This window comes from Hwangdonia sp., from assembly GCF_048381975.1.
Taxonomy (GTDB): domain Bacteria; phylum Bacteroidota; class Bacteroidia; order Flavobacteriales; family Flavobacteriaceae; genus Hwangdonia; species Hwangdonia seohaensis.
Genome location: NZ_JBLWYT010000002.1, coordinates 465,804 through 523,474, shown reverse-complemented (window position 1 = coordinate 523,474; position 57,671 = coordinate 465,804). Strand labels below are relative to the sequence as shown.

The following is a 57,671-nucleotide window of genomic DNA, read 5'->3' as shown; positions in this document are numbered from 1 at the left end:
AACCGAGTGCATGAGTGCTGTTTTAGGTGGCGCCAATACCATTTGCAACTTGCCTTACGATGCCATATATCATAAAAACAACGAATTTGGCGAGCGTATTGCCCGAAATCAATTGCTAATTTTAAAGCACGAAAGTTATTTTGATAAAGTAAACAATCCTGCCGATGGTACTTATTATATTGAAAGTTTAACCCATCAGCTTGCCGAAAAAGCTTTAGAATTATTTAAGGATATTGAGGCCAACGGCGGCTTTTTAAAACAATTGAAAGAAGGCACCATTCAACGGAAAATAAAGGAAAGCGCCAACAAAGAACAACAGCAATTTAATGCTGGCGAAGAAGTGTTATTGGGAAGCAACAAACACCCCAATACCAACGATAAAATGAAGGACGAACTGGAATTATATCCGTTTGTAAAAACCAAGTCGAGAAAAACATTGATCCAGCCTATTGTTGAAAAACGACTTGCCGAAAGCTTAGAACAAATCCGATTAAAAACCGAATAATTTTAAATTTTATTACACCCATGAAAACACCATTTTTTAAACTTTTTGTAATCGCATTAACTTTTGGCTTGATGAGTTGTAAAAATGAAAATACACTGCAAGAATACAAATTTGCCGACAAAGGCTTGGTTTTAAGTTGCAAAAACGTAAACTCCAAATTATACAGCGAAGCCCTATTTGCTTTTGAAGATGATATTTTAAAGTATTATGGTAAAAACAACCCAAACGCCTCGTTAGTTCAGGCTTACGGTCAGTTTATTAGAAACGCCATTTACGGCAGGTTAAAATACGAAGACATCGTTTCGCCACATACCGTTAAGGTTTTTGAAACCCTAAAAAACGAGAACGATTTGTGGGATGCCAACAACCCAGAAAGCTATTTAAACTATAACGGTGCTTTGGTAAAATGCATTGCTATAAATATGCAAAACCCAGATTTAAGAGCCACTTTTAATTCGTTATTAAAAGTAAACAGCATGAGCCCGAAACCTTTTGGCGCACCGTTAATGTCTAATTACAGACATGCGTTAAGCGATAAATACTTGGCAGCTTACATCGCTTTCGATTTGTATTATGCGAAGCTGTTTAATAAAGATTTCTCAAGCGCCAATGCTGAAAAACCCGTGCAAAAAGTAGATTTTAACAAAACGCCACAATAAAAAAATTGGGTAAACCAAAATGTCTAGAAAAAACCTCCAACATATTACAATTAAGACAGCGGCCAAAAGCCAAAAGCCAATGGCCCATAGCTCGTTTTTAACCGCTGAAGATATTCCTGTAAAATCAACCTATTCAAAAGACGATTTGCAACATATCGAGCATCTTAATTTTGTTGCGGGCATAGCACCAAATCTTCGTGGACCGTACAGCACCATGTTTGTACGCAGACCGTGGACCATTAGGCAATACGCTGGATTTTCTACAGCCGAAGAAAGCAATGCGTTTTACAGACGCAATTTGGAAGCGGGACAAAAAGGCTTATCGGTGGCATTTGATTTGGCAACACATCGCGGTTACGATTCCGACCACGAACGAGTAGTTGGCGATGTTGGAAAAGCTGGAGTTGCCATTGATTCGGTTGAAGATATGAAAGTACTTTTCAACCAAATTCCACTCGATAAAATGTCGGTTTCAATGACAATGAACGGTGCCGTTTTACCCATTATGGCATTTTACATTGTTGCCGCCGAAGAACAAGGCGTGAAGCCGGAACAATTGGCAGGCACCATTCAAAATGATATTTTAAAGGAATTTATGGTGCGCAATACCTATATTTATCCGCCAACACCTTCCATGAAAATCATTTCTGATATTTTTGAATTTACCAGTAAAAACATGCCAAAATTCAACAGTATCAGCATCTCGGGTTACCACATGCAAGAGGCTGGTGCGACCTGCGATATCGAACTCGCTTACACCTTGGCCGATGGATTGGAATACATTAGAAAAGGATTGGACGCCGGCATGGACATCGATACCTTTGCCCCGCGCCTATCTTTCTTTTGGGCGATTGGCATGAATCATTTTATGGAAATTGCCAAAATGCGTGCGGCTCGTATGCTGTGGGCGAAATTGGTAAAACAATTCCATCCGAAGAATGAAAAATCACTGGCCCTACGCACCCATTGCCAAACTTCGGGTTGGAGTTTAACCGAGCAAGACCCATTTAATAACGTAGCTCGAACCACCATTGAAGCGGCTGCGGCGGCTTTTGGCGGCACACAAAGTTTACACACCAATGCCTTGGACGAAGCCATTGCCTTACCAACCGATTTTTCGGCTCGAATTGCCAGAAATACACAAATATTTCTACAGGAAGAAACTAAAATCACCAAAACAGTCGACCCTTGGGCGGGTAGTTTTTATGTTGAAAAATTAACACATGACATCGCCCAAAAAGCCTGGGCTTTAATTGAAGAAGTGGAAGCCTTGGGCGGCATGACCAAAGCCATTGAAGCGGGCATTCCTAAAATAAGAATTGAACAAGCCGCGGCACGCAAACAAGCGCGGATTGACTCTGGACAAGATATCATTGTTGGCGTTAACAAATACAGGCTCAAGGAAGAAGCGCCAATACAAACTTTAGAAGTCGACAACCAAACGGTTCGTAATCAACAAATAGACAGTTTAAATAAGCTAAAAGCCGAAAGAAATAACGATAAAGTAAAAAGGGCTTTGTCGAAATTAACCGAAGCAGCAAAATTTTCCTTAAATTCGATAGATTCAAATACTAAAGATAATCAAGAAATAAATTCAAAAGACCCCCACTTTCGTGAGGATCACAATTTGCTAGCTTTAGCTGTTCAAGCAGCTCGCGAACGCGCGACTTTAGGCGAAATCAGTGATGCTTTGGAAGTTATTTTCGGACGTTATAAGGCGCAAATAAAATCCTTTTCCGGTGTGTATAGTAAAGAAATAAAAAACGATAATAGCTTTAATAAAGCAAAAGAATTGGCCGATATTTTTGCCGAACAAGATGGGCGACGACCTCGCATAATGATTGCAAAAATGGGACAGGACGGTCACGACCGAGGTGCCAAGGTAGTAGCCACCGGATATGCCGATGTGGGTTTTGATGTCGATATTGGCCCCTTATTTCAAACACCACAGGAAGCTGCCAAACAAGCCGTGGAAAACGATGTGCATATTTTAGGGGTTTCCTCGCTTGCTGCGGGACACAAAACATTGGTACCGCAAGTTATTGAAGCTTTAAAAGCTTACGGTCGCGACGATATTATGGTGATTGTTGGTGGCGTCATACCCAAACAAGATTACCAATATTTATTTGACGCGGGTGCTGTAGCTGTTTTTGGCCCAGGCACAAAAATTAGCGATGCCGCGATTAAGATTTTGGAGATTTTGATTGATTAGTGGATGTTGATCCTTATAGGAAAAACAACTTAAGTTTTTTAGCGGCTGATATAAAATACCAATGCTTAGTAAAGTCGAAGCATTAAACGAACCATCGATTAGCATAGACTAAACATTAGTTATATTTCTCAAACGCTCAAAAAAATGGACACTTTAAAAGTATCAATACTAACAATCTTTATTATATTCTTAAGTTGTAATAAAGAAAAAGAATCTTCAAAAAAACAATGGTACAAAGGCAATCTCCACACCCATTCGTATTGGAGCGATGGCGATGAATTTCCCGAGGTTATTATGGATTGGTACAAAAGCAACGGCTACCAATTTGTGGCTTTAACCGATCATAATACATTGGCTGAAGGCGAAAAATGGAAAACCATTTCAAAGGATTCCATCTATCAAAACGCCTTTAAAAATTATTTGAATACCTATGGATCCGATTGGGTTACCTATAAAGTGGATTCGCTAAACAGAACCCAAGTTAAACTAAAAACCTACGAGGAATACCGACCTAAATATGAAGAAGACGGAAAATTTTTAATCATACAATCTGAAGAAATAACAGACGCTTATAACGGCAAACCCATACACATTAATGCTACTAATGTTAAAAGAAAAATAGACCCACAAGGCGGGAATAGCGTTTTGGAAGTGATGCAAAACAACTTGGATGAAGTCGCCAAACACAAGAAAGAATTCGGCACCCCGATAATAGCACATATCAACCACCCCAATTTTGGCTATGCCATTGGTCTTGAAGATATGATAGCTTTAAAAAACGAACAGTTTTTTGAGGTGTACAACGGGCATCCGGCAGTTAACAATTCTGGAAACGACGAGCATATATCGACCGAGTTGATGTGGGATTATATCAACATCGCCTATTTGGAAAACAACAAACCCATAATGTATGGGCTTGCTACCGACGATTCGCACCATTACCACAGAAAAGGCAGCAATTGGAGTAATGCCGGAAGAGGCTGGATTATGGTACAAGCGGATACCCTTAGTGCCAAATCGTTAATAAACGCTATGGAAGCCGGACAGTTTTATGCGAGTACCGGCGTAACGTTAAACGACTTGACTTTTGAGAACAACACCCTTTCCGTCGCCGTTAAAACGTATGAAAACACAACTTACAAAATCGATTTTATTGGATGCAAAAAAGGACAAGGCGAGCCTAAAGTATTTGCTTCATTTGAAAGCGATAAAGCCAGTTTTGGATTATCAAACGACATGCTTTATGTGCGATGTAAAATAACATCTTCAAAATTACACCAAAACCCTATTGAAGATTTATTGTTTGAAAAAGCTTGGACCCAACCTTATATTTTTACCGAATAAAAAAGAACCTGTCTAATAAGTCTTTTGAATTTAATTTGTCAGGTTGAGCTTGTCGAAACCAATCTTGATTATCAAGAAGTTAAAATATTTCGACAAGCTCAATATGACATAGAATTAGACTTTTTAAACAGGCTCTTTTATTATTGTAGTTTGAAAATTAATCTACTTTTTTATCGGTTTTAATTTCTGGTGATTTCTCAAAATCCCCGGCATTGACTACCGTCCAATTATCAAATGTTTTAAAGTATTTTTTAATCACTTTATTTACATCCTCAACCGTTAAATTAGTTACGCGGTCTTCAATATCTTTATAAAACATCATGTCTCTATCGTAATATAAATTGTTATTGATTGTAGATGATAATTCGTTGTCTTTCGCTCTGGACACATTTTGCCCTTGTACCCAACTGGTAATGGCAACTTTAAGTTCGTCTTCTGTAATGCCATCGGCAATAAAACGAGCTATTTCTTCACTAAAACCCTTTTGCACTTTTGATGCATTTTCAGGGGCATAAATGGCATAAACCATAATTGAAGACTTCTTGTCTTTTTCGTCGCCATCAACACTTACGCGTCCGCCAGCACCATAACTCACACCATCTTTTTGACGCAAACGATCGGCAATTCTAGAGTTTAAGAATCCGCCCCCAAATATGGAGCCCGCAATTTGTAAGGCCGCATAATCTTCATCAACTTGACTGCCTTCAAAAGCCAAAACACCAATACTTATAGCATTCTTTTTATCTGGCGTTTTAATTTTTTCGTTTGCCGCATTATTAGGTATATGTTTATCCGATATGGGTTTGTATGCTTTTTTGGATTTAAAATCTGAAAACTCTTTTTCAAAATAATTCTTTAAAGCCTGTTCATCTACATTTCCAATAGCAACTAAGGTTGCGCTATCCGAAATACCATAAAACTCATTGTAATAATCTTGAATTGCATCAACTGTAACCGCATTAACGGCTTCAATGTCCTCCTCAATAGATGTGACGTGAAGTGGATGCCCTTTTTTGTAATTCTGATTTAATGCGCCTAACCTTTTACTTGCTAAAAATTGAGGTTCTGTTTTATTCTGCTCGATACTAGCTAATTCTTGGGTTTTAAGTTTGTCCAATTCGGCTGGGTCAAACTTAGGGTTCTTCAGCATATCCGTCATTAAAGCCAAGGTTTCCATAAGATTTCCTTCGGTAGAATTCACATACACATTTACACGACCGTTCGATCCTCCAAAACCAACAGACGATTTTAAAGCACTCAATTTATCCTCAATATCTTGTCTGGAGTTATTTTGTGTGCCTTTATTAAGCATTCTGGCGGTGTAACTGGCAATTTTTCCTTTATTCATAAAGTCGTTTACATTACCGTTTCTGAAAGTGAACGACAAGGTTACCGTTTTACCACGGTTGTCCTTTTTAATAAAGCCGTATTCAATTGGCGTTGTATTTAAAGTGCCTGAGTCCAATCGGTTTTGAATGTTTTCGTAAGACACATCAAAGGCCTCTCCAGCGCCGTAACCTTCTTTTCCTTTGTAGTTTGTAACCAATTCCTCAAGTCCTTGGGTGTGCTCGATTTCCACACGAATAGGTGTTTTTGTTGGAATAAAACTACCTACGGTCCTGTTGGTGTTTATTAAATAACGTTGTGCAGCCGCATTTACTTTTTCGGCCGTCATCCCTTCAACCCTATCGCGATGGATGAATGACAATCTCCAATCGCCAGCTCCAATAAATTCACTCATATAAGTGCCTAAAAAGGCCGAATTTCTACTTATCTGATCTATTCGTTTTAACAAATTGGATTTGGCACGATTAACCTCCTCTTCGGTAATCGGATTATCTTTTAAACCATCCAACACCGACAATAACGTGGTTTCTGCTTCGGTTAATGATTTATCGGAAGGGACATCAACATTTATATATAAAAATGATGGTTCTTTTGTAAATGGTGAAAACGACCAAAGGCTAGATGCCTTTTTTCCGTCTACCAAAGCTTTGTACAATCGACCTGAAGGCTGATCGGTAAGCACCTGCTCCACAACCGACATGGCCGCATAATCTTCGTGTGATCCCGCTGGTGTGTGATATAACGCCGATACAATTTGCAAATCGCCAACACGACTTAATGTAACGCGCTTTTCTCCATCTTGGGCGGGCTCAATAGTTGGGATATCCCTTAAAGGCGTGTTTGGGTTTTTAATCCCTGCAAACTTTTTCTCAATTAAGGCTAAAGTCTTGTCGGTTTCAAATTTACCCGTCACCATAAGTACCGCATTATCCGGACGGTAATATTTTTTATAAAAAGCCTGTAAATTTTCAATAGGCACACGCTCAATATCCGATTTGTTCCCGATAGTAGATTTCCCGTAATTATGCCATAAATAGGCGGCACTCGTAACTTTTTGCATCAACACTCTGGTGGGTGAGTTTTCGCCACTTTCAAATTCGTTTCTAACTACCGAAAATTCAGATTCCAAATCCTTTTTAGCTATGTATGAATTTACCATTCTATCGGCTTCCAAATCCAAAGCCCAGTCTAGGTTTTCATCATTGGCATTAAATGTTTCGTAATAATTGGTTCTATCGAACCAAGTGGTGCCGTTTGGCCGGGACCCCCTTTCGGTTAACTCTTTAGGAATATCCGGATGGTTAGGCGTGCCTTTAAAAACCATATGCTCTAATAAGTGTGCCATTCCTTTTTCGCCATAACCCTCGTGTCGCGACCCCACCAAATAGGTGATATTCACGGTAATGGTTTGTGCAGAATTATCTGGAAACAACAGCACTTTCAAACCATTGTCCAATTTATACTCTGTAATGCCTTCAACACTTGCCGTTTTTTTAATTTGAGCTTCAACAGCTATTGAAAACGACGTCAATAACACAAAGCATAGTGTAATTTTTAATAGATAATTAATTCTTTTCATGATAAAGTTTTTGATGTTCTCTGTAAATATAAGATAAGTAATTGGCTTATATTGCTAAAAATTTAACAAAAAAATAGAGATTTCGTACAACAATATGTTCGTAATCGAATGTTAACAACTTCAATTTCCTATACTCATAAATAATTGTATTTTTACGCTTAATAAAACCAAATCAATAAATGGGTAAAATCATTGCAATTGCTAACCAAAAGGGAGGTGTTGGAAAAACAACAACCTCAATAAATTTAGCGGCTTCTTTAGGCGTTCTGGAAAAAAAAGTTTTACTAATAGATGCTGACCCTCAAGCAAATGCAACTTCTGGAATAGGAATAGACGTAGAAACCGTTGAAGTAGGAACCTACCAACTTTTAGAACATTCCAATTCGGCACGGGAAGCCATAGTTAAAACCGAAACTCCAAACTTGGATATTATTCCGGCGCATATTGACTTAGTAGCTATTGAAATAGAACTAGTTGATAAAGATGCTCGCGAATACATGCTTAAAAAAGCGCTTGAAGACATTAAAAACGATTACGATTTTATTTTAATCGATTGTGCGCCTTCATTGGGTTTGTTAACATTAAATGCCTTAACGGCTGCTGATGCCGTAATTATCCCCATTCAATGCGAATATTTTGCTTTGGAAGGTTTGGGCAAACTATTAAACACCATTAAAAGTGTACAAAAAATACACAACCCCGAGTTGGATATTGAAGGCTTATTGCTAACCATGTACGATTCGCGTTTACGCCTATCGAATCAAGTGGTTGAAGAAGTACAAAAACACTTTAACAATATGGTGTTTCAAACCATTATTCAGCGTAATGTGCGTTTAAGTGAAGCCCCGAGTTATGGCGAAAGCATAATTAATTATGACGCCAGTAGCAAAGGCGCGACCAATTACTTAAGCTTAGCAAAAGAAATTATCAACAAAAATTCCTAAATTATGGCTAAAGCAACTAAAAAACAGGCTTTAGGCAGAGGTTTATCGGCGCTTTTAAACGACCCGAGTAACGATATTCAATCTGTTCAAGATAAAAATGCCGACAAAGTTATAGGCAATATTGTTGAGCTGGATTTAGATTTTATTGAAGTCAATCCGTTTCAACCGCGTACCAATTTTAGCGAAGAATCCTTACGGGAATTGGCATCTTCGGTTAAAGAATTGGGCATCATTCAACCCATAACGGTTAGAAAATTAGGCCTAAACAAATTTCAACTTGTTTCTGGTGAACGTCGTTTTAGGGCTTCAAAATTATTGGGATTGGAAACCATTCCCGCTTACGTTAGAATTGCAAACGATCAGGAATCGTTGGAAATGGCACTGGTTGAAAATATTCAGCGCCAAGATTTAGACCCGATTGAGATTGCACTATCCTATCAACGTTTAATCGACGAGATTAATTTAACCCAAGAGCAAATGAGCGAGCGCGTGGGTAAAAAACGCTCTACCATTGCCAACTATTTGCGTTTGTTAAAACTCGATCCCATCATTCAAACCGGTATGCGCGACGGATTTATTTCAATGGGACACGGGCGTGCTTTAATTACTATTGAAGACCAATCGATGCAACTCGATATTTACGAAAAAATATTGTCGGATAAATTATCGGTTAGGGAAACCGAAGGTTTGGTTCGTAATTTTAATACGAATGAAGAGGTAAAAACACCTTCAAAAAATGAGGATGATGAAGATGTACCAAAATTCATAAAAAAAGGCATATCTGCATTTTCGGAATACTTTGGACACAAAATTGACGTTAAAGTCTCAAAAAACGGGAAAGGAAAAATAACCATTCCTTTTCATTCTGAAGAAGATTTTAATCGTATTAAAAAACTGGTTCAAGGTGCTAAATAAAGTTTTAATAACAACCCTATTTTTACTTATAAATTGCTTTTCATTATTAGCTCAAAATAAAGATGACGCGGAAAGACCTAAGGAAATCCCTGATGAAGTTGTAGTAGATTCAATTATAGAAATTAAAAACCCCATCAACCCTTTATCGCCAGCAAAGGCGGCATTTTATTCAGCCATTTTACCGGGTTTAGGGCAAGCTTACAACAAAAAATACTGGAAAATTCCTTTAGTTTATGCGGCTTTAGGAACCGGAATTTATTTTTATACCACCAATAACAAAGAATACAACCGATACCGCGATGCTTACAAAAGCAGATTAGCAGGGTTTACAAATGACGAGTTTTATTTTGATGCCAATGGCAACCAATTGTCAACGCCAAGAGTTACCGATGATGGTTTACGGCGTGCCCAAAAACTGTTTAGACGAAATAAAGAAATTTCGCTTTTGGTAACTGTTGGTTTGTACGCTTTAAATATTATTGATGCCAATGTTGATGCGCATTTACTGCAGTATAATGTGGATGAAAATCTATCGTTGGTACCACATTATAAAATAAACGAAATGGATGCCACGGGGAATCTCGGGTTAACCTTAAATTTTAAATTTTAGCCCAAAAGGGCATTAAGCAAAAACCTCTTGAATACTATGAATATAGCTTTACTTGGATATGGGAGAATGGGGAAAACCATAGAGCAAATTGCCATAAAACGCGGGCATAATATTGTTTTAACGGTTGATAAAGACGATAAAGACTACGACATTACAAAAGCCGATGTGGCCATAGATTTTAGTATCCCAGATGTGGCTTTCAACAATATTTCCAATTGCATAAACAACAATGTACCCGTTATTTCTGGCACAACGGGCTGGTTAAATAAATACAACGATGCCGTTAATTTATGTAAGGAAAGAGATGGTGCGTTTATTTACGCTTCAAATTACAGTTTGGGGGTAAATATCTTTTTTGAATTGAATAAAACACTCGCTAAAATGATGAGTGTTTTAAAACAATATAATGTTACCATGGAAGAAATCCATCACACCCAAAAATTGGATGCACCCAGCGGAACAGCCATTACTTTAGCTGAAGGAATTATTGAAAAACATGATGGGTTTGATCATTGGAAACTCGATGAAGATGGAGAAAACACCATTCCTATAACGGCAAAACGCATTGAAAATGTACCGGGAACGCATACTGTAAACTATGAAAGTGAAGTCGATACCATTTCCATAGAACACGTAGCACACAACCGCCAAGGCTTTGCTTTAGGTGCAGTGATTGCCGCAGAATGGATTGTGGGAAAAACCGGTATATTCACGATGAACGACGTGTTAAATATAGGTTAATCTTTTCCCGAAGTGTAACAGCATATTATACTTTGCAACTAACTAAACTAAATACAAATAACCTCCCGACCAAGTTCGAGGTGACAATTAAAAAATTACGATTATGACGCTAACACAATGGTTTATATTCATTTTGATTATTCAGGTCATTCATGGTTTAGGCACATGGAAACTATACATTAAAGCGGGTAGACAAGCCTGGGAAGCTTTTGTTCCTGTGTACAACGGTGTGGTTTTAATGAAAATCATCAATCGCCCGTGGTGGTGGGTTATTTTATTATTCTTACCCATAGTTAACCTTATTATGCTCATGGTAGTTTGGGTAGAAACGGCAAGAAGTTTTGGTAAAAACACATATCTAGACACCTTTTTAGCCATTGTAACGCTTGGGTTTTACAACTTCTATTTAAATTACGTAGCCAACGTAGATTATGTAAAAGACCGTAGTTTACAACCAAAATCGGGTTCAGGCGAATGGACAAGCTCCATTTTATTTGCTATTGTTGCGGCAACCATTGTGCACACCTATTTTATTCAACCCTTTACTATTCCGTCGTCATCTTTAGAAAAATCATTGTTAGTGGGCGACTTTCTGTTTGTTAGCAAGTTTCATTATGGTGCCAGAATACCAATGACCACGGTTGGTGCACCCATGGTGCACGATACCATTCCTATTTTAAACAAAAAATCGTATTTATTTGATGACGACAAAGAAAATCCTTCATGGATAAACAAATTGCAGTTACCCTATATGCGATTGCCTGGGTTTGAAACCATCGAAAGAAATGAAATTGTAGTATTCAATCAACCAGCCGATACGCTGAGGGATATGAATGATTTTACGCCAGACAGAAACTATTATAAACCCATCGATAAAAAAACCAATTTAGTAAAGCGCTGTGTTGGTGTCGCAGGCGATTCTTTGGAAATTCGTGATGGCTATGTATATATAAACGGGAAGAAAAACGAGTTGCCCGATAGAGCGCATTTACAATTTAGTTACTATGTGCAACCAAAAACCAATCAGTTCAATCCTAATTATGTTAAAGAACGCTACGATATTACAGATCAATTTGGCATTGTAAACCAGCAAAACACCTATTATTTCCCTGCTATTTCCGACGAGGCTTTAGCTAAATTTAAAAATCATCCAAACGTTACCAGCATAACACCAATCAAAGCAGAAAAAGGAGAAAGAGACCCAAATGTGTTTCCGCACGATCCCAACTACAATTGGAACATCGATTTTTTTGGACCACTTTATATCCCCGAAGCGGGAAAAACCATTGATATTAATTTAGATGTTTTACCGCTATACAAACGGGTTATTACCGAATACGAAGGCAACACATTACAGGTAAAAGGCAGCCAGATTTTAATAAATGGCGAAGTAGCCAACAGCTATACCTTTAAACAGGATTATTATTGGATGATGGGCGATAACCGCCATAACTCCATTGATGCCAGACGTTGGGGCTTTGTGCCATTCGACCATGTTTTGGGCAAGCCCGTATTTATTTGGATGAGTTGGGACGGTATTAAAAACCCACGTTGGGAACGTTTCTTTACAACCGTTCACGGAAGCGGAAAAGCTACCTCTTATTTTATTCCGTTTTTAGTGCTTCTTTTTGGATATATAGGTTTTAATAAGTGGCGTAAACGCAAGAAGGCTAACAGTTAGTTTGTAGAGCTGTTAGGCGTTTACAACTCCACAACTTACAACTAAACGAATGAACACTTTAATTCATCCCACATACTTCCCAAACATCGCGCATTTTGTTGCTATGGTAAAAGCAAAACATGTCGTGTTTGAAATGGATGATAATTTTGTAAAACAAACCTTTAGAAATCGCACTTATATTTATGCTGCCAACGGAAAATTGGCTTTGCATATACCGGTAATCCATTCCCAAAAAAACCGTCAGAAATACCGCGATGTCAAAATTTTTAATGATGAAAATTGGCAAAGTCTCCATTGGAAATCCTTACTTTCAGCGTACCGAACATCGCCTTTTTTTGAGTATTACGAAGATGAGCTTCAGCCTTTATTCCACAAAAAAACAGAGTATATTTTAGATTTTAATATGACCTGTTTTGAGGTAATTTGCGATTGTTTACAGTTGGAATTAAATCCTTCGAAAACCGAAACTTTTCAAAAAACGGTTGAAGATAAAAGTGATTTAAGATATTTAGTTCATGCTAAAAAAGAACGGCCTCAACCCTTTGAAACGTACATGCAAGTGTTTAGCAACAAGCACGGTTTTATACCCAATTTGAGTATTTTGGATTTGTTGTTTAACGAAGGCCCAAACACCTTAAATTATTTAGAATCCCAAACTTTAGCACCACTATAATGATACAGAACTTTGCACATTATGGTTGTCACTTTTTAATTCCGCTTTTTGTGGCTTTAATATTCTATAAATCCCAATGGAAATATGCGTTTTTAGTGATGATTGCTGGTATGCTCATAGATTTGGATCATTTATTGGCAACCCCAATTTTCGACCCGAACCGATGCAGTATTGGGTTTCATCCGTTGCACTCCTATTTTGCCATTTTGTTTTATCTCTTTCTTTTAATTCCCAAAAAATCCAGATTAGTGGCTTTGGGATTGGTCATTCATATTTTTGCCGATGTGGTGGATTGTAGTTTTATGTAATAGTTTTCTAATAAGCAGATTGCCACAGTCGTCCCTCCTTCGCAATGACGTAACTATTCTAAACTCAAAGTCGCCATAATAGGGTAATGATCGGAATAATGCTCCTTATAAGCTTTAAATCCATTTACCTTAAAAGTATCGTCCGTTAAAATAAAATCGATTCTTACGGGGAAGAATTTAAAATGGTAAGTGCGCCCAAACCCATTGCCCGATTCAATAAAGGCATCATTTAAACCGCCTTTTATTTTTCTGTACACATACGAAAATGCCGTATTATTAAAATCGCCGCAAACAATCATTTTATAAGGGCACTCTGCTTTATGCTTTAAAAATAATTCCGATTGAAACTGTTGCATTTTAAAGGTGCTACCAACTCTATTAAAAAGACGTTCGGAATTTTCTTTTTTAAGACTTTCAGCCTTGGTATTAATGCGCAAAGATTCTAGGTGAATATTATAAATTCTTATGGTATCCACGCCCTTTACAACATCGGCAAATATGGCGTTATTCCCCGTATCTGGGAACTCAATGGAACCGGAGTTTACAATGGGGTATTGCGAAAAAATGGCCTGTCCGTACTTTGTTTTTTTACCAGAAAGCTTTTCAAACTTATAGTTGAAAAAAGACAAATCGATGTTTTTATGCGGATGGTATTCTTGAATGCTTAAAATTTCAGGGGATTGGGCTTTAATAAAATCGGTCATTTTAGTTTCAATGCTGTCCTCTGGAATCCATTTGTACAAATTAAACAACCTCACGTTATAATTCATCACACTAAAATTATTGGGGTTGTCAATCTGTTTTGAAGACGAAAACTTATACAACGAGCCAAAAAACACATACCCGATTAAAAGCACCACAAACGATAAAATAAATTGCTTTTTAAGTCTTATGAGCCAGTACAAAAAAAACAAAGCATTGCATAAAATAAGGAAGGCAACGCCCAAACTAAGTACTGATAATACCGAAAAGGTTTTGGGTGGCGTAAAGGGTAAAACGTACGAAAGCAAAAGTAATATAGCAAAAACCGCATTTATAAGGTAAATGATTTTATTTATAAAACTTAGTTTTTTCATAGTTTATGCTTGATGACAGATGACAGATGACAGATGACAGATGACAGATGTTATTTTAAATTCTTTCTAAAAGCTAACATCATATTCATTAGATAAAAAGATTCGTCATAATACTTTTCAAACTGATTTTGAGTTATATAATTTCTTCTATTTGCTTTATGCAAACAAGTAACTACTTCAGCCAATGAGCGAATAGAGTATCCAATAAACTTATTTTGCTCAGGATTAGATTGGCCAATAGAACCTTCAGAAATATTTAAAGCAACAGAATCTATAGCTCTTAATAATTGAGATGATAAATTATATATTTCTTTTTTAGGAAAATTTTCAATAAGCAGATTTACATCTTCACCCAAGTCCATTGCTTTTTGCCATATCAATAGTTTTTCAAACTTAAATTTGCTCATTTTTAATTTTTTAAAGTTTTGTCGTTACCGTCCATAATCTTCCGTCAACGGTCATCGGTCATTTTTCAAAAACCTACTTTCCTGCCTTGAAAAGAAACTCTTTTTCTTCGGCCGTTAAACTATCGTAACCACTTTTACTGATTTTATCTAAAATAACATCGATTTTTTTCTGATTATTAAACTTATTAAATTCACCTTTAGTATAACCACCAACTTTTGATTTGTTTTTATGAACCGTTTTTAAAGGTGATTTTTTTGAGGGTTTGAATAGGTTTACAAAACCATCCATTAATTTTTCGAAACCTTTACCAATATCTTTGCCTTTAAGCAATTGTTTGGCGTAATAATAACCCAATAACGCGCCGCCCAAATGTGCTAAATTACCACCTGCATTAAGGCCAAACAGTCCCAAAACATCTAAAGCAACTATGGCAGCACCAATGTACCAAAGCTTTAAATTAAAGGTGAAAAAGCGCACCTCTTGATTGGGCATGTAGGCACAAATAAATATCAACAACGCCCGAACTGCTGCCGATGCACCAACTAAACTTGAGGCATTCCCAAAAACATGGGGCACCAAAGTATAACCAAGCATAAATAATAAGCCGCCCGAAATAACCCCAAGAAAATAAATATTAAGGGCCATTTTTGTACTGAATAAATTTAAAAACATCCGCCCTATAAAATAGAGCCAAAGCATGTTAAATAGAATATGCCAAAAGTCGTAATGTGTAAATCCATAAGTAATAATTGCCCATGGTTTTAGAACAAAATCGAAAAAATCACTTGGTAGTTCTATCCATTTTAAACTAGTTTCATTTGGTAGTGACAACGACTTTGTAAGTATAAAACCAATAGCATATACAACAAGATTAACAGCTATAATTTTATCTAATGCATTTAAATTAGATAGTTTGTTTTTTATGTCTTGAGAGAATGATGTCATTTTAATTCCAACGGTTTCTGTTAAACTGTGTTTTTTTCCAATACCACATAATTAAAAAGCCTGTTAATGCGCCACCTACGTGGGCAAAATGTGCAGTATTACTTGGGCTAAAAAACGATTGCCCTGTAATACCCGAAATCAAATCTAAAATAATAATACCGGGAATAAAGAATTTCGCTTTAATAGGAATGGGTAAAAAGATAAGCATGAGTTCGGCATTGGGATTCATCATTCCAAATGCGGCGAGTATGCCCATAATACAACCAGAGGCGCCAACCATAGTGTTTCTTGCAATAACATTCATATCGAACAACGATTTGAAGGCATCGTTATTAATTAAGTTTGCGTTAAAATTATATTCAGATAAAATCGGCATCATCTCCCTACTTAATATTTCGCCTTTTATATACTGCCCTTCAGTGGCATCAATGGAAACAATTTTACGAATCATATCACTATTCATATTCAAATCCGCAATGCCACTTAACGCAGAATAATAATCGAAATAATAATAGCCTACTTGCAATGCCACAGCACCCAATCCCGCAGAAATATAAATAAACAAGAATCTTTTGCTTCCTAATACTTGCTCTACCGGTGTGCCGAACATCCACAAAGCGAACATATTAAATAAAATATGCATCAAACTTAAATTGTTTAAATCCGCACCACCGTGCATAAACATGTGTGTTATGATTTGCCATGGCTGAAAAGCTTCGTTGGCAGGGAAATGCATCGCGAACAAATCGTAAAACAAAATTCCATTCCCAATAAATAAAGTACCAATAAACATCAATACATTAATGATTAATAAATGCTTAACGGTATCTGAAATTCTCATCATAATTTTAATCTTCTTTTAATAATTTTAAGACGTTTCAACAGCACTTCGACTGCGCTCAGTGTGACATTTCAATAAAAATTCATCAATCTTCTGTCTTCTGTCTTAATTTATATAAATTTTTTATCCAACTCGTCAACACTCATGGTTACAAATGTTGTTCGGTTAGTGGGCGACACATTAGGCTCTTTACAGGCAAACAAACGGTTTACCAAATGTTCCTGCTCGTCTTTTTGTAATGATTGCCCGGTTTTAATAGCTAAACTTTTGGCCATAGACTTTGCCAGTAAATCGGTGGCACTAAAATGGGTGTCGGGCACCTCGTTTTCCACGTCGCTAATAAGCTGCTCTAAAATAATGGACACCTCGCTTTCCGGTACACTTACGGGAACACCAATAATTTGAACCGACTCTTTACTAACGCCGGAAAATATAAAACCTGTATGTTCTAAATCTTCTTTTAGCTGATTTATAATCTCAATATCCTGTACTGAAAAATGAAGCTGAAGCGGAAATAACAATTGCTGACTTACGGCTTCTTTAATCGTCATGTTTTTTAGGAAATCTTCATATAAAATACGTTGATGCGCTCGATGCTGATCGATAACCAACATACCCGATTTAATGGTGCTCACTATGTATTTATTATGAAGCTGATAGGTGGTTTGGATTTTATCGACTTGCTTATCTTCACTAAATATAGATCCTGTTGATTCTTCACTTTCAAAATGAACCTCGCTAAAATCCTGCTGCGTTTTTGTGCCTTTCGACTCCAATCCCACATAAAGATTCTCCCAACTGGCAACGGGTTCTTTTTTGTACGCTACGGCTCGGGCTTTAGATTGTGTTTCTTCTTGAAACGGATTAAAGCTTCTATCGACCTCAATGGTTGGCGAGCTTGTGTTTTTTTTGATGTAATTATAGGGCGTATCGAGGTTGGAGTCCCTATCAAAATCTAAAACAGGTGCGATATTAAACTGCCCCAAACTGTGTTTTACCGCCGACCGCAATAAGGCATACAGGGTGTGTTCGTCATCAAATTTTATCTCTGTTTTTGTGGGATGTATATTGATATCGATAGTTTGCGGATCGACTTTTAAATTTAAAAAATAACTGGGATGTGTACCGTTTTTTAACAAACCATCAAACGCCGAAGCTATAGCATGATTTAAATAGGCGCTTTTTATAAATCGGTCGTTTACAAAAAAATACTGCTCGCCCCTGGTTTTTTTAGCGTATTCGGGTTTACCAACAAACCCCGAAATTTTAAGAACTTCGGTGTCTTCATCAACGGGCACTAATTTTTCATTGGTTTTAGTCCCGAAAATATTTACAATGCGCTGCCTGTAATTGCTAATGGGTAAGTTAAAGGTTTCACTTCCGTTGTTATACATGGCAAAACTTATGTTGGGATGCGCTAAGGCCACCCGATGGAACTCGTCAATAATATGGCGTAATTCAACGGTATTCGACTTTAAAAAATTCCGTCGTGCCGGAATATTGAAAAACAGATTTTTTACAGAAATTGATGTGCCTTTTGGGGTAACCACAACCTCTTGGGACACCACATTGCTACCTTCAATAACAATGGCGTTGCCAACATCGTCTTCATCTTGTTTGGTTTTTAGCTCCACATGGGCAATGGCGGCAATACTTGCTAAAGCCTCGCCACGAAACCCCTTGGTGTGCAGTTGGAATAAATCGTCGGCAGTCCTGATTTTTGATGTGGCATGACGCTCGAAACTCAAACGCGCATCGGTGGTGCTCATGCCCTTGCCATCGTCAATAACTTGAATAAGGGTTTTGCCAGCGTCTTTTACAATAAGTTTAATGGTTGCAGCGCCTGCGTCAATAGCGTTTTCCAATAGCTCTTTAACTACCGAGGCCGGTCGTTGTACAACTTCTCCAGCAGCTATTTGGTTAGCAACATGGTCTGGTAAAAGCTGAATGATGTCTGACATATATTTATTAAGAAAAGAAAATAGATAAATCGAAATCGATGATAAAAAGGAAAACCAAAACAAGAATAGCTACAATAATTAAAATACGTCTGTTAGCTGCTCTATCTGGTTTTTTATAATCTTCTAAAGCATTGTTGAATTTTGTTTTAAGTCCGGAATTACTACCAACCGTTGTTCTGTACTCATCAAATTTATGTTTGATTTCATACGGATTGCCTTCACCTTTGTCATCATAATAACGCGGTGTATAGTTGTATTTTTTGTTTTTGCGCAATTTTAAAAGTCCCATAATCTCTAAAGTTTTGAAGTTACTTGAATTTAGAATCCAATATATACATACAAATCAATAATAATACCAAAACCAAGATGAGCGTTCGTATGGACATGCTCAAACCCATTTTGGTTTTTGTGCTTCGTTCTCGTTTCCATTTGGAAACAAAGTCTTTTGTTGAAGGCTCCTCTACATCAGAATCGGCTTTGTTTTCTTTGGAGAACCGAGGTTGATAATTAAAGGTTTTATGTTTTCGTTGCTTAAACAAAATAAAGTGATATATACCTCAAAAGTACTTAAAAATAGGCAGAAAAGTGAAGTTGAAATGCCAAAAATTGTTAACAAAACGCTCTGCGTAGATTCCAAATTCCAAAAAAATAAATCCCAAATCCCAAAAGGCTAGATTCCAAAACTTAGATTTCAAAAAAAAACCTAAATCACAAATCGAGCAATAAATTTTATGCGGATGCTTTTTGGAAATTGATTTTTAGATATTGGAATTTTAAAAAAAGCTTAACTATTTTTACGTAGTTGCGCCATTTTTATAGCCGCCACAGCAGCTTCGGTGCCTTTGTTACCGTGTTTTCCACCTGAGCGTTCAATAGCCTGTTGCATGTTATTATCGGTAAGCACACAGAAAATAACTGGAGTTTCGCGCCTTACGTTTAAATCTTTTATGCCTTGTGAAACGGCTTCGCAAACAAAATCGAAATGCTTGGTTTCACCTTGAATAACACTACCAATAGCAATTACGGCATTTACCATTTGCTCTTGCATTTTTTTGGCGCCGTAAATAAGCTCGAAACTTCCAGGTACATTCCAACGTACGATGTTGTTAGGCAAAACGCCATTTTCAATTAGGGTGTCGTGTGCCCCTTTATACAAGCCTTCGGTAATGGTATCGTTCCACTCAGAAACAACAATCCCAAACCGAAATTTACTCGCGTTTGGGATTGTTGCCTTATCGTAATCGGATAAATTTTTGTTTTCCGTTGCCATTATATGTATATTATTTATTTGCCAACACCTGCGCTTTTCCTATAAACACGTCAACATTTGCCGCTTCGGTAGAGGTAGGATAATCGTTTTTAATGGTTTTAAAATACGCCAAGGCCTTATCGGCTTTTCCTAATTCCAAAGCAATAATTCCAGCCTTATGCAAATACATAGGCGTGGTGTATTGGTTGTTGCGCAATTTGGCTGCCTGCTCGTAATAGCTTAAAGCATCTTCCTTTTGCTCCAATTGCACAAAAGCATCACCAATATTCCCTTTGGCCAAAGCCGCTAAAATCTCGTCATCACTTTTAAAGTTGCTCAAATGCTCCACGGCATTCTTATAATCCTTCAACTTTAAATAAGCCGTTCCCGCGTAATAGCTCGCTAAATTAGCCGATGGCGTACCGCTGTATTCAGAAATAATATCCAACATACCAAATTTACCTTCGCCGCCATGTAATGCCAAATTGAACAACGAGTCTTTTGCAACACCGTTTACCGCTTGGTCAAAGTATTTTTGAGCCTGGAACATATCGTTCATCGCATTTAATTGCTTTGGTTTTGCAACATATTCTTTATAGGCCAAAGAGCCTAGAACCACCGCAGCCACAAGCCCGATGATGATAAAAATGTATTTTTGATTCTTCGCAACAAAGGCTTCGGTTTTTGATGCTGTTTCGTCAAGGGTGTTAAAAACTTCGGCCGTAGTTGAGCCTTCTCCTATGTTTTGCTCTTTTTCTGCTTTATTCTTTGCTTTATATTTTTTCTTGTAAGTCGCCATGTATTCGTTCTATTTTAATGCGCCGCAAAAATATAATATTTCTTCATAACTAAAAGGGTATTTATTTGATATTTTTCAATAATTTGCGCTTCCTTTTAAAGCACCGCAACTTCTTAACATTTTATAGGTTACTTTTTGTATGATTTTAAAATCACTTTCGTTACTTAATTATAAAAATTTTGATAGCAAATCGTTTGCCTTCAATGCCAAAATCAACTGTATTGTTGGCAATAACGGCATTGGGAAAACCAACGTTTTAGATGCCATTTACCATTTGTCCTTCGGAAAAAGTTATTTTAATCCGGTGGCCACCCAAAATATAAAACACGACGAAGCTTTTTTTGTGATTAACGGCGATTACGAAAAAGAGGGGAAAACCGAAAAAGTTGCCATTAGCTTAAAACGCGGACAAAAAAAAGTGATAAAACGCAACGGAAAAGCCTACGATAAATTTAGCGAGCATATTGGCTTTTTGCCTTTGGTGATTATTTCGCCCGCCGATAGGGATTTAATTACAGAAGGCAGTAGCACGAGGCGAAAATTTATTGACACGGTAATTTCGCAAAGCGATAAAACCTATTTGTCGCATTTAATTAAGTACGGCAAAATTTTGGATCAGCGCAATGCTTTGTTAAAATATTTTGCGCTAAACCACACTTTTAACAAAGACACTTTAGACATTTACAACGAACAGCTAACCGAGTTTGGAACCCATGTTTTTGAAAAAAGACATGCTTTTTTAAAAACCTTTATCCCTATTTTTAAGGCACGTTACAAGGCGATAAGCAATGGTAACGAAGCCGTAGATTTGGTTTACCACAGCGATTTGTTTGACAACAATTTAAACACGCTTTTAAAAAACGCCATTAATAAAGACAAAGCCTTGCAATACACCAGTGTTGGCGTGCACAAAGACGATTTGTTGTTTAATATTGATGGCCATCCCATTAAAAAATTCGGGAGCCAAGGGCAGCAAAAATCGTTTTTAATTGCTTTAAAATTGGCGCAGTTCGATTTTATAAAAGCACAAAGTGGCGTGAACCCCATTTTGCTGTTGGATGATATTTTTGATAAATTGGACGAACAGCGTGTCGCACAAATTATTAAATTGGTTGACGATGAAAATTTCGGACAACTTTTTATTAGCGACACCCATGCCGAACGCACCGAAGAAGCGGTAAAACAGGTGCACCAAAGTTATGAGATTTTTAGGTTGTAAGGTTAATGTCTTTTGCCACGAATTCACGAATGTTTTTATATATGGCTTAAGCTATAAAAATGTAATATCAATTTCGATTATTACTTGATTTTGTAAAAAAAATTGCCGTACTTCGTTTAACAACCGATAAAGTTCATTAAAACGGAACTTTATCTTTGCATTAAACGAACCATTACAAAAACAAAACAAGTTTAACTTGTAAAAAAGATAGCAAACAAGCGCGTTAGGGATTGCAGCGGCATCCTTTTTAAACTTGATTGAGAAAGAACATGGTGGCAAACTAAAATTTGGCCGATTACCACGTCCTTCGTCCTCGCAATGATGTTTAAAAAGATATAGCGGAAAGCCCGACCTGCCGCCTTGAGCGCAGTGGAAAGGCAAAGGTAACGCCCAAAAAATTATAATATAAAAACACCGCTTTATGGCAAAACGCAACAACGAACATATTAGCATACAAGATGCCTTAAAGGAATTTGTGGAAACCAACAGACTTGAAAAAGGGCTGAACAAAGTTAATGTTGCCGATGCTTGGGTTAAACTTATGGGCAACGGCGTAAACAACTATACCACAACCGTAAATTTGGAGCGCGACACCCTTTTTGTACAACTAAGCTCTAGCGTTTTAAGGGAGGAATTAAGCTATGGTAAACAAAAAATAATTGATATGCTTAATGAGGAATTGGGCAAAAACATTATTAAAAAACTGGTTTTAAGATAATTATCCTTTTAAATTTTAAATAATTTTTTAAAATAAAACAAACAACTTGTTATATTTTGTATTACCTTTGTAGCTTAATTATTTTAATACAAATACAATGAGTAAAGGTACCGTAAAATTCTTCAACGATTCAAAAGGATTTGGATTCATCACTGAAGATGACAACAACAAAGAACATTTCGTACACATTTCAGGACTTATCGATGAAATTCGTGAAGGTGATGCAGTAGAATTCGATCTACAAGAAGGTAGAAAAGGATTAAACGCCGTAAACGTAAAAGTAATCTAAGAATATACTTTTAACAATTACAACAAAGGCCTATCATTTAAATGATAGGCTTTTTTTATGGCATTATGTTTGCATACTTATTGGTAATTAATTTAATATTTAAAAAACAATGAGTAAAGGAACAGTAAAATTCTTCAACGATTCGAAAGGATTCGGATTTATAATTGAAGAAGGTTCAAACACAGAGCATTTTGTCCACATTTCTGGATTAATCGATGAAATTCGCGAAGGCGACTTGGTAGAATTTGATTTAGAGGAAGGCCGAAAAGGGTTAAATGCCGTAAACGTAAAAGTAGTTTAGTTTAAAAAAAGACAATCTGAGATTTTTTATCTCAGATGTTCTAATAAATTTGTCGTTCCCGTAAAAACGGGAAACTATACTTTTTAAAACAAAAAATCCCGCAACTTGGTTGCGGGATTTTTAATTTCATACCTACAAGGTTTTTAAAATGATGCCTTGCTTTTTAGAAACAATTTAAATGAGATAAAGAAGAAATTTTATCATTTAAGTTAATACCTTTTGCCAGTTAGTTAGAATCTAGTCTCGGTTCTTGGTTCTAAAAGCGAAGCAGTCTTATGTCTTTTAACGGACAACAATGATTTAAAACATCTCTCTTCCCGAGAAATGAAAAGCGCTTTCAATAGCAGCATTCTCATCACTATCGCTACCGTGTACGGCATTTTCGCTTATAGAATCGGCAAACATTTTACGTATGGTTCCATCGGCTGCATCAGCAGGATTTGTAGCCCCTATCAAGGTTCTAAAATCTTCAACAGCATTGTCTTTTTCTAAAATTGCCGCTACAATTGGGCCACGTGTCATATATTCAACCAATTCACCAAAAAACGGACGTTCGTTATGTATTCCGTAAAAGGTCTCAGCATCGGCCTTGGTCATCTGTGTTAATTTCATTGCTACAATTCTAAATCCTGAAGCTGAAATTTTTTCTAATATTGCGCCAATGTGTCCTTTTTCAACAGCATCTGGCTTAAGCATAGTAAATGTTCTATTTGTTGCCATTTGATTATTTTAAATTTTGTGCAAAAGTAATGTATTTCTAATTAAAAACAAGTCTGTCAAATTTTAAAAAATTGTATATTCGCTACCTATGACGAAAGCAGACATTAAAAGCGTAAAACAACTACTGGATACGCCAAAAAACATAGTAATAGTACCACATAAAAACCCCGACGGAGATGCTATTGGCTCTACATTGGCTTTATATCATTACCTTAAAAAACACAATCATACCGTAACGGCTATGGTGCCCAACGATTATCCGGATTTTTTAAAATGGATACCCGGAAGCGACCATATTTTAAAACACGATTCTGAAACCGAAGCTTGTGAAACGTTGATTAATGTCGCCGATATTATTTTTACTTTGGATTTTAACGCATTCCATAGAACCGGGAATATGGAAACGGTTTTAACCGAAAGTAAAGCCATGAAAATTATGATTGACCACCATCAATCACCTGATGATTATGCTGCTTTTATTTTCTCGGATGTACACATGAGTTCTACCTGTGAGATGATTTATCATTTTATAGATATGTTGGGAGACACCAATGCGATTGATGCAAATATTGCCACCTGTATTTATGTTGGGATTATGACCGATACGGGGTCGTTTAGGTTTCCTTCCACCACCAGTGAAACGCATCGAATCATTGCAAATCTCATTGATAAAGGGGCGAATAATGCCGAGATTCACAACAACATTTATGATACCAATAGTTACGAAAGATTACAACTTTTAGGTTGTGCGTTAAGTAATTTAAAAGTGATTCCGGAAGCGCGAACGGCTTATATTACGCTGTCTCAAGACGAATTAAATCAGTTTAATTATAAAAAAGGAGATACCGAAGGTGTTGTGAATTACGGCTTATCGTTAGACAACATTGTTTTTGCCGCTATTTTTATTGAAGACAAAAAAGAAGGCATCATAAAGATATCGTTACGCTCGAAAGGGAGCTTTTCCGTAAACGAGTTTTCTCGTGCACATTTTAACGGTGGTGGTCATACAAATGCCGCTGGTGGCCGTAGTGAATTGAGTTTAAAGGATACCGTAGAAAAATTTATTAGTATATTGCCTCGTTATAAAAAAGCCCTAAACGATGATTAAATATACAACCATACTACTTTCGCTACTGTTTTTATGTAGCTGCAAAACGCCCGAAGCCCGTAAACCCATTTCGGTTAAAACAGGCTCTTTTATTGATGCTTCCGTTAATCGAAATAAAAAATTAAACGCCAAAGAGCAAGCAAGTATCGAAAAAATTATGGCGCTTAAAAAGGACAATGATTATATCGCTTCAGAAAGTGGTTTTTGGTATTACTACAACATAAAAACAGAAACAGACAGCTTAAGCACACCAAAATTTGGTGATATTATAAACTACAATTACAATATTAAGGACTTAAATGGTGGGCTTATTTATTCAAAAGCTGACGTTAAAACACAAACCTACGCCATGGATCAGGAAGAATTGTTTACTGGCCTGCGTGAAGGCTTAAAGCTTATGAAATCTGGAGAAACCGTTACCTTTATATTTCCTTCGCAAAAAGCTTTTGGTTACTATGGCGACCAAAATAAAATAGGTAGCAATACGCCTATAATTTGCGAAGTTACCGTTAATTCTATTTCCCAAAATCAATCCAATTAAATCATGCGAATTATTAAATTTCTAGGTTTAGCTCTTTTAATAAGCTTAACATCCTGCAAAGCACAATACCCAGATCTTGAAGATGGTATGTATGCTGAATTTATTACCACAAAAGGTGTTATGGTGGCCAAATTAGACCACCAAAAAGTACCCGTAACGGTGGCCAATTTTGTATCGTTGGCAGAAGGCACAAACACTATGGTTGATAGTATTTACAAAGGAAAAAAATATTATAATGGTCTCATTTTTCATCGTGTTAAAAATAACTTTATGATTCAAGGTGGCGACCCTTTAGGCAACGGCAGAGGAAACCCGGGTTATAAATTTAACGATGAGTTTCATCCGGATTTAAAACACGATAAACTCGGAATTTTATCCATGGCCAATTCGGGTCCAAATTCAAACGGCAGTCAGTTTTTTATAACCGAAGTGCCTAAACCAAACTTAGATAATGTCCATAGTGTTTTTGGCGAGTTGGTATTGGGATTGGATGTGCTCGACACGATTTCGAATGTAAAAGTGGACTCCAGAGACAAACCAATCAAAAATGTGGTTATTGAAGAGTTGAACATAATTAGAAAAGGGAAAGACGTCAAAAAATTTGACGCTCCAAAGATTTTCGTCAGTCATTTTGCCGAAGTAGACCGTTTGGAAAAAGAGAAAGCAGCAAAAGCCGAAGCCATTTTAAAAGCTACCAACGAAAAGTTTAACAAACAGAAAACCGAAGCCATTACCTTACCTTCGGGCCTGCAATACTTCATTACCGAAAAAGGGCAGGGAGAAAAGCTGAACGAAACCAACAAGGTTTTAACACATTATGCCGTATATTTTGAAAACGGAAAACTGCTTGAAACCAGCAGTTTAAAAATCGCAGAAGCATTGGATGTGGTTAACGAAAAACGCAAGCTTGCCGATAAATACGAACCCATTACTGCCGATTTAAGTCCGGACGCACGAATGATTTCGGGCTTTAAGGAAGGTTTGCAGCAATTAAACGTGGGCGATAAAGCGACCTTATTTATTCCGTATCATTTAGCTTATGGCGAATCGGGAAACCGAGGTATTCCGCCAAAATCCAATATCATTTTTGAAGTTGAAATCTTGGAAATTGTTAAATAACAACAAATGAGTTTCAAACCGTACAGCAAATCTTATCTTTACGCCGAAAAACAAAACCTATGTATTTTTTAAAATTTGATTGGAACCCCGTAACGGGAATAGATATAGTTGGCAATTTTAAACTTCATTTTTACAGCCTTATGTGGGTTTTTGCATTTGTGGCCGGTTGGTATATTATGAAGCGTATTTTTACCAAGGAAAAGGTGTCGCTTACCTATTTGGATCCCTTATTTATTTACACCGTTTTAGCAACCATGCTCGGTGCGCGTTTAGGGCACGTTTTGTTTTATCAATCGGAATTGATAACCGAAGATTTTTTCAGTATTTTTCTGCCTTTTAAATTTAAAGGCGGCTTTGAGTTTACTGGTTTTCAAGGTCTTGCAAGCCATGGCGCCGCTGTTGGTATAATTATAGGTATGTATTTGTATCGTAAAAAATACAACTATAAATCTTTGCTTTGGATTTTAGACCGTGTGGTTATATCTGTAGCATCCGGTGCGGTTTTTATCAGAATTGGAAATTTTATTAATTCCGAAATTATCGGAAAAGTAACCGATTCCAGTTTGGGTGTTCGGTTTATTCAAGATCAATATTACAAGGGTCAAATCACACAGCTTACCGGTATAAAAGATGTGCAAAAAGCCTATGAAGCGGTAACCGATAATCCACAATTTGCTGAGTTGTTGGAAGCGGTCCCTTACAGACATCCCGCGCAATTGTACGAAGCATTTTGCTATGTTTTTGTGTTTTTAATATTATGGTATTTCTATTCGAAAACCGCTAAAAAAGAACAAACGGGTTTTCTTTTCGGACTGTTTTTAATTTTACTTTGGACGATTCGTTTTTTTATCGAACGCTTTAAAGAACCACAAGGCGATGAATACATCAACTGGTTTGGCTTAAATACAGGGCAATGGCTAAGTATCCCGTTTATACTCATCGGGCTGTATTTTATGTTTATTTACAAACCAAAAACAGCTACTAAATAACATGTCATTTAAGTATTTAAAATTAGTTGTATTTCTGCTAATTACAATAAGTATATCGTCTTGTAAAAAAGACAAAAAAGTTATAAAACAAACTGAGATTAGCTTTACTAAAGAAGGCGAACTCACCCTATTTAAAACCACGACGGACTCTACAAAAGTGCTTATTGATATTGAAATTGCCGATACCGATTACGACATCCAAACCGGTTTAATGTACCGCAATTCCATGGAAGACAACCAAGGCATGTTGTTTGTTTTTGATGATGTTACAGAGCGTTCTTTTTACATGAAGAACACCAAAATTCCATTGGATTTAATTTTTATAGACGGGAACAACACTATTGTAAGTTTTCAAAAAAACGCAAAACCTTTTGACGAAAGTTCGTTGCCATCAAACGCACCGGCAAAATATGTTTTAGAGATTAATGCGGGTTTGGTTGACACTTGGAAGCTATCCGTTGGAGATAGCATGAGTTTTGTTGACTAACCCACTCTTTTAAAAATATGTATATTTATAGGAGATTTAGGCCTTAAAAATATGCAAATTGTTCCCGTTTTACCTTCGCAGAATATTGATAGAGATGTTGCTTGGTACTTAAGGCATGTAGGTTTTGAACTGGTACACAAAGACAGCATGTATGCTGTTTTGAAACGAGATAAACTCTATATGCATTTACAGTGGCATGCCGATACGGACGACGACCCATTACTAGGTGGTTCGGTTATTAAAATATTTGTAAAAAGCATCAAATCCTTTTTTGAAGAATTTGTAAAACGTGGCACAGTAAACCAAGATAAATTACGACTTAAAACCGATTGGAATACCAATGAATTTGGTTTTTACGATTTGAATAAAAACGCCATATTTTTTGTTGAAGATGTAGCATAATAGCTTTATAGAAGTTTAAATTTATAATAAAGACAGCATGAAAACAACACCGGAACACAATGAACGGGTTGCAAAAATGAAATTTTCATCGGTTTATCCGCACTATATTTCAAAAGTTGAAAAAAAAGGCAGAACCAAAGAAGAGTTGCATCAAGTAATTGAGTGGCTCACGGGTTTTAATGATAAAATACTTGAAGAACTCATTGAAGAACAAGTAACTTTTGAAACCTTCTTTAACAGAGCAAAATTAAACCCCAATGCACCTCTTATAAAAGGTGTTATCTGTGGCTATCGCATAGAAGAAATTGAAAACCCCATAACCAAGCAAACTCGATATTTAGACAAATTGGTTGACGAGTTGGCAAGAGGCAGAAAGATGGAAAAGATTTTAAGAGCTGAATAGCCAATTCTTTACTGCTATGCAGTTCAAAACAAAAAAACCAAAGTTTTTAACTTTGGTTTTTTTGTTCATTTAAAGTACTTTGGTTTAATCCATCACACTAAATTACAACACATTATCCATAATATCTTTCACCACTTCTGGGTTTAGCAATGTAGACGTATCGCCTAAATTGTCAGTCTCTTTGCAGGCTATTTTTCTTAGGATTCGTCGCATAATTTTCCCCGATCGTGTTTTTGGCAAACCGCTAGTAAACTGAATTTTATCAAGTTTTGCAATAGGTCCGATATGCTCGGTTATGATTTGATTGATTTCTTTACGTAAGTTATCTTGGTCTCGACTTTCGCCTACATCCTTTAAAATAACATAGCCGTATAAAGCGTTTCCTTTAACATCGTGCGGGAAACCAACTATGGCCGATTCTGCTACTGCGGGATGCTCGTTTACGGCATCTTCAATTGGTGCGGTTCCTAAGTTGTGTCCAGATACTATAATAACATCATCTACTCTACCCGTAATTCTGTAATAGCCTACTTCGTCTCGCAAAGCGCCATCACCTGTAAAATATTTATTTTTATAGGCTGTAAAATAAGTGTCTTTATAACGCTGATGATTGCCCCAAATGGTACGCGCCATTGCTGGCCACGGAAACTTTATACACAGTCGTCCATCCACTTGATTCGCTTTTAATTCTTCACCTTCTTCATCCATTAAAGCAGGTTGAATTCCAATAAATGGCAATGTGGCATACGTGGGTTTGGTTGGTGTAACAAACGGAATTGGCGTAATCATAATACCACCTGTTTCGGTTTGCCACCAGGTATCCACTATGGGACTTTTCTTTTTTCCGATGTTATCATTGTACCAATGCCACGCTTCTTCGTTTATGGGCTCTCCCACTGACCCTAACACCTTAATAGATGATAAATCGTGTTTTTCTATAACCTCGGTACCTTGTTTAGCCAAAGCACGTATGGCTGTTGGCGCCGTATAAAACTGATTCACTTTGTGTTTTTCAACAATTTCCCAAAAGCGACCAAAATCCGGATAACTTGGTACACCTTCAAACATTAAGGTGGTTGCGCCATTTGCCAATGGGCCGTAAACAATGTAACTATGCCCTGTTATCCAACCAATGTCTGCCGTACACCAATACACATCATTTTCTCTATATTGAAACACGTTTTTAAACGTATAGGCCGTATAGACCATATAGCCTGCCGTTGTGTGCACCATGCCTTTAGGCTTGCCTGTAGAGCCCGATGTGTATAAAATAAACAAGGGGTCTTCGGCTTTCATCACTTCAATTTCGCAGGCGTTGGAAGCTTCGTCCAACAAAGGCTGTAACCATTTATCGCGACCCGCTTTCATTTGAATATCGGAGTGAATTCGTTTTGCAACCAATACGGTTTTTACGCCTGGGCAACTTCCCAAGGCTTCGTCTACAATACCTTTTAAATCAATGGTTTTTGCACCGCGATAAGTACCATCGCTAGTTACCACCATTTTACAGTCGCTATCATTAATTCTTGTTGATAACGCTGTAGCGGAAAACCCAGCAAATACTACCGAATGTATTGCGCCAATTCTGGCACAGGCCAAAATGGATATGGCCAACTCGGGAATCATAGGTAAATAAATACAAACCCGATCACCTTTGGTAATGCCTTGGCTTTTTAATACATTGGCAAACTTGTTAACACGCTCGTGCAGTTGTTTGTAAGTAATATGTTCTGCCGGTTCTTTGGGGTCGTTGGGCTCGAACAAAATAGCGGTTTTTTCGCCTCGTGTTGCCAAATGCCTATCGATGCAATTTTCGGTAATGTTAAGCTCTGCGCCTTCATACCATTTTACTTCGGGTTTGTTAAAATCCCAACTTAATACGTTATCCCATTTTTTTTGCCACATAAAATGCTCTTCGGCTACTTCTTCCCAAAAATTTTCGGGCTCGCGAACAGATTTCCTATAAACTTGATAGTATTCTTCTAAGTGTTTTATATGGTAATTACTCATGCTTATTTAATGATTTTATTAGTGTTTAGTTCAAATATACATTAATACTTCCATCTTACAAAGGCTTCCATTGCCGCGTAGTGTGCCAAACCTAACTCGTCGTACAGACCAGCTGTTTCACTGTTTCGGTCTTCGGCACGTTGCCAAAATTCTCTACTATCAGACCCTTGGAATACCACACCATCTTTTTGCGATTGGTGCTTAAAAATACCTTTTCTTTTCTCAAGAACCTGGTCTGGTCCCATTGGCACAGCCATTTCTATTTCATCGATACCCCATTCTTGCCATGCACCTCGGTACAACCATACCCAACAATCTTTCATGAATTTTTTAGGTTTTAGGTTTTTAACGGCTGCAAAAACGGCATCTAAACACACTTTGTGTGTCCCGTGTGGATCGGCCAAATCGCCTGCGGCATATACTTGATGTGGTTTAACTTTCTCGATTAGGTCCATGGTTATTTTAATATCTTCCTCACCTAACGGATTTTTTTCAATGGTACCTGTTTCGTAAAACGGTAATTCCATAAAATGGATTTGCTCATCTGGAATACCTACAAAATGACAAGTTGCTCGCGCTTCTCCTTTTCTAATTAATCCCTTTATATATCTAACTTCTTCGGTATCGATTTCACTTGATTTTTTATTTTTCAGAAAAGTAACCGCTCTTTTATAAATATCTTCGGCTTCGGTACTTTCAATGCCAAATCTCTCATTGTAATCGCAAACAAAACTTGCAAAACGCAATGCTTCATCATCGGCAACCGCAATATTACCCGATGTTTGATAACCTACGTGCACCTCATGACCTTGTTCGTGCAACCTTTTAAAGGTTCCTCCCATACTAATGATATCATCGTCTGGATGTGGACTAAAAATGATAACACGTTTTTTAGCAGGTTCTGCACGTTCTGGTCGTTTGCTATCGTCTGCACCTGGTTTTCCACCTGGCCAACCTGTAATGGTATTTTGTAATTTATTGAATATTTTTATGTTGATATCATAAGCTGGTCCTGCATCGGCCAACAAATCACTCATACCGTTTTCAATATAATCTGCATCCGTTAGCATTAAAATAGGTTTCTTTAAATGAAGTGCTAAACTTAATACGGCTTTTCTGATAAGTCTATCGGTCCAAACAATTTTTTCAACCAACCACGGTGTATTGATTCTTGTTAGTTTTGATGATGCTGCTTTATCTAAAACAAAAGTGGCGTTGTTGTGTTCTTGCAAATAAGATGCCGGAACACGACTGGAAACTTCCTCTTCAGTTGAAGCTTTAATAATATTTGATTTTCGTTCTCCCCAAGCTAAAAGAATCACGCGTTTGGCTTCCATGATTTTTTTAACACCTATGGTAATGGCTGTTCTTGGTGTATTCTCTAAACCCTTAAAATCGCCACTTGCCGCAACTCTTGTAATATGGTCTAAAGCCACCAAACGTGTTTTGGAGTTTTGCAGGGATCCGGATTCGTTAAACCCGATATGACCGTTTCCACCAATACCCAATATTTGCAAATCTATGCCGCCAAACGCCTCTATTTTAGCTTCGTACTCGTCACAGTAACTCCTAATCTCTTCTTTGGGCAATGTGCCATCTGGGATATAGCAGTTTTCTGGCAATATATCTATATGGTCGAACAATTGTTCTTTCATAAAACGCACATAACTATTTACCGAATCGGGTTCCATAGGATAGTATTCATCTAAATTGAATGATACCACGTTTTTAAAACTCAAACCTTCTTCTTTGTGTAAACGCACCAATTCTGCATATAGCCCTTTTGGCGAAGACCCTGTGGCTAAACCTAGAATACAGGGTTGTTTTTGCGATTGTTTTACCCGAATAAGGTTTGCTATTTCTGTAGCAACTGCTTTTGATGCCGTAGCTGAATTTTCATAAACTACAGTACCAATATTTTCAAATCTTTTTTCGAAACCTGTTGCTTTGTCTATACTACTTTCTAACATTGTTCTGGTTTTAAGTTTTAATTATTGTTTTTTAATATATTTTCTAATACCCAAGTGGTATGAGCTCCTGTTTTCCCTGTTGATGGATGTGTTTTATTTTCAGTTAAATGGTTTTTTATATTTTGAACGTGAAACAATTGAATGTTTTCAGGGTTCTCAATAAACAGACTTTCTTTATGGTCTCCGTGCTCTAATTCTACAGGCACTTCACCAAAAACCGAAAAACTAATTTTTCCTTTTTCGCCATAAATTTGAACATGGTCTTCTCTCTTTTCCGTTCCAAAATTCCAACTGCCAGAACCGGTGATACCAGATTGGTGCATCCAACTTCCCGAAATGGCATCCATGGCGGTGTACAAACCTTGCTGATTTGTGGCAATACCTTCTGCACTTGTAATATCGCCCAACAAGTGCATAAATAAATCTATGCCATGGGATGCTAAATCATCAAAATAGCCTCCTTTTGCAATTTTTATATCGGTACGCCAATTGTATGTTTTGGCTATATCAATAGCGTTTGCCGGTTTACTTAAATGCCAATTTATGTGCCTTATCTCTCCAATTTTATTGTTCTCAATCCACGATTTAACTTGTTTAAACCTAGGAAGCGATCGCCTATAATAGGCTACAAATAAGGGTGTTTTTTTTGCTTCAAAAGCCTTATTTATCAATAAACACTCGTCAAAGGTTGGTGCCATTGGTTTTTCAATACAGCAAATTTTTTCTGCCTTAGCAACCTTCAATGCGTAATAGCAATGTGAGTCTGGTGGCGTTGCAATATATATGGCATCAATTTCGGGGTCGTTAATCAATTCATCTGCATTTGCATAAAACTTGGGAACGTTGTGCCTACTGGCATAATCCTTGGCCTTATCGACATTTCTGCGCATTACGGCTTGCAGTTCGAAACCCTCTACCTTTTGGTATGCTGGTCCACTTTTAAGCTCGGTAACGCTTCCGCATCCAATAATTCCCCATTTATAAACTCTACTCATGCTCCCCAAAAATCAATCTAAAAGTATATTATTTTGACGTCCAACTTTTAATTTTATGTCCCCAAATAGCAAAAAACAATATAATGGCATAACAAGGAATTAACACCCAATAACTGTCTGTTGCTGCTGTTGCGGCGGCATCTGCTTCTGCAATACCGCTAGTAATTAATTCGTGTTTATTGGCATCAACTATTCTACCGTATAAAGGTGGAATTATAGCTCCACCAGAAATTGCCATGATTAATAGGGCCGAAGCCGTTTTTGTAAACTTTCCTAAACCATCTAATGTTAATGGCCAAATAGCAGGCCAAACTAATGCGTTTGCAACACCTAAAGCGGCTACAAATAATACCGATGTAATTCCAGTGGTATTTAAAATACAGAAACTAAATATGATACCCAAAATAGCACTTGCTATTAACGCTGTTTTTTGCTTCACATATTTTGGAATTAAAAACACCCCTAAGGCATAGGTGGCTACCATAGCCATTAATGTATAAGTGGTAAAGAATTTAGCTTCTTCTCCAGTAAAACCTAAGGATATACCATAAGCGATAATGGTATCTCCGGCAATTACTTCCGCACCTACATAAACAAACAATGCTAGAACACCCAACCATAAATGTGGAAATTGAAAGATACTTGTTTTAGTGCTTTTTCCTACTGCGGTTTCATCTGCTTCATCGGCTTCAACATGTGGTAACGGTGCTTTTCTAATCAACACACCCAAAATAAATAACACCACAGCCATAACCACATACGGTGTAAAAACACTATCGGCCATAGTATCCAATAATTGTCCCTTTTCTTCAACGGATACGGTTCCTAACTTTTCTTTTACTTCGTCTATTCCAGACAATAAAATAGCACCAAATATTAAAGACCCCAAGGCTCCCGCTACTTTATTGGCAATACCCATAATAGCAATACGTTTTGCACCGCTTTCAATAGGTCCTAAAATAGTAATGTATGGATTCGCTGCTGTTTGTAAAATAGTCATTCCCATGCCTTGAATAAAAATAGCTACCAAAAACACCCAATATGTACGGGCTTCTGCTGCCGGAATAAATACCAAGGCACCAATTCCCATAATAATTAAACCAAGAGACATCCCTTTTCTGTACCCAATTTTAGTTAAAATATAGGATGCGGGTAAGGCCATAACCACGAACGATATGTACGATGCCGAGGCCACTAAGTAAGATTGCGCTTCGGTTAATTCGTTTATGGTTTTCATAAATGGAATTAAAGCACCGTTAATCCAGGTTACGAACCCAAAAATAAAGAAAAGTCCCGCTATTATTATAATAGGTACTAAAGTGTTGTTTGGTTTTGTGTTTTGCTCCATAATTATTGGTTGATTTAAGTATTATAGTTGATTAATTTTTTCCGTAAAACTTTGTATGAGCTTAAATTGATTTTTGGCGCGATCTAAATTATGCTCTGGGTATTTTGTTTTGTAATATATATCGTTGTTTAAATAATCGGTTAAAAACCTTAAAGCCATAATGAAAATCATGGTTTTTGCCGCTAAAGGCAAATATTTAAGCTCCGTTGGTGTTAGTGAAGATTTCATTTTTTTCAGAAATCCTTTGGTATAAGCTTTGTAATAATCAACATTAAACTCCACCAAATCCAAGTTGGTTTCATCTTCGGCAGCCGTATTACAAATGGTTCTTATGGCGTCTCCAAAATCATAATGCACAATTCCGGGCATAACCGTATCGGTATCGATAAGGCACAAACCTTTGTTTTTCTTGTTAAAAAGCGCGTTTGATATTTTTGTATCGTTATGGGTAACGCGTAGTTTTATAGCTCCGGATTCTTTTAATTTTTGAAGAATATGCATTTCTTCTTTTAAATCTTCAACCTGCTTAATATAATCTTTAGCTTTTTCCAATCTTTCATTTGAAGCTATTTTAAGAGCGTCTTCAAATTGCGAATAGCGAAAAGACATGTCGTGAAACTTAGGAATAACTTCGGTGAGTTTTGAAGCATCGAAATCGCTGGTAAGTGTTAAAAACTGACCCAATAACCTACCGCCTTGATAGGCAATATCATCGTTATCCACTATTTCATGCGTCACGCTTTTATCAATAAAATACATTAAATTCCAATAATTGCCTTCTTCATCTCGGTAATAAGATTCACCCGATTTGGTTTGTGCAAACGCCAATACGCGGCGCTTTTGCTTTTTTACGGACAGGTTTTTTAGTTTTTCTTGAATATGCTTACTAACCGCTACCTTATTTTCAATTAACCCAGGAACATCTTTAAAAACCCCATGATTGATGCGTTGTAGCACAAAATGGGGTTTCTTTTTTGTTTTAATTAAATAGGTATCGTTTATATGCCCTGAAGCTAATTCTTGATAGGATTCGAACTCGCCTTGGTGTTCAAATTGACCGAAAATAAATTTTAATTTTTCTGTTAACATCTACCAAAGTTTAGTTGGATAAACACCTTGTTCCTTTAAGTCTTTTATTGCTTTTTCAACAATTTCCTTGTCTTCTTTATAAGTTACCCCAAACCATTTGGCATCAGATTTTAAAACTTCAACAGTGGCTTTTCCGGATTTTAGTATCTCATTTACAATAGACGGTATATAAAATTCTGCTTTTATATTAGTTTTATTGGCCTCTAAAAATTCTTCAAACAACCGATTTCCGAAGTTAAAACATTTAGGCGTAAATCCCCAAAAATTCATGGAAACAATTGTGTTTTCGTCAATAGAAATAAAATTCCCATCTTCATCTTTTCGCATTAACTTACCATCAATTTTTTCAATGTGGGTGCGCTCGGTTACATCGGTTAAAAACCCGTTTTCATTTACTTCGCACTCCCCTCTTGACACATAACCATGCTCTGAAACCGTGTTTTTCAACAAGTAAGCCATGGTATTAAACTGGTAAGATTCTTTATCCTTTGTCATTAAGGAGTTTGCCATCACCTCAAAAGCTTCCTTTCCGTAAAAATCGTCGCCATTTATAATGGCAAAGTTTTCATTAACAACATCTTTTGCCATTAAAAGTGCATGTCCGGTGCCCCATGGTTTTACGCGCTCGGGGTTAATATATTTTTCAGGAACACTGTCAAGTTCTTGGTAAACATAAACTACTTCGGCTTTCCCTTCCAGTTTTTTGTTGAAGATGTCCTTAAAGTCTTTTTCGAAACGTTTTCTGATAATAAAAACAAATTTTCCAAATCCCGCTTGAAGCGCGTCGTAAATTGAAAAATCGATAATGGTATCGCCTTCGGGTGTAAACGTATCCATCTGTTTTAAACCGCCGTAGCGGCTCCCCATGCCCGCGGCCAAAATTACAAGTGTTGGTTTTTCCATCTTATATATTTATGTTTTTAAGCCTGATTTTTGTTGAACGGAAACAATTTAACACGCGTTATATTCTGTTTTTCACGCCTTTAACCCTTACAAAACATTGCCTAAAGGAAACAAACTTACAGATTAATTTGCCAATAAAAAAGGAAATATATAAAAAATGTGTTCGAACACATTGATATTTTAATCTATATTTTATATATATTTGTGATAGATGAAAAAATACACCATAAAAGATATTGCCGAATTAGCTGGAGTATCTAAAGGCACTGTAGATAGAGTAATCCATAAACGCGGTAAAGTTTCGCCGGCGGCTTTGGAAAAGGTTACCAAGTTGTTAGAAGAAATTGATTACCAACCAAACCTTATTGCCAGAAGTTTAAAGAATACCAAGAACTACCATATTTGCGTTATTCAACCCGACCCGAAAATCGACCCCTACTGGCAACCTTGTACAAATGGCGTAAACGATGCCATTAACGAGTATAATTCGTTTGGGATTACCATTGATTCTTATTATTTTGATCATACCGATACCCGATCCTTTTTGGAGGTCAACAAAACGGTTTTAAAACAATTGCCGGATGCGGTTTTAATAACCCCTGTTTTTCATAAAGAATCGATTGAGGTTATAAAAATATACAATGCCAACAATATTATTGTGAGCACGATTAACGACCCTTTAGAATTAAACGGCATTACCAATTATGTTGGACAGGATTTAATACAAAGCGGCCGTATTGCAGCGCGGCTTATGGAAATGATCGTTCCAAAAAACAGAACCATTTTAATTATTCACCTCGATGAAGTTTTTAACAACTCCATTCATATGCAACTAAAGGAAAAAGGGTTTAAAAATTATTTGGAGCGTTTGCAAAACAGCAAGTACAACTTAAAAACATGTAGTTTACAGCAAGCCGATTTAGACAAGAAATTACACGATTTATTGAAAAGGCCCAATGACATTTCAGGCATTTTTGTAACCACATCCAAAGTGTACAGCGTTGCCAAAATTGTTAAAGATTTTCCTGATTTAGATATAAAAATTATTGGTTACGATTTATTGGATGAAAACATAAAGTACTTAAAAAACAATGCCATAGATTTTTTAATAAACCAAAACCCCAAGCATCAAGCGTATCTTTGTATCACACAACTTGCTGAATATTTTCTGTTCGACAAAAAAATTCCCAGGCAGAAATTATTACCCATTGATATTATTAACTCTGAAAACTTTGATGGCTATACCCACAATTAATTCACATAAATTTTAAAACACCAAAAGACGACGGCGTGTGAAAATTGGGTTCTTCCGTTTGCGGGTTTACCCAAGTTATCCAAGTTGGTTCGTAGTTGCCATCAGCTTGTTTGTGGTATTTGGCACGATAGATTCCCGTTTCAATTTTTCCGTCTTTCACTAAATTAAATCGCTTTAATGAAGCCAGACTTATTGCACCTTCAACCGTAAAAAAGTTTTTTTCTTTATTGGATTTCACATTAATATCCTCTGATGGCCAATTCCAATAAAAATCAAAATCCTTATTGGGTTTAGCTATAAAATCCATAATTCTGGGGGTTGGGTCAATCTCCAAACAATAGTAGGGATTCAAGTTTTCATCAGCTCTAAAAAAAAGTTCCACACGATCGGAGTTGTTTATACTGTGATGCGTATCATCGGTTGAATCAACATAAATTTCAGCATCAAAAACCTTAAAGCAAAAGAATAAATGTTCGGTATTATAAAGGGCCCTAAATTCAATTTTATCAACACCCCTTTTATCCCAAGGCGAAATAAAATCAGTTAATACTTCGGCTTGTTCCCAAGCTTCGTCAAGGCCTTTTCCCGTGAGCCGTAATGTATTTCCTTTAATAGAATTTACTCGATAGGTCTTCAAAATCATTCGGTTATTTTAAGTTTATAAATATGACTTTTTTAATGCATCACCACTATGAAAAAATAATCGTTTTATTATTGTAAACCATTACTTTTCTTTTGGCATGCAATTTAACGGCGGTAGACAATACGATTTTTTCCAAATCGCGTCCTTTTGCAATTAAATCCTGTACGTTGTGGTCGTGCGAAACGTGCGCCACATCCTGCTCTATTATGGGGCCTGCATCCAATTCTTCGGTTACATAATGGCTGGTTGCCCCAATAATTTTCACACCGCGCTTATAAGCTGAATGATATGGTTTTGCGCCCACGAAAGCAGGCAGGAATGAATGGTGTATATTAATGATTTTACTCGGATATTTATCGATTAATTTATCCGAAACAATTTGCATATACCTTGCCAACACAATAAAATCGATGTTGTATTTTTCAAGCAATTGCAGTTGCTTTTCTTCGGCTTCGACTTTGGTATCCTTGGTTACGGGAATATGGTAAAACGGAATTTTAAAGTTATCGGCAATGGGTTTCAAATCGATGTGATTACTAACAATAAAAGGAATTTCCAAACCGAGTTCTCCAGAATTGTAACGCCCCAATAAATCATACAAACAATGGTCGTATTTAGATACAAATACCGCCATTTTCAGTTTTGCATCCGATGCATATATGCGCCATTTCATATTAAATTTTTCAGCTAAAACATCTTTAAATTGTGTTTTAAAATTTTCCATTGAAAAATCAGCGCTTTCAAATTCGCCTTCCAATCGCATAAAAAACGTATCCTGAACGCGATCTACATGCTGATCGATATAAACTATATTCCCGCCTTTATTCGCCACAAAAGAGGTAACGGTTGCTATAATGTTTGGTCGATCTTGGCAGTTGATTAAAATAATAACTTTTGCAGCTTTCATAAATTTTAAGCTTAGTCTTTTTGAATTAAAAACGCGTAAACACGTTACAATTCGTTTGTAAAATTGAATACAATAATAATAAATTGAATAGATTAAAGGACTAAAAATGAGGTGCAAAAATTCATTTTTGAAGAAACCTCATTAAATGTAAATTTTTAATGGTAAAATTTGACAAAAGCCGGATTTTAAGTCAAATATCCCATAGGTTTAGCGTCCGCTTAAATGCGCTTTTATATACTCGGTGGGCGAATAGTTTTTCGTTTTTTTAAATTGCCGGTTGAAGTTAGAAATATTATTGAAACCAGATTCAAAACATATTTCAGAAATACTGTACTTTTCTTCCATCAACAACTTACAGGCATAACCAATACGAACTTCGTTTAAGTATTCGCTAAAGGTTTTCCGATTTACGCGTTTAAAAACCCTGCTAAATGCGGTGGGATTCATACAGGCTATACTGGCTACATCTTCTAAAGTGATGCGCTCTTTAAAATTTTTAATAATGTACTCGTAAACCTCGGCTAAATTAGTTCGTCCTGTTTTTTTGAATGAATTTACAAATCCCATACTCGATAACAATTTGTAATCTTGATGATTTGCCAGTAAATTCAAGATTTTTAAAAAGGAAATGGTTTTATCGAAACCTTTTAAGTCCTCTAAATTTTTAATCCGTTTAATCGCCAAACTTAAATCTCCCAAAAACCTAACCCCGTATTGTGCATTTTCAAATAACTTTTTAATGGCGTTCATTTCCGGCATATTAAAAAATATTTCGCCTGCAAAATTTTCATTAAAATGAATGGCAATGGCTTGTGCCTCCAATTTAGAATCTTCTTTAAAATATTCTTTATCATTTAGCCACATGTGCGGTAAATTTTTACCGATCAAAACAATTTCCCCAACATTAAACTGCTCAATATTATCGCCAATAAAGCGGGTTCCGGTGCTTTTTAAAATGGTAACAAGCTCAAATTCTGGGTGGTAATGCCAAATTTTCAAAAAATTAGGGTAGCAATTATTACTAATCGAAAAAGAGGCGTTGCTCAATTTAGTACTTCTGTCTAATAAATGTAATTTCATTAACCCTCGATTTCTTAAATAAACACATAAATATTTGATGTGAAAATATAAAAACCGTTGGATTATAGCAAAGAAAGTATCAACAAAAGACAAAAAAATATTAATCGCGTAAATGGTTATTTGCACTTATACTCGACTAATAATCACGGAGTGAACCAGTTAGTTAAGAAACCAACTTAAAATCTTGTAAATTAAATTAAATGATTTTTAAAATCTTCTACTTTTTCACAACAAATTTGCTCCATAACCTGTTGCAATTGGGTTTTTAATAGCGATATGGTATGATCGCCGCCTTTTTTTCCTAAAGCAGCTACGCCATACATAAACGATCTTCCCATAAAGGTGAACTTAGCGCCGGAAGCTAAACTTCTTGCCACGTCGGGACCGGAACGAATGCCGCTATCCATCATCACTTCTATTTGCTGGCCGTATTTTTCGGCAATTCTTGTTAATGGTTTTATGGTAGATTCTCCCGCATCCAATTGCCTGCCACCATGGTTGGACACAATAATACCGTCCAATCCAAGGTTTATGGCGCGTTCGGCATCAAGCTCGTTGGCCACACCTTTTAATACCAATTTGCCTTTCCACATATCTCTAATTGGTTTTATTTTTTCTTCGTTTAACCTACCCGAAAATGTGTCGTCCATAAATTTTCCCAACTGTTTTAAATCAAGGTTTTTAGGCATATATGGCTTTAAGGTTTCAAAATTTGGTTGCCCATGTTTTAGGGTTTGAAACGCCCAATTTGGTTTCCCTAAAATTTGCAACATATTGTTAATAGACATTTTTGGTGGCATAGCTAAGCCATTTCGTATGTCTCGTGGTCTAAAACCAAAGGTTGGCACATCGCATAAAATAACCAAAGTATCGTAGCCTGAGGTTTCGCATCTTTTTAAAATATCGTCCCTTAGCTCATTTTTAGCTGGGTGATATAATTGAAACCAAGCTTTGCCTTCGGTCAATTCAGAAATACGCTCAATGCTACTGGTTGTTACCGTGCTTAAAATAAACGGTATATTATGCTTGAAAGCGGCCTTTGCCAATATTTCCGGTGCATTTGGCCACATTAAACCTTGCAATCCAACAGGAGCAATACCAAATGGCGCATCGTATTCATGACCAAACAAAGTGGTTTTCATGCTAGACGCCGTGTGTTTACTGAGATATTCGGGCAGCAATTCTACCTCGCGTATCTCAGCAGTATTTTTATAGAGATTTATATCTTCATTACAACCGCCGTCCAAATAATCAAAAGCGAATTTTGGAATCCTTTGTTTGGCACGGGTTCTTAAATCTTCAATAGATGGGTATTTGGTATTGAAACTCACAACAGTTACATATTAGTTTTATTATTTTTCGAAGGTGTGTTTGGCATAGTTTAATTCTAAAGCATCGTACCTGTCTTTAAAAGTATTTAAACGTGCACTGAAATCTTCCCAATCCCTGTTTTCTTTTGATGACCAAACGACTTCAGAAAGCGCAGACATACGTGGCAAAATCATATATTCCACGTAATCGGTAGTCTTCATGTACTCTGACCATACATTTCCTTGTGCGCCTAAAATATATTGGTGCTCGTCTTCACTTAACTCTTTTGGGGTTGGCTCGTATGCATACACATCGGCAACCGTGGTTTTTCCACCAATGGCCAAAGGTTCGTTGTCCTTATCTTCAGTTTGGTAATGGTCGAAATAACAGGAGTGCCCCGGCGTCATAATAACGTCATGCTTTTGTTTTGCCGCTTCAATGCCACCTTGTGTTCCTCGCCACGACATAACGGTTGCGTTTGGCGCTAAACCGCCTTCTAAAATCTCATCCCAGCCAATTATTTTTTTTCCTTTAGAATTCAAATATTTTTCAATGCGCGTGATAAAGTAGCTTTGCAATTCATGCTCGTCTTTTAAGCCTTCGTTTTTGATTCTTTTTTGGCAATTCGGACATCTTTCCCAGTTTGCTTTTGGGCACTCGTCGCCTCCAATATGGATATAAGTTGAAGGGAATAACGGAATTACCTCATCTAAAACATCTTGTAAAAAAGCAAAGGTTTCTTCTTTCCCTGCACAATATACATCTGGAAAAACACCCCAGGTTTCTTGTACGATTTTTGGGGTTCCGGCCGCTTGAATCTCTTTTCCTTTTTCCGAGCCCATATCATTGGTAACCTTGGTTGGCTCATCTGGGAAACAACTTAAATACGGATAAGCGGCAATGGCTGCGCTACTATGTCCGGGCAACTCGATTTCTGGGATTACAGTAACGTGTTTTTTTGTGGCATAAGCTACAATATCCTTAACATCGTCTTGGGTGTAAAAACCGCCGTATTTTTCCTGATCGTTTGCCGTTCCCGGGTGGTGGCCAACTATGGTGCCGTTTCTCCACGCTCCTATTTCTGTAAGTTTTGGATATTTTTTAATTTCAATACGCCAACCTTGGTCTTCGGTTAAATGCCAATGAAACGTATTCATTTTATGCATTGCGATTAAGTCGATATACTTTTTTATAAAATCTACGGGGTAAAAATGGCGTGCCACATCTAAGTGCATACCTCTGTATTGGTATCTCGGATTATCGGTAATTGACACAGCAGGAATGGTTAATTCCTTTAGGCTGCCATTTGCCAATTCGATGCTTGACGGCATGAGTTGCCTTAAGGTTTGAATACCATAAAATACGCCTTTTGTGTTTTTACCGGCTATTTCGATGTTATCGAACGCTACATTTAAGGTGTAACCTTCATCGTTTTCGATGGAATCATCTAATTTAAGAGTAATGTTTCCGGAACCTTCAGTTGAAAAATTAACGGTTGCTCCCGTTGCAGCACTTAACATGCCTGCTAAAAATTCACCTTCATTCTTCAATGCTTCACTTCCTACGATTTTAGTATTTCCATCTACCAAAAACTTACCTGATAATATGTCTAGTTTTAACGGTTTTGGTATAACTTGATAATCTGCTTCGGTGTTTGCCACATCCTTGTATTTATTGGTACAGGAAAAGCTTAATAAGCAAATAAGTGCAATAATTGAAATCCTCATTGTATGTAATTTAATTGTTATTTATAGTTGATATATTTTTTCCATTAAAAGCCATTTTTCACCTGCTTTTGCAGTTGGTAAGGCTTGTTGGTAGGTCCACATTAAAGCTTCCCATTCTTGTACTTTTGGGTTGTTGGCATCCATTTTAGATTTCTTTTCGAATGAAAAAGAAGCGTTCACTTCCATAATCATAAACAAACGGTTGGCAACGCAGTAAATCTCTAACACTTCAATACCCGAATTTTTGATACTTGCCGTAATTTCTGGCCAAATTTTTTCGTGATATTTTTTATATTCTGCGATCAGTTCATCATCATCAATCAAGTCTAAAGCAAAACAATGGCGTTTTAGGTTTTTCATTTTATACTATGCTGAATGTAAAACATCGTCTGTGGCTTCATGTTTCTTAAAAACCCTTAAACCGTACCACGCGATATAAACAAAGCATAGCAATGGTAAAATGAATGAGAAATTAACTTCTGAAACCCCAATAATTTGAGTGTCTGCAACACCGTTCCCGCCGGCATCAATAATCATACCTTGTAATTTAGGCATTAAGGCGCCACCAACAATGGCCATAATTAATCCCGCTGAACCTACTTTGGATTGTTCTTCGGTTAAATCCCCCAAGGCAATACCGTAAATAGTTGGGAACATTAACGACATGCAAAACGACACGCCGACTAAACTGTATAAACCAAAAATACCTTTTATGAAAATGGTGCCCAAAACAAAAACGATGGCTAATAAAGCGAAATACATTAACAGTTTGCCTGAACTCATAAACCTGAGCATATATGTGCCAACGGCTCGTCCAATGGTGAATATTACGAACGCTGCCATTTGATAGTAGCCTGCCGTAACGCTATCCATTCCAATGGCTTCGGCGTATTGGTAAATGTAGGTCCAACACATAATTTGAGCACCTACATATAAAATTTGCGCAAGTACACCAAGTACGTATTTCTTGTTTTTTGCCAAAGTTGCGAAGGTATCGCCAATACTGGGCATACCGCCTTCGTCTTTTGATTGCGGCATTTTGCTAACTACAAACAACACAAAAACGCCAATAAGCACCAAGCCTAAAATAACATACGGATTACGTATAACCAATAAATCGGATGTTTTTATCAACACTTTTGAAGCTTCATCTAAAGCGCTAAAATCTGTAATATCATCCGATTGTAAATTTTTTAAAATGAATTGCTGTGCAACAAATAAACCGGCAATTAATCCCACGGGATTAAAAGCTTGCGCTAAATTTAAACGCTGTGTTGCGGTTTCTTTTGCGCCCATTGCCAATATGTATGGGTTTGCCGCGGTTTCTAAAAAAGCTAATCCAAAAGTTAAAATATATAATCCTAAACAGAAAAACATGAAACTCTCTGATTGTGCCGCTGGATAAAACAGTAATGCCCCGGTGGCGTACAAGGCTAAACCAATTAAAATCCCTACTTTATAAGAATACTTTCGCATAAACATGGCTGCTGGTAATGCCATACAAAAATAACCGCCATAAAATGCCATTTGCACCCAGGCCGCTTGCGAATTTGAAAGTTCCAATACCTTTTTAAACGCTTGCACCATAGGGTCGGTTACGGCATTCGCAAAACCCCAAAGGGCAAATAAAGAGGTTACTAAAATAAAAGGAATTAGCATCTTTTTAGACACTACAACAGGTTTTGATTGGCTCATTTTTTATTTTTTATTTGTGTTTGTAACGGGTAAAAATTACTGAACAATTTTAATCTTTTATATTTTTTTCGCTAAACAACTTATAATGCCCTATCTAAATGTGTATATCCGCCATCAACAAAAATTAATTGTCCGGTGGTATGACTCGATTTATCCGAAAGTAAAAAAACCGTTGTATTTGCTATTTCTTCGGCTGTTGTCATTCTATTTTCCAAAGGAATATGTTTGGTAATACTCTCTAATTTTTCCTCTGGATTATCAAATGTTTTAATCCATTTATCATATAAAGGTGTGTAACATTCGGCTACAATAATGGCGTTAACCCTAATGCTGTACGGCAACAACTCTACTGCCCATTCTCGGGTTAAAGCATTACGTCCGCCATTGGCTGCGGCATAACCCGATGTTCCGCCTTGTCCGGTAAACGAGGTTTTAGAGCCTATATTCACTATACTTCCCTTGCTTTTTTTCAACTCTGGTAAAGCATGGTGCGCAATAAGATAATAATGTACCAAATTACATTGTAACGATTTCATAAAATCTTCATAACTACCGTTTTCGAGACTTACACCATCGTTTACGCCGGCATTATTTACAACAGCGTCAATACGTCCGTATTTCTTCACAGCAACCTCAACAGCATTTTTACATTGTTCGGGATCGCTCAATTCTGCTATGGCATAATGCGCTTCCTTTCCCTCTGCATGAATTTTTTTTATAACCGCCTCAACACTTGATTTATTTCTACTAATTATTACAGGAATAGCACCTTCGGCAATTAAGGCTTCCGTAATTCCCAAACCAATGCCTTTTGAGCCGCCCGTAACAATAACAACTTTGTTTTTTAAGTTTAAATCCATTTTAGAATTTATATTGATGTAATCCGGTTTTTAACAATTATGTTTCCGCAAGGTAACAAATCTAATTTTTGATTGACCAAAAAGCCAATCTTTAAACAACCTAATTTGATACTTTTATTGCCTAATCATCAAAATAACCGGCAAAATGAACACTAATTTTATTGATTTGTTATGAATTACTTTACATATTATTTCACTCATTAAAAACTTCCATTATGGGTTGTCCTCTCCAAAAATCAGGGGCTTTTAAACCTAATAGATGAGTAATAGTTGCAGCTGTATCATAGGTAACAATACTGGAATTAAGCTTGCCTTTTGCCGATAAACCTTTACCGTAAACAATCCAAGGAATTTCGACCTCTAAAAGCGTTTTTCCACCGTGCCCCATACCAATACCTCCATGGTCCGAAGTGAATATAATGGCGGTGTCGTTTAATAGGTTATGTTCATCTAAAGTCTTAACAATCTCACCAATTAAATCATCTATCTTTTCCACGGCTTCGTAATATTCTGGGGTATCATGACCAATCTCATGGCCTTCATTATCCGGGTGTGTAAAATGAATAAAAGTCAATGCCGGTTTTTCGTTTACAATAAACTCTAAAGCGCTGTCTTTGGTTTCTTCATCAGATTTTCCATTAAAATCCAAATCCACCATATTTTTTTCAAAAAGATAGCCAATGCCTCCCCAAGTATAAGACACGCCTTTTTTAGCCTCGGGCATTTGCTCATCAATTAAACTAAAAATAGTGGGATAAATTTGTCCTTTGCCTATAATTCTTGATGGCAATTCCGGTGTTTTACTGCCCCATTCGGTATAACCGTGTAATTCTGGGCCCGAACCCATAATCATAGATGCCCAATTTACCGCACTAGACGATGGCAACACTGCTCTCGCGTTTAATGAGTACGACCCTGCTTCCATGAGTTTTCTCAGGTTAGGCACCTTAGCTTTTTTAAAGGCATAAGCACCAAAACCATCCGAACCAATTAATATGACATGTTTTACAAGAGGTTTGAGTTTTTCTTCTTGTGGTTTAGATTGGCAAGATGCTAATATAAATATGAGCGCTATTAATGTTGCTTGAATTTTTAAGATTGATTTCATGGTTTTATTTTAAAATAGATAATTTTTCATTTAACCAAATTTTTTCATTTTTTGGTAATTCAATGTCGACCGAAACACCATTATATGTTATGTTTTTTATTTGGTTTTCTTTTGATAACAAACCAACTTTTACAAGTTTTCCGTCTTTCCACTCGATATCAACTTCAATATTACCTCGAGCTTTTAAACCTGAAATTTTTCCTGTTTTCCAATTTTCCGGTAATGCGGGAAGAATTCTTAAAAAGGGTTCGTGCGATTGCATCAACAGTTCCGCAACACCCGCCGTAAACCCGAAGTTTCCATCAATTTGAAACGGCGGATGCTCATCAAACAAATTATCGGCGACAGATATTTGCATGAATTTTTTAATATTTTCCTGTGCGGATTTTGCATCCAGCAATCTTGCATTTAAATTGATCATCCAAGCTCGACTCCAGCCCGTGCCAGCACCACCATGTTGCAAACGGTAATCTATTGTTTTTTGGGCGGCTTCAAAGGCTTTAGCGTTGCTCTCCACAATTTTGTTTCCCGGATGCAAAGCATATAAATGCGACATGTGCCTATGCCCTTTTTCGGGTTCATCATAGGGTTCGTTCCATTCTAAAATTCTACCATGGTCGCCTATCACAATGCCAGGAAATAACCTTGCTCGTTTTAATCGAACTTCTTCAACAAAAGCATTTTCAATATTTAATATTTTAGAAGCTTCTAAAACATTATCAAAAGTCTCGGCTATAATTTGATGCCCCATAGCGCTTCCAAACGATACGGCACCCGAGTTTTCTTTATCGAAAAAATAAGAGTTTTCAGGTGATGTTTCTGGGCTTGAAACCCAATAATTCGTTTTAGGATCTTTCACCAACCAATCCAAATAAAACTCCGAAATCGATTTTAAAACAGGATAGGCTCTATGTTCTAAAAAATCTGCATCCTTTCTGTACAAATAATGCTCCCAATAATGTTGTGACGACCAACCGCCACCATGTACCCAAGACCCCCAATAAGGCTGTTCTGCCCGCATAAAAGCCGGTGCCCACAAATCGGTTGTATGATGCACCACAGCGCCACGTTGAATCCCATATTGCTTTTTGGCGGTTACTTTACCGCGTTCAACAACTTTATCTAAAAAATTAAAAAAGGGCTGATGCAGCTCGCTTAAATTGGTAACCTCAGCAGGCCAATAATTCATTTGCAGATTGATATTTAAATGATAATCGGCGTTCCAAGGTGCTTTAATATGCTCGTTCCAAATGCCCTGCAAGTTGGCAGGATTGGTGTTTTCCCTTGAAGAGGCAATTAACAAATACCGGCCGAATTTAAATAGTTTAGCGGCCAAATCCGGATCGTCTTCCCCTGCTTTAATTCGTTTTAATCGTTTATCGGTTGGTATGGAATCCAATGCTGTTCCGCCTAAATTAAATGCCACACGATTGTATAGTTTTTGATAGTCTTTTTGATGTCTTTTAAACAATTCATCAAACGATTTGTTTTCTATTGATGCTAAATTTTCAAGTGTTTTCTCTTTATAATTTTCGTGATAAAACGAGGTGTTGCAAACCAAATAAAGTATTGCCTTATTAACGTTTTTTAAAACCAGCTCACCATTCTCAACTGCAATAGAACCCGAATCGTTTTTAACTTTAAGCCTGGTTTCAAATTGCACGCCATAATCGATGGGAAAAGGTTTAGAGTTTTTCATTCCACCAAATTGGGTAACCATTCCAAGCATACTAATTTCACTGTTAGATGGGTTTGAGATTGCTACTGTTTCATGCCCGTTATCTTTTGGTCTATTAAGCTTTAGGTTTAAATTCAATCCCTCACTTGCGGTTGTACTGAGTTCAATCACCAGCGCATCATCAACAGCAGAAGCAAATACTTTTTGCGAATAAGTATCGCCTTCAGAAGTATAACTTACCGTTGCCAGGGCATCATCTAAATTTAAAGCGCGTCTATAATTTTCAACCTCTTTTTTTTGATGAAAGTCGATAAACAAATCGCCCATGGTTTGATGGGAGCGCACAATGGATTTCAAAGAGAATTTTTCAACGATTAACTTATCGCCTTCTTGAATATTTCCATTTTTTATTAATCGCCTTATTTCCTCTAAATCTTTCGAGTCTCCCTTAAAATCTTCCCAATCGGCAGCCCCGGGCCACATGGAATCTTCATTGAGTTGGATGCGCTCTTGGTTTGGATTACCAAAAACCATGGCGCCTAAACGTCCATTTCCAACGGGTAAAGCTTCCATCCATTTGGTTGCGGGTTGTTCGTACCACAACATATCTTTATGGTTCTGTTCTTTTTTTTGACAGGCTACTACTAATAATAAAATTAACGCGAATTTGAAATGTTTTAAAAAGCTCATGTGTTTTTTAGGTAGAATTATTTCATTATAAATTATAGAATTTAACAGCATTTAATCCAAATACTTTGGATTGCTCTTCTTTAGAAAAGTCTTTTACATAATTTTGAACGATATGCAATTGTTCTTGATATTGTGCAGCAAGTAAGCACACCGGCCAATCGGAACCATACAAAATCCTATTTATCCCAAAGGCATTAAACACCACATCTAAATAAGGGTTGAAATCTGAAACTTCCCAGTGTTTTAAATCGGCTTCGGTAACCATTCCCGAAACTTTACAAAACACATTTTGTGCTTTTGCCAATTCGGTCATTTTAGTTTTCCATTCCTCGATTTTACCTGATTTAATATAAGGTTTCGCTATGTGGTCTACCACAAATTTTTGATTGGGAAACTTATTCACTAAAGCTATAGCAGCTTCTATTTGGGGCGGAAATATTAAAATATCATAAGTTAAACTGAATGGCGCCAATTTGCCAATGCCATTTTGAAAATCTTTACCCAACATAAAATCATTTGCTTCGGCTTGTACAATATGGCGCACACCTTTAAATAGTGTGTTTTTTGAATAATGCGCCAATCGTTCCTCCACATTTTCGGCTCTTAAATCCAACCAACCCACAACGCCTTTAACGAATGTATTTTGAGCGGCACAATCTAATAAAAAATCGGTTTCGGTTTCGCTTTGATCGGCTTGAACCGCAATACAACCATCAATGTTGTTTTCGTTTAAAATAGGTTTTAAATCCTGTGGCAGAAAATCTCTGCGAATGATTTGCATCGAATCGTCAATCCAAGCATCCCGAACAGGGTCGAATTTCCAAAAGTGTTGATGTGCGTCTATTTTCATTAAATTACATTTTTATAAATTGATTCTAAATCCAGTTCATCTCCTTTTTCTTTTTGCATTTGAATTAAATCTTTAAAAAGCGATTTTATTTTAGTTGTATTCTCTGGTTTTGATGCGATATTCTCTAATTCCAGAGGGTCGTTTTCAAGATTATACAGCAACACTTGTTGTGATTTAGGATATAAAATTAATTTGTAGTTATTTTTTCTAATCATGCGCTGTGAACCTTTTTCGTAAACCCCATAAATACCATTATATTTACCTTGGGTTTGCTCGCCTTTAGCCAAATCTAAAAAACTATTAAACTCAATATATTCTGGTTTTTTAATTCCTGCAATATCTAAGGCCGTTGCCATAACATCCTGCAAATAAATATCGGTATCTATCTTTTTTCCTTTAGGAATATTGGGGCCGACTACCATTAAAGGCACCCTTATGCTATGGTCGTACATACTCTGTTTTCCCATAAGACCATGCTCCCCAACAGCTAGACCGTGATCGGAAGTAAAAAATATATATGTGTTTTCTTTTAGTCCTTTCTTTTTAAGAGTTTCCATAATATCTTTTATTTGGTCGTCTAAATGTGTGGTGATGGCATAATACTCTTGTCTGTTTACTTTTACGGCGTATTCGGTTCTTGGAAACGGCGCCAGTTTTTCGTCTCTTAAGTCTTTTCCAGCTCCTATAGTTTCTTTATGAGGGTATGTAGGCATATAACTTTGCGGCGTAGAAATACCAACTAACGGATACATATCTACGTACTTTTTTGGTGATTGCCGTGGGTCGTGTGGTGCATTAAAAGCAATGTACATAAAAAACGGATGCTCTTTTTTAGCGGCTTCATCTATAAAAGCTACGGCATCGTCTTTTACCAATTCGCTCAAGTGTTTTCCGTCTTTCCAATAGCCTCCAAACTCTTCTTTCCAGGGTTTCCATAAAGTATCGGTTGTACTTTGCGGGCGGTTGTAACCTTCGGGAGTATCAAATGGCATACCTCTAAGCACATACCCAACATGGTTAAAAATAGAATCTGGTTTGGCGTTAACATGCCATTTTCCTGTCATATAAGTTTCATAACCTTGCGTTTGCATTAATCTGGGCCAAGTTTTATCTAAATCTTGATTTTTAGAATAATTATCTGAAACCTGTTGCGCTCTCCAAACAGAACGCCCACTAATAATCATAGCTCTGGAAGCCACACAAATTGCGCCATTCCAACCTCCCATATTATAGGCATGCGTAAATGTGGTGCCGGAAGTTACCAACCCATCCATAGCGGGTGTTATAATTTCTTGGTTTCCCAAAGCGCGAACGGCTTTAAAACTCTGGTCGTCTGAAAACAAGAAAACGATGTTGGGTTTTTTAGTTGAACTAAGCCCTATCCGTTCTTGCTTCTCCTTGCAGCCAAAGAAAACCAGTAAAACCAATATTTTTAAAAGCGCCACTTGCCTAATCATCTTTTTAGATTTTATATGATCCCATTTATTCAATAACATACCAATTGTACCAATTAGGTTTTACTTCAACCTCTATTTCAATTTCGTATTCCCTGTCTAATTCGAAAGATTTTTGTGTTCCTTCCTGTTCCCTCACTACTGCTTCATTTGATAATCCAGTGTAATACAGCGGAACCTTAATTTTTTTACGAATCACATGATCGGTTGGATTGAACACCATTAAAAACCCCTTTTCTTTCAAATTTGGGTTTACGTGCATCATATAATCTATATCTCTTCCGTCAGCACGACGCAGATGAATAATATCACTTTCTAGTATATCCCTATATTTTTTGTACCACCCAACCACACGTTTCACCATGGCTTTAGTGGTTTCCGTATCATATAAACGAGGGCCTCGCAATGCCGATTGGATTCCCATACCAATGTTACTAACCAACATCATTTCATAATGATCTAAGTGCTCATTTAAAGGTTCTATGGTAGCGGCCGCACCTCCACCATGATATTGCGCTAAAGGAATAAAGCTCCAACGCATGGACGGAGTGCTTTCCCAAGTTCCATCAAAAATATTCTGGCGTGTATGAATTAATTGATGTCTACGCGGTAACGACCAATTATTTTCTCGATAACCAACCCCATTTTGATTGGATCCTGATAAATAATAGTAGTCTGGCACACGTAAATAGATTCCTTGAGATTTACACCATTTATAAAAATCTGTTAATCGTTTCCACTGTTTGTATTGCGAATCACCCAAATTGTCATGTCCGGGATGCTCGGTAGAAGCACAAACATCTCCGGGATAATTACCATCGTGGGTAAAAGTCATAAAACCGGTTTCTGAAAACATACGATACATTTTACGGAAATAATCTTGCCCCCATTCACTTTCTAAACAAGGAGAATTTCCAAAGGTTGCAAACCCACCCGGTTTGCCTGTTTTTGGATTCACAACATCGTCCTTTGCGCTAATACTACGAGATGCCAATAACGAATAAGTCCCAATTTTAATACCTTTCCCGTGGGCATAATCGGCAGACTTCTTCATTTTTGTGTAGTTCTCTTCACTTTCATCTTCGGGATTAAATCCGCTACCAAATGAAAAGTTTACCATTTCGTAACCTACTTCGGCAGCTTGATCAATTCCATTGGTATAATCTTCCCATTTTGACCGTGTGATGTGAAACATCATAGGATTCTCAGTAATCCACGGCGCAACTGTGCGATACATTTTTCGCTGTGCCAATCCATTGCGCTCTTTGTCATACGAATCGTATGGAATCATAAAAGACCGAATAGACTCGAACGATTCTCCCGCAGTCACATTTACATGGTAGCCATTATCTGGATAAATTCGCATGGTATTAGGCACATCCTGAATCCATGATATTTGGGTAACGTAATCCTGATCTGTTCCCCAATGAACGGTTTGATGGTTTGCCACTTTTGCTGCCATGGCCGAAAATGCATAATCTGTTTCAAAATGAATATTGGGTTTCACTTTTAAATCTTCACGACCACGGTAACCACCATAAGGATTGTGGTCTGCTATCCCTAAATATTCTGAGATAATTTGATCTACTTTAACGGGTTGATTTGAGTTGTTTGTTATTGAAATCCATTTTGACAATGCGGGAATACCATCGTACAAATCGTAGTTAACAGAAACCACAAGGTTTTGCAAATCACTTAATTTAGACTTTATTTTTTGAACTTCATTTTCATCAATTTTTCCATAAGCTGAAAACTCATTTATAGTTAAACGAACCAATTCTCCCGGAACATCATGATCGTCACCTGAAGCGTTTTTGCCCAATTTCCCTATCCTGACCGATAAAGGATCGGGAACTTCTTTTTCAAAATCTATAGCCTGATAGGTTTTCCATTTTCCCGCTTTGGGCTTAGCCTCACAATAAACTTTTGTGCCTTCTATTCGTAAACGCAAAAACCATGTGCCATCAAAATCTACATTATCTTTACCTCCTGCTCTTGTGTTTTCCTTCTTTCCATCAAAAACCGTAAATCTCCAAGCGTCGGTATTCTTCGAGCCAGATTCATTTCCCGGACGCATGTTAAACTTGATGGTTTTATCGTTCCAAACCAATGCAATTCCAGGCCCCCAAAAACCACTCACATCGGTTCCGGCATCTATGGATGTTTCTACCAATCCCGTTCCTTTTGGAAGTTTATATTCTGCGAAAACAGCCGTATTATTTGGTGTATAGATTTCACCTGGTTTTCCTTCATTGAAAAACGAACTTCTTTCGTGATTTTTGCTCGTTTGAATATTCCAAACACTTTCCATGGTTGAAAAATCGTCATGATAATTCACTTTACGCCCTATATTGCTTTCTTGGGCCAATGCTATTAAGTCTTCCGGTACCACATCAGTTAGCTGATAATTCATTTCCAGTTTAACACCTTTGGGCGGCCATGAAACATTTGGCGCTGTATGGCGTACTTGCTTCCAATCAAATCGTTTTTCAGGTGTTCCAATATTAAATCCTGTGTATTTAAACGACAGTGGGTCTGCCTTTAAATTGCTTAACCAATCTGGGTACAGAAAAGCTAAATTAGGCTGCCCCGTTAGGCCGCCAACGTTTACCGTAAATCCATTTATTGACAAAATGGCTTCGGGTTTAACTGCTCTAATATGCTCTTCTTGTTTACTTAAAACTTTCAAGCTAGTTGTGGCAGCATTTGGAGTGATTCTGAAGGTTCTCGAAATAATTCCGTTAGACATCACGATAGATTTTCCATCTTCAGATTTCCATATATTGGCAATGAAATTTTGATTGTTGATTAGCCAATCTTCATTTGAAAAAACAGATTCATCATAGACTTGTAAATCACTCATGTTTTGAGCACGTAAGCTTGAGAGGCATGCCATGGAAACAAACATAATAACACCAAGGTTTTTACAGTTTGTCTTGATTGAATTTTTCATATTCATATTTTCATTTTAAAAACTGAAAAAAAATACCCATGTGTAATATAATTGCTCAATAATCAACACTTATTTTTGTTAGCAAACTCCCATACGACATCTGTAATATTTTATTGATACACCTTTACCCAATCTATAATCATTTGTACCGGTAAATCATCGGGATTTGCTTTACCTACCCATGACCCTTCCAATTGCTGATCGATTAACAAATAAAACGGCTGATCATACGGCCATTGCGATTTATCGACGCCTGTTAATCTTGGATAAGTAAATGTTTCTTTGCCGTTTAACGTAAAAACCAATTTATCGGGAAACCATTCCAAACCAAAAGTATTAAACGCTTCTTTGTCGAATTCTGTGGTTTTTGAATGAGGCGGATTGCTGCTCTGCTTCAACTCTAAAGTGTAATACGAGTGCGTGGTTTGATAAATTATATCTTCAAAATTAAGATGCTCCATAATATCGATCTCGCCATTTCTGGGATATTTACCGTATTTATTTTCTTCGGCCAACATCCAAATTGCTGGCCACGCGCCTTGAGCACTTTCAAGTTTAGCGTGGATTTCAATTTTTCCATACTGAAAGGCAAACTTGCCTTTGGTGTAAATGCCACCGGTTAAATACGGTCGCGGATCGGAAACGGTATCGGTGTTAACAATGCCTTTTAAGTATATTTTCCCTTCGGAAAAATCGAAACATCGGGGATCGCTGGTCATGTAGTTTCCCCAATCGGCGTTGTTTTTCGGAATTTTAGTCCATTTTGTAGTGTCTAAGGTTGGTGCCTCAAAATCATCTTTCCAAACCAATTTCCAGTCTTTCGCATCAATCGCATCTTTTTGGATATACTTATAACCATCGGCAATTTTAAATGAAGCACTTTTGCAGCTCACAAAGATAATGGCGCAAAAGATGAACGTGTATTTTGACATGTTTTTTATTTCAAATAAATTAACCTTGATACGCTTTTGCCACTTGTCTTGAAGTTCCCAAACCGTCAATACCCAATTCCATAACATCACCCGGTTTTAAATATCTTGGCGGATCAAAGCCTAAGCCAACGCCAAAAGGTGTGCCGGTTGAAATTATATCTCCGGGCAGCAAGGTCATGTATTGACTGATGTACGACACGACTTCTTGTACATTAAAAATAAAATCTGAGGTTGAGGAGTCCTGCAAACGTTCGCCATTTACAATCAACCATAAGTTTAAATTATTAGGATTTGGAATTTCATCTTTTGTGGCTATAAAGGGCCCGAGCGGAGCAAAAGTATCGCAGCCTTTTCCTTTACACCATTGGCCTTCTTTTTCAATTTGAAAAGCCCTTTCCGAGACATCGTTATGCAATACATAGCCAGCAATATGGTCAAACGCATCGGCCTCCTCAATATACGACGCCTTTTTGCCAATAACAATGGCTAGCTCGACTTCCCAATCGGTTTTTTCGGAATTTTTAGGAATGATAACATCATCATTTGGCCCACAAAGTGCGGTAGTGGATTTAAAAAACAAGACCGGTTCTTTTGGGACTTTCATTCCAGCTTCGGCGGCGTGTTTTGCATAATTTAAACCAACGCAAACTAATTTTGACGGTCGAGTTAATGGCACTCCCAAACGCTCAGCGTTACTTACTTTAGGGCAACTTGCTTGGTTTGTTTTTAACCAATTTCCCAAACGTTTTAAGCCATCGCCTCCAAAAAAATCTTCGTTGTAATCTTGTCCAAAACCAGATACGTCTATTCTGGTACCATCTGCTAATTGCACACCTGGTTTTTCATGTCCTTCTGTTCCAAATCGTATTAATTTCATTTTGTTGTCTTTATGATTATTTTAAGGTAAATATTCTAAGAGTTTAGCGCAAAAATAAAGCGACTGCTTTTCAAGTAGCAATATACTTAATTTAAAGCAAAAACGGCTTGAGTTTTCACCCAAACCGTCAATGTTTTTTAAGATTTAATTGCTGATTGTTTTAATTTTTAAAAATTGTTTTTCCGTCTTTAGTTAAGTTGTACTTGTTGCTTTTTCCCCTTAATTCGTAGTTATCGTTTTTAA

General features: G+C 37.0%; 56 protein-coding genes (2 of these 56 cut by a window edge). 23 read left to right on the top strand and 33 right to left on the bottom strand.

Going from position 1 to position 57,671, the window contains the following annotated elements; all coding sequences use genetic code 11:
- From ACN5J7_RS06185 to ACN5J7_RS06170, 4 genes are all read left to right on the top strand, one after another.
- Nucleotides 1–505, top strand: the 3' end of a protein-coding gene (locus tag ACN5J7_RS06185; RefSeq protein WP_418603222.1) for a methylmalonyl-CoA mutase subunit beta. It extends 866 nt beyond the left edge of the window; the window shows 505 of its 1,371 coding nt (coding positions 867–1,371); the start codon falls outside the window, past its left edge; the stop codon is at nucleotides 503–505.
- 20 nt (nucleotides 506–525) lie between these two features.
- Entirely contained in the window at nucleotides 526–1,164 is a 639-nt protein-coding gene (locus ACN5J7_RS06180) for a hypothetical protein (RefSeq protein WP_418603221.1), read from the top strand.
- A 19-nt stretch (nucleotides 1,165–1,183) separates the two neighbouring features.
- A complete protein-coding gene (scpA, locus tag ACN5J7_RS06175; RefSeq protein WP_418603220.1) occupies nucleotides 1,184–3,376 on the top strand; it encodes a methylmalonyl-CoA mutase in 2,193 nt (730 codons plus the stop codon).
- Between the two features lie 144 nt (nucleotides 3,377–3,520).
- Nucleotides 3,521–4,720, top strand: a complete 1,200-nt coding sequence (locus ACN5J7_RS06170; protein WP_418603219.1) for a PHP domain-containing protein — start codon at nucleotides 3,521–3,523, stop codon at nucleotides 4,718–4,720.
- 157 nt (nucleotides 4,721–4,877) lie between these two features.
- Here ACN5J7_RS06170 and ACN5J7_RS06165 read toward each other — a convergent pair whose 3' ends face one another.
- On the bottom strand, nucleotides 4,878–7,646 hold the full coding sequence (locus ACN5J7_RS06165) for a M16 family metallopeptidase (RefSeq protein ID WP_418603218.1): 2,769 nt from the start codon (nucleotides 7,644–7,646) through the stop codon (nucleotides 4,878–4,880).
- A gap of 179 nt (nucleotides 7,647–7,825) precedes the next feature.
- On the opposite strand from ACN5J7_RS06165, the gene ACN5J7_RS06160 reads away from it, so the two are divergent.
- The 7 genes from ACN5J7_RS06160 (at nucleotide 7,826) to ACN5J7_RS06130 (ending at nucleotide 13,518) form a co-directional block, all read left to right on the top strand.
- Complete coding sequence (locus tag ACN5J7_RS06160) at nucleotides 7,826–8,590, top strand: AAA family ATPase (RefSeq protein WP_311942249.1); 765 nt, start codon at nucleotides 7,826–7,828, stop codon at nucleotides 8,588–8,590.
- 3 nt (nucleotides 8,591–8,593) lie between these two features.
- The gene (locus ACN5J7_RS06155; RefSeq protein WP_418603217.1) at nucleotides 8,594–9,505 is read left to right on the top strand and encodes a ParB/RepB/Spo0J family partition protein; all 912 of its coding nucleotides are present in this window, start codon (nucleotides 8,594–8,596) and stop codon (nucleotides 9,503–9,505) included.
- Complete coding sequence (locus tag ACN5J7_RS06150) at nucleotides 9,495–10,115, top strand: DUF5683 domain-containing protein (protein ID WP_418603216.1); 621 nt, start codon at nucleotides 9,495–9,497, stop codon at nucleotides 10,113–10,115. The genes ACN5J7_RS06155 and ACN5J7_RS06150 overlap by 11 nt, the downstream gene beginning before the upstream one ends.
- Before the next feature lie 36 nt (nucleotides 10,116–10,151).
- Nucleotides 10,152–10,856 carry a 4-hydroxy-tetrahydrodipicolinate reductase gene (gene dapB, locus ACN5J7_RS06145; protein WP_418603215.1) on the top strand — a complete coding sequence of 235 codons (705 nt, stop codon included), beginning with the start codon at nucleotides 10,152–10,154 and terminating at the stop codon, nucleotides 10,854–10,856.
- 103 nt (nucleotides 10,857–10,959) lie between these two features.
- Nucleotides 10,960–12,537, top strand: a complete 1,578-nt coding sequence (lepB, locus tag ACN5J7_RS06140) for a signal peptidase I (RefSeq protein ID WP_418603214.1) — start codon at nucleotides 10,960–10,962, stop codon at nucleotides 12,535–12,537.
- A 49-nt stretch (nucleotides 12,538–12,586) separates the two neighbouring features.
- Complete coding sequence (locus ACN5J7_RS06135) at nucleotides 12,587–13,210, top strand: WbqC family protein (protein ID WP_418603213.1); 624 nt, start codon at nucleotides 12,587–12,589, stop codon at nucleotides 13,208–13,210.
- Complete coding sequence (locus ACN5J7_RS06130; RefSeq protein ID WP_418603212.1) at nucleotides 13,210–13,518, top strand: DUF6122 family protein; 309 nt, start codon at nucleotides 13,210–13,212, stop codon at nucleotides 13,516–13,518. The genes ACN5J7_RS06135 and ACN5J7_RS06130 overlap by 1 nt, the downstream gene beginning before the upstream one ends.
- A gap of 53 nt (nucleotides 13,519–13,571) precedes the next feature.
- Here ACN5J7_RS06130 and ACN5J7_RS06125 read toward each other — a convergent pair whose 3' ends face one another.
- From ACN5J7_RS06125 to ACN5J7_RS06085, 9 genes are all read right to left on the bottom strand, one after another.
- On the bottom strand, nucleotides 13,572–14,594 hold the full coding sequence (locus ACN5J7_RS06125) for an endonuclease/exonuclease/phosphatase family protein (protein ID WP_418603211.1): 1,023 nt from the start codon (nucleotides 14,592–14,594) through the stop codon (nucleotides 13,572–13,574).
- Between the two features lie 50 nt (nucleotides 14,595–14,644).
- Entirely contained in the window at nucleotides 14,645–15,001 is a 357-nt protein-coding gene (locus tag ACN5J7_RS06120) for a four helix bundle protein (RefSeq protein WP_418603210.1), read from the bottom strand.
- A 73-nt stretch (nucleotides 15,002–15,074) separates the two neighbouring features.
- Nucleotides 15,075–15,947 (bottom strand): rhomboid family intramembrane serine protease, encoded by an 873-nt coding sequence (locus tag ACN5J7_RS06115; protein WP_418603209.1) that lies wholly within the window; start codon nucleotides 15,945–15,947, stop codon nucleotides 15,075–15,077.
- Between the two features lies 1 nt (nucleotide 15,948).
- Nucleotides 15,949–16,791 carry a rhomboid family intramembrane serine protease gene (locus tag ACN5J7_RS06110; RefSeq protein ID WP_418603208.1) on the bottom strand — a complete coding sequence of 281 codons (843 nt, stop codon included), beginning with the start codon at nucleotides 16,789–16,791 and terminating at the stop codon, nucleotides 15,949–15,951.
- Nucleotides 16,792–16,898: 107 nt separating this feature from the next.
- A complete protein-coding gene (mutL, locus tag ACN5J7_RS06105; protein WP_418603207.1) occupies nucleotides 16,899–18,749 on the bottom strand; it encodes a DNA mismatch repair endonuclease MutL in 1,851 nt (616 codons plus the stop codon).
- Nucleotides 18,750–18,756: 7 nt separating this feature from the next.
- Nucleotides 18,757–19,038 (bottom strand): riboflavin synthase subunit beta, encoded by a 282-nt coding sequence (locus ACN5J7_RS06100; RefSeq protein ID WP_311942215.1) that lies wholly within the window; start codon nucleotides 19,036–19,038, stop codon nucleotides 18,757–18,759.
- Between the two features lie 19 nt (nucleotides 19,039–19,057).
- A complete protein-coding gene (locus ACN5J7_RS06095) occupies nucleotides 19,058–19,288 on the bottom strand; it encodes a hypothetical protein (RefSeq protein WP_311942212.1) in 231 nt (76 codons plus the stop codon).
- 245 nt (nucleotides 19,289–19,533) lie between these two features.
- Complete coding sequence (ribH, locus tag ACN5J7_RS06090; RefSeq protein WP_311942209.1) at nucleotides 19,534–20,019, bottom strand: 6,7-dimethyl-8-ribityllumazine synthase; 486 nt, start codon at nucleotides 20,017–20,019, stop codon at nucleotides 19,534–19,536.
- Nucleotides 20,020–20,029: 10 nt separating this feature from the next.
- On the bottom strand, nucleotides 20,030–20,797 hold the full coding sequence (locus ACN5J7_RS06085) for a tetratricopeptide repeat protein (RefSeq protein ID WP_418603206.1): 768 nt from the start codon (nucleotides 20,795–20,797) through the stop codon (nucleotides 20,030–20,032).
- Between the two features lie 139 nt (nucleotides 20,798–20,936).
- On the opposite strand from ACN5J7_RS06085, the gene recF reads away from it, so the two are divergent.
- The 4 genes from recF to ACN5J7_RS06065 all read left to right on the top strand — a co-directional run bounded on the left by recF (nucleotide 20,937) and on the right by ACN5J7_RS06065 (nucleotide 23,324).
- Complete coding sequence (recF, locus tag ACN5J7_RS06080) at nucleotides 20,937–22,016, top strand: DNA replication/repair protein RecF (protein ID WP_418603205.1); 1,080 nt, start codon at nucleotides 20,937–20,939, stop codon at nucleotides 22,014–22,016.
- A gap of 421 nt (nucleotides 22,017–22,437) precedes the next feature.
- Nucleotides 22,438–22,734 carry a DUF721 domain-containing protein gene (locus ACN5J7_RS06075; RefSeq protein WP_311942197.1) on the top strand — a complete coding sequence of 99 codons (297 nt, stop codon included), beginning with the start codon at nucleotides 22,438–22,440 and terminating at the stop codon, nucleotides 22,732–22,734.
- A 97-nt stretch (nucleotides 22,735–22,831) separates the two neighbouring features.
- Nucleotides 22,832–23,023: a cold-shock protein gene (locus ACN5J7_RS06070; RefSeq protein ID WP_034044451.1), complete on the top strand. Its 192-nt coding sequence runs from the start codon at nucleotides 22,832–22,834 to the stop codon at nucleotides 23,021–23,023.
- 109 nt (nucleotides 23,024–23,132) lie between these two features.
- Nucleotides 23,133–23,324, top strand: a complete 192-nt coding sequence (locus ACN5J7_RS06065; protein ID WP_311942186.1) for a cold-shock protein — start codon at nucleotides 23,133–23,135, stop codon at nucleotides 23,322–23,324.
- Between the two features lie 300 nt (nucleotides 23,325–23,624).
- On the opposite strand, the gene ACN5J7_RS06060 is transcribed toward ACN5J7_RS06065, so the two are convergent.
- On the bottom strand, nucleotides 23,625–24,044 hold the full coding sequence (locus ACN5J7_RS06060; RefSeq protein WP_418603204.1) for a nucleoside-diphosphate kinase: 420 nt from the start codon (nucleotides 24,042–24,044) through the stop codon (nucleotides 23,625–23,627).
- An 88-nt stretch (nucleotides 24,045–24,132) separates the two neighbouring features.
- On the opposite strand from ACN5J7_RS06060, the gene ACN5J7_RS06055 reads away from it, so the two are divergent.
- From ACN5J7_RS06055 to ACN5J7_RS06025, 7 genes are read left to right on the top strand one after another with little or no spacing between them, the layout of a single operon-like run.
- A complete protein-coding gene (locus ACN5J7_RS06055) occupies nucleotides 24,133–25,152 on the top strand; it encodes a DHH family phosphoesterase (RefSeq protein WP_418603203.1) in 1,020 nt (339 codons plus the stop codon).
- Complete coding sequence (gldI, locus tag ACN5J7_RS06050; protein ID WP_311942175.1) at nucleotides 25,145–25,693, top strand: gliding motility-associated peptidyl-prolyl isomerase GldI; 549 nt, start codon at nucleotides 25,145–25,147, stop codon at nucleotides 25,691–25,693. The genes ACN5J7_RS06055 and gldI overlap by 8 nt, the downstream gene beginning before the upstream one ends.
- Before the next feature lie 3 nt (nucleotides 25,694–25,696).
- Nucleotides 25,697–26,812 (top strand): peptidylprolyl isomerase, encoded by a 1,116-nt coding sequence (locus tag ACN5J7_RS06045; RefSeq protein ID WP_418603202.1) that lies wholly within the window; start codon nucleotides 25,697–25,699, stop codon nucleotides 26,810–26,812.
- Between the two features lie 59 nt (nucleotides 26,813–26,871).
- The gene (gene lgt / locus ACN5J7_RS06040) at nucleotides 26,872–27,801 is read left to right on the top strand and encodes a prolipoprotein diacylglyceryl transferase (protein WP_418603201.1); all 930 of its coding nucleotides are present in this window, start codon (nucleotides 26,872–26,874) and stop codon (nucleotides 27,799–27,801) included.
- A 1-nt stretch (nucleotide 27,802) separates the two neighbouring features.
- Nucleotides 27,803–28,288, top strand: coding sequence for a DUF192 domain-containing protein (locus ACN5J7_RS06035; RefSeq protein ID WP_418603200.1), 486 nt, complete (start codon nucleotides 27,803–27,805; stop codon nucleotides 28,286–28,288).
- Nucleotides 28,289–28,339: 51 nt separating this feature from the next.
- On the top strand, nucleotides 28,340–28,690 hold the full coding sequence (locus ACN5J7_RS06030) for a glyoxalase/bleomycin resistance/extradiol dioxygenase family protein (protein WP_418603199.1): 351 nt from the start codon (nucleotides 28,340–28,342) through the stop codon (nucleotides 28,688–28,690).
- 37 nt (nucleotides 28,691–28,727) lie between these two features.
- On the top strand, nucleotides 28,728–29,093 hold the full coding sequence (locus tag ACN5J7_RS06025; RefSeq protein WP_418603198.1) for a DUF2200 domain-containing protein: 366 nt from the start codon (nucleotides 28,728–28,730) through the stop codon (nucleotides 29,091–29,093).
- Nucleotides 29,094–29,195: 102 nt separating this feature from the next.
- Here ACN5J7_RS06025 and acs read toward each other — a convergent pair whose 3' ends face one another.
- From acs to ACN5J7_RS05995, 6 genes are read right to left on the bottom strand one after another with little or no spacing between them, the layout of a single operon-like run.
- Nucleotides 29,196–31,103, bottom strand: a complete 1,908-nt coding sequence (gene acs, locus ACN5J7_RS06020) for an acetate--CoA ligase (protein ID WP_418603197.1) — start codon at nucleotides 31,101–31,103, stop codon at nucleotides 29,196–29,198.
- Nucleotides 31,104–31,144: 41 nt separating this feature from the next.
- Nucleotides 31,145–33,073 carry a glucosamine-6-phosphate deaminase gene (gene nagB / locus ACN5J7_RS06015; protein WP_418603196.1) on the bottom strand — a complete coding sequence of 643 codons (1,929 nt, stop codon included), beginning with the start codon at nucleotides 33,071–33,073 and terminating at the stop codon, nucleotides 31,145–31,147.
- Between the two features lie 17 nt (nucleotides 33,074–33,090).
- A complete protein-coding gene (locus tag ACN5J7_RS06010) occupies nucleotides 33,091–34,068 on the bottom strand; it encodes a Gfo/Idh/MocA family protein (RefSeq protein ID WP_418603195.1) in 978 nt (325 codons plus the stop codon).
- A 28-nt stretch (nucleotides 34,069–34,096) separates the two neighbouring features.
- A complete protein-coding gene (locus ACN5J7_RS06005) occupies nucleotides 34,097–35,416 on the bottom strand; it encodes a sugar MFS transporter (protein WP_311942146.1) in 1,320 nt (439 codons plus the stop codon).
- Nucleotides 35,417–35,437: 21 nt separating this feature from the next.
- A complete protein-coding gene (locus ACN5J7_RS06000; protein ID WP_418603194.1) occupies nucleotides 35,438–36,505 on the bottom strand; it encodes a phosphotransferase enzyme family protein in 1,068 nt (355 codons plus the stop codon).
- Nucleotides 36,506–37,408: a nucleotidyltransferase family protein gene (locus tag ACN5J7_RS05995; RefSeq protein WP_418603193.1), complete on the bottom strand. Its 903-nt coding sequence runs from the start codon at nucleotides 37,406–37,408 to the stop codon at nucleotides 36,506–36,508.
- A gap of 211 nt (nucleotides 37,409–37,619) precedes the next feature.
- Between ACN5J7_RS05995 and ACN5J7_RS05990 the strand changes: the two genes are divergently transcribed.
- A complete protein-coding gene (locus ACN5J7_RS05990) occupies nucleotides 37,620–38,663 on the top strand; it encodes a LacI family DNA-binding transcriptional regulator (protein WP_418603192.1) in 1,044 nt (347 codons plus the stop codon).
- A gap of 1 nt (nucleotide 38,664) precedes the next feature.
- Here ACN5J7_RS05990 and ACN5J7_RS05985 read toward each other — a convergent pair whose 3' ends face one another.
- The 16 genes from ACN5J7_RS05985 to ACN5J7_RS05910 all read right to left on the bottom strand — a co-directional run.
- Entirely contained in the window at nucleotides 38,665–39,306 is a 642-nt protein-coding gene (locus ACN5J7_RS05985) for a sugar-binding protein (protein WP_418603191.1), read from the bottom strand.
- Between the two features lie 46 nt (nucleotides 39,307–39,352).
- Nucleotides 39,353–40,213, bottom strand: coding sequence for a formyltetrahydrofolate deformylase (gene purU, locus ACN5J7_RS05980; RefSeq protein WP_418603190.1), 861 nt, complete (start codon nucleotides 40,211–40,213; stop codon nucleotides 39,353–39,355).
- Nucleotides 40,214–40,420: 207 nt separating this feature from the next.
- Entirely contained in the window at nucleotides 40,421–41,293 is an 873-nt protein-coding gene (locus ACN5J7_RS05975; protein ID WP_418603189.1) for an AraC family transcriptional regulator, read from the bottom strand.
- A gap of 191 nt (nucleotides 41,294–41,484) precedes the next feature.
- Nucleotides 41,485–42,624 carry an alpha-hydroxy acid oxidase gene (locus tag ACN5J7_RS05970; RefSeq protein WP_418603188.1) on the bottom strand — a complete coding sequence of 380 codons (1,140 nt, stop codon included), beginning with the start codon at nucleotides 42,622–42,624 and terminating at the stop codon, nucleotides 41,485–41,487.
- 21 nt (nucleotides 42,625–42,645) lie between these two features.
- The gene (locus ACN5J7_RS05965) at nucleotides 42,646–44,331 is read right to left on the bottom strand and encodes a beta-N-acetylhexosaminidase (protein ID WP_311942120.1); all 1,686 of its coding nucleotides are present in this window, start codon (nucleotides 44,329–44,331) and stop codon (nucleotides 42,646–42,648) included.
- 21 nt (nucleotides 44,332–44,352) lie between these two features.
- Nucleotides 44,353–44,691 (bottom strand): L-rhamnose mutarotase, encoded by a 339-nt coding sequence (locus ACN5J7_RS05960; RefSeq protein ID WP_418603187.1) that lies wholly within the window; start codon nucleotides 44,689–44,691, stop codon nucleotides 44,353–44,355.
- A 6-nt stretch (nucleotides 44,692–44,697) separates the two neighbouring features.
- Nucleotides 44,698–46,026 (bottom strand): L-fucose:H+ symporter permease, encoded by a 1,329-nt coding sequence (gene fucP / locus ACN5J7_RS05955; RefSeq protein WP_311942112.1) that lies wholly within the window; start codon nucleotides 46,024–46,026, stop codon nucleotides 44,698–44,700.
- A gap of 80 nt (nucleotides 46,027–46,106) precedes the next feature.
- A complete protein-coding gene (locus tag ACN5J7_RS05950) occupies nucleotides 46,107–46,886 on the bottom strand; it encodes an SDR family oxidoreductase (RefSeq protein WP_418603186.1) in 780 nt (259 codons plus the stop codon).
- 193 nt (nucleotides 46,887–47,079) lie between these two features.
- A complete protein-coding gene (locus ACN5J7_RS05945) occupies nucleotides 47,080–47,994 on the bottom strand; it encodes an alkaline phosphatase (protein WP_418603185.1) in 915 nt (304 codons plus the stop codon).
- 4 nt (nucleotides 47,995–47,998) lie between these two features.
- Nucleotides 47,999–50,362, bottom strand: a complete 2,364-nt coding sequence (locus ACN5J7_RS05940; RefSeq protein ID WP_418603184.1) for a glycosyl hydrolase family 95 catalytic domain-containing protein — start codon at nucleotides 50,360–50,362, stop codon at nucleotides 47,999–48,001.
- Between the two features lie 25 nt (nucleotides 50,363–50,387).
- Nucleotides 50,388–51,212, bottom strand: a complete 825-nt coding sequence (locus tag ACN5J7_RS05935; RefSeq protein WP_418603183.1) for an amidohydrolase family protein — start codon at nucleotides 51,210–51,212, stop codon at nucleotides 50,388–50,390.
- Nucleotides 51,212–52,669: a sulfatase-like hydrolase/transferase gene (locus ACN5J7_RS05930; RefSeq protein WP_418603182.1), complete on the bottom strand. Its 1,458-nt coding sequence runs from the start codon at nucleotides 52,667–52,669 to the stop codon at nucleotides 51,212–51,214. Before ACN5J7_RS05930 ends, ACN5J7_RS05935 begins: the two co-directional genes overlap by 1 nt.
- Before the next feature lie 25 nt (nucleotides 52,670–52,694).
- Nucleotides 52,695–55,619 carry a hypothetical protein gene (locus ACN5J7_RS05925; RefSeq protein WP_418603181.1) on the bottom strand — a complete coding sequence of 975 codons (2,925 nt, stop codon included), beginning with the start codon at nucleotides 55,617–55,619 and terminating at the stop codon, nucleotides 52,695–52,697.
- 110 nt (nucleotides 55,620–55,729) lie between these two features.
- Nucleotides 55,730–56,551 carry a glycoside hydrolase family 16 protein gene (locus ACN5J7_RS05920; protein WP_418603180.1) on the bottom strand — a complete coding sequence of 274 codons (822 nt, stop codon included), beginning with the start codon at nucleotides 56,549–56,551 and terminating at the stop codon, nucleotides 55,730–55,732.
- A 19-nt stretch (nucleotides 56,552–56,570) separates the two neighbouring features.
- Nucleotides 56,571–57,428, bottom strand: coding sequence for a fumarylacetoacetate hydrolase family protein (locus tag ACN5J7_RS05915; protein WP_311942093.1), 858 nt, complete (start codon nucleotides 57,426–57,428; stop codon nucleotides 56,571–56,573).
- A 160-nt stretch (nucleotides 57,429–57,588) separates the two neighbouring features.
- Nucleotides 57,589–57,671, bottom strand: the 3' end of a protein-coding gene (locus tag ACN5J7_RS05910; protein ID WP_418603179.1) for an MliC family protein. The gene runs 493 nt beyond the window's last position; 83 of the gene's 576 nt are visible here — the last part of the coding sequence; the start codon falls outside the window, past its right edge; it ends in the stop codon at nucleotides 57,589–57,591.

Coding starts and splice junctions, on each gene's coding strand:
- ACN5J7_RS06180 (WP_418603221.1), top strand. CDS start 526: ATGAAAACACCATTTTTTAAACTTTTTGTAATCGCATTAACTTTTGGC.
- scpA (WP_418603220.1), top strand. CDS start 1,184: ATGTCTAGAAAAAACCTCCAACATATTACAATTAAGACAGCGGCCAAA.
- ACN5J7_RS06170 (WP_418603219.1), top strand. CDS start 3,521: ATGGACACTTTAAAAGTATCAATACTAACAATCTTTATTATATTCTTA.
- ACN5J7_RS06165 (WP_418603218.1), bottom strand. CDS start 7,646: ATGAAAAGAATTAATTATCTATTAAAAATTACACTATGCTTTGTGTTA.
- ACN5J7_RS06160 (WP_311942249.1), top strand. CDS start 7,826: ATGGGTAAAATCATTGCAATTGCTAACCAAAAGGGAGGTGTTGGAAAA.
- ACN5J7_RS06155 (WP_418603217.1), top strand. CDS start 8,594: ATGGCTAAAGCAACTAAAAAACAGGCTTTAGGCAGAGGTTTATCGGCG.
- dapB (WP_418603215.1), top strand. CDS start 10,152: ATGAATATAGCTTTACTTGGATATGGGAGAATGGGGAAAACCATAGAG.
- lepB (WP_418603214.1), top strand. CDS start 10,960: ATGACGCTAACACAATGGTTTATATTCATTTTGATTATTCAGGTCATT.
- ACN5J7_RS06135 (WP_418603213.1), top strand. CDS start 12,587: ATGAACACTTTAATTCATCCCACATACTTCCCAAACATCGCGCATTTT.
- ACN5J7_RS06130 (WP_418603212.1), top strand. CDS start 13,210: ATGATACAGAACTTTGCACATTATGGTTGTCACTTTTTAATTCCGCTT.
- ACN5J7_RS06125 (WP_418603211.1), bottom strand. CDS start 14,594: ATGAAAAAACTAAGTTTTATAAATAAAATCATTTACCTTATAAATGCG.
- ACN5J7_RS06120 (WP_418603210.1), bottom strand. CDS start 15,001: ATGAGCAAATTTAAGTTTGAAAAACTATTGATATGGCAAAAAGCAATG.
- ACN5J7_RS06115 (WP_418603209.1), bottom strand. CDS start 15,947: ATGACATCATTCTCTCAAGACATAAAAAACAAACTATCTAATTTAAAT.
- ACN5J7_RS06110 (WP_418603208.1), bottom strand. CDS start 16,791: ATGATGAGAATTTCAGATACCGTTAAGCATTTATTAATCATTAATGTA.
- mutL (WP_418603207.1), bottom strand. CDS start 18,749: ATGTCAGACATCATTCAGCTTTTACCAGACCATGTTGCTAACCAAATA.
- ACN5J7_RS06100 (WP_311942215.1), bottom strand. CDS start 19,038: ATGGGACTTTTAAAATTGCGCAAAAACAAAAAATACAACTATACACCG.
- ribH (WP_311942209.1), bottom strand. CDS start 20,019: ATGGCAACGGAAAACAAAAATTTATCCGATTACGATAAGGCAACAATC.
- ACN5J7_RS06085 (WP_418603206.1), bottom strand. CDS start 20,797: ATGGCGACTTACAAGAAAAAATATAAAGCAAAGAATAAAGCAGAAAAA.
- recF (WP_418603205.1), top strand. CDS start 20,937: ATGATTTTAAAATCACTTTCGTTACTTAATTATAAAAATTTTGATAGC.
- ACN5J7_RS06075 (WP_311942197.1), top strand. CDS start 22,438: ATGGCAAAACGCAACAACGAACATATTAGCATACAAGATGCCTTAAAG.
- ACN5J7_RS06070 (WP_034044451.1), top strand. CDS start 22,832: ATGAGTAAAGGTACCGTAAAATTCTTCAACGATTCAAAAGGATTTGGA.
- ACN5J7_RS06065 (WP_311942186.1), top strand. CDS start 23,133: ATGAGTAAAGGAACAGTAAAATTCTTCAACGATTCGAAAGGATTCGGA.
- ACN5J7_RS06060 (WP_418603204.1), bottom strand. CDS start 24,044: ATGGCAACAAATAGAACATTTACTATGCTTAAGCCAGATGCTGTTGAA.
- ACN5J7_RS06055 (WP_418603203.1), top strand. CDS start 24,133: ATGACGAAAGCAGACATTAAAAGCGTAAAACAACTACTGGATACGCCA.
- gldI (WP_311942175.1), top strand. CDS start 25,145: ATGATTAAATATACAACCATACTACTTTCGCTACTGTTTTTATGTAGC.
- ACN5J7_RS06045 (WP_418603202.1), top strand. CDS start 25,697: ATGCGAATTATTAAATTTCTAGGTTTAGCTCTTTTAATAAGCTTAACA.
- lgt (WP_418603201.1), top strand. CDS start 26,872: ATGTATTTTTTAAAATTTGATTGGAACCCCGTAACGGGAATAGATATA.
- ACN5J7_RS06035 (WP_418603200.1), top strand. CDS start 27,803: ATGTCATTTAAGTATTTAAAATTAGTTGTATTTCTGCTAATTACAATA.
- ACN5J7_RS06030 (WP_418603199.1), top strand. CDS start 28,340: ATGCAAATTGTTCCCGTTTTACCTTCGCAGAATATTGATAGAGATGTT.
- ACN5J7_RS06025 (WP_418603198.1), top strand. CDS start 28,728: ATGAAAACAACACCGGAACACAATGAACGGGTTGCAAAAATGAAATTT.
- acs (WP_418603197.1), bottom strand. CDS start 31,103: ATGAGTAATTACCATATAAAACACTTAGAAGAATACTATCAAGTTTAT.
- nagB (WP_418603196.1), bottom strand. CDS start 33,073: ATGTTAGAAAGTAGTATAGACAAAGCAACAGGTTTCGAAAAAAGATTT.
- ACN5J7_RS06010 (WP_418603195.1), bottom strand. CDS start 34,068: ATGAGTAGAGTTTATAAATGGGGAATTATTGGATGCGGAAGCGTTACC.
- ACN5J7_RS06005 (WP_311942146.1), bottom strand. CDS start 35,416: ATGGAGCAAAACACAAAACCAAACAACACTTTAGTACCTATTATAATA.
- ACN5J7_RS06000 (WP_418603194.1), bottom strand. CDS start 36,505: ATGTTAACAGAAAAATTAAAATTTATTTTCGGTCAATTTGAACACCAA.
- ACN5J7_RS05995 (WP_418603193.1), bottom strand. CDS start 37,408: ATGGAAAAACCAACACTTGTAATTTTGGCCGCGGGCATGGGGAGCCGC.
- ACN5J7_RS05990 (WP_418603192.1), top strand. CDS start 37,620: ATGAAAAAATACACCATAAAAGATATTGCCGAATTAGCTGGAGTATCT.
- ACN5J7_RS05985 (WP_418603191.1), bottom strand. CDS start 39,306: ATGATTTTGAAGACCTATCGAGTAAATTCTATTAAAGGAAATACATTA.
- purU (WP_418603190.1), bottom strand. CDS start 40,213: ATGAAAGCTGCAAAAGTTATTATTTTAATCAACTGCCAAGATCGACCA.
- ACN5J7_RS05975 (WP_418603189.1), bottom strand. CDS start 41,293: ATGAAATTACATTTATTAGACAGAAGTACTAAATTGAGCAACGCCTCT.
- ACN5J7_RS05965 (WP_311942120.1), bottom strand. CDS start 44,331: ATGAGGATTTCAATTATTGCACTTATTTGCTTATTAAGCTTTTCCTGT.
- ACN5J7_RS05960 (WP_418603187.1), bottom strand. CDS start 44,691: ATGAAAAACCTAAAACGCCATTGTTTTGCTTTAGACTTGATTGATGAT.
- fucP (WP_311942112.1), bottom strand. CDS start 46,026: ATGAGCCAATCAAAACCTGTTGTAGTGTCTAAAAAGATGCTAATTCCT.
- ACN5J7_RS05950 (WP_418603186.1), bottom strand. CDS start 46,886: ATGGATTTAAACTTAAAAAACAAAGTTGTTATTGTTACGGGCGGCTCA.
- ACN5J7_RS05945 (WP_418603185.1), bottom strand. CDS start 47,994: ATGAAATCAATCTTAAAAATTCAAGCAACATTAATAGCGCTCATATTT.
- ACN5J7_RS05940 (WP_418603184.1), bottom strand. CDS start 50,362: ATGAGCTTTTTAAAACATTTCAAATTCGCGTTAATTTTATTATTAGTA.
- ACN5J7_RS05935 (WP_418603183.1), bottom strand. CDS start 51,212: ATGAAAATAGACGCACATCAACACTTTTGGAAATTCGACCCTGTTCGG.
- ACN5J7_RS05930 (WP_418603182.1), bottom strand. CDS start 52,669: ATGATTAGGCAAGTGGCGCTTTTAAAAATATTGGTTTTACTGGTTTTC.
- ACN5J7_RS05925 (WP_418603181.1), bottom strand. CDS start 55,619: ATGAAAAATTCAATCAAGACAAACTGTAAAAACCTTGGTGTTATTATG.
- ACN5J7_RS05920 (WP_418603180.1), bottom strand. CDS start 56,551: ATGTCAAAATACACGTTCATCTTTTGCGCCATTATCTTTGTGAGCTGC.
- ACN5J7_RS05915 (WP_311942093.1), bottom strand. CDS start 57,428: ATGAAATTAATACGATTTGGAACAGAAGGACATGAAAAACCAGGTGTG.